This window comes from Telluria sp. ZB4P34 (assembly GCF_059686055.1).
Window position 1 is genome coordinate 342429 of record NZ_JCASIF010000004.1, and the last position, 56342, is coordinate 398770.

General features: G+C 67.5%; 49 protein-coding genes (1 of these 49 only partly in view). 29 read left to right on the forward strand and 20 right to left on the reverse strand.

Going from position 1 to position 56342, the window contains the following annotated elements:
- Both AC56KL_RS10520 and AC56KL_RS10525 read left to right on the forward strand, forming a co-directional pair.
- Nucleotides 1–826: the 3' end of a putative bifunctional diguanylate cyclase/phosphodiesterase gene (locus AC56KL_RS10520; protein WP_497180097.1), read on the forward strand. It extends 908 nt beyond the left edge of the window; only the last 826 of its 1734 coding nucleotides appear in the window; its start codon lies off the left edge, out of view; it ends in the stop codon at nucleotides 824–826.
- On the forward strand, nucleotides 823–2316 hold the full coding sequence (locus tag AC56KL_RS10525; protein ID WP_497180098.1) for an HDOD domain-containing protein: 1494 nt from the start codon (nucleotides 823–825) through the stop codon (nucleotides 2314–2316). The genes AC56KL_RS10520 and AC56KL_RS10525 overlap by 4 nt, the downstream gene beginning before the upstream one ends.
- 164 nt (nucleotides 2317–2480) lie before the next feature.
- Here the strand turns inward: AC56KL_RS10525 and aroC are convergent, their stop codons facing one another.
- A complete protein-coding gene (gene aroC, locus AC56KL_RS10530; RefSeq protein ID WP_497180099.1) occupies nucleotides 2481–3575 on the reverse strand; it encodes a chorismate synthase in 1095 nt (364 codons plus the stop codon).
- A gap of 200 nt (nucleotides 3576–3775) precedes the next feature.
- On the opposite strand from aroC, the gene AC56KL_RS10535 reads away from it, so the two are divergent.
- Nucleotides 3776–6055, forward strand: a complete 2280-nt coding sequence (locus tag AC56KL_RS10535) for a GGDEF/EAL domain-containing response regulator (protein WP_497180100.1) — start codon at nucleotides 3776–3778, stop codon at nucleotides 6053–6055.
- Nucleotides 6056–6176: 121 nt separating this feature from the next.
- On the opposite strand, the gene AC56KL_RS10540 is transcribed toward AC56KL_RS10535, so the two are convergent.
- Nucleotides 6177–6629: a CBS domain-containing protein gene (locus AC56KL_RS10540; protein WP_409724873.1), complete on the reverse strand. Its 453-nt coding sequence runs from the start codon at nucleotides 6627–6629 to the stop codon at nucleotides 6177–6179.
- 182 nt (nucleotides 6630–6811) lie between these two features.
- On the opposite strand from AC56KL_RS10540, the gene AC56KL_RS10545 reads away from it, so the two are divergent.
- From AC56KL_RS10545 to AC56KL_RS10555, 3 genes are read left to right on the forward strand one after another with little or no spacing between them, the layout of a single operon-like run.
- Nucleotides 6812–8122: an O-acetylhomoserine aminocarboxypropyltransferase gene (locus tag AC56KL_RS10545; protein WP_497180101.1), complete on the forward strand. Its 1311-nt coding sequence runs from the start codon at nucleotides 6812–6814 to the stop codon at nucleotides 8120–8122.
- 1 nt (nucleotide 8123) lies between these two features.
- Nucleotides 8124–8957 carry an alpha/beta fold hydrolase gene (locus AC56KL_RS10550; protein ID WP_497180102.1) on the forward strand — a complete coding sequence of 278 codons (834 nt, stop codon included), beginning with the start codon at nucleotides 8124–8126 and terminating at the stop codon, nucleotides 8955–8957.
- Complete coding sequence (locus tag AC56KL_RS10555) at nucleotides 8954–9259, forward strand: Mpo1-like protein (RefSeq protein ID WP_497180103.1); 306 nt, start codon at nucleotides 8954–8956, stop codon at nucleotides 9257–9259. The genes AC56KL_RS10550 and AC56KL_RS10555 overlap by 4 nt, the downstream gene beginning before the upstream one ends.
- Here the strand turns inward: AC56KL_RS10555 and AC56KL_RS10560 are convergent.
- Nucleotides 9249–10577: a YihY family inner membrane protein gene (locus AC56KL_RS10560; RefSeq protein ID WP_497180148.1), complete on the reverse strand. Its 1329-nt coding sequence runs from the start codon at nucleotides 10575–10577 to the stop codon at nucleotides 9249–9251. The genes AC56KL_RS10555 and AC56KL_RS10560 overlap by 11 nt on opposite strands.
- A 126-nt stretch (nucleotides 10578–10703) precedes the next feature.
- Here AC56KL_RS10560 and wrbA point away from each other — a divergent pair, with 126 nt between their 5' ends.
- The 8 genes from wrbA to AC56KL_RS10600 are packed head-to-tail and all read left to right on the forward strand — an operon-like array spanning nucleotide 10704 to nucleotide 20228.
- The gene (gene wrbA / locus AC56KL_RS10565) at nucleotides 10704–11324 is read left to right on the forward strand and encodes an NAD(P)H:quinone oxidoreductase (RefSeq protein WP_497180104.1); all 621 of its coding nucleotides are present in this window, start codon (nucleotides 10704–10706) and stop codon (nucleotides 11322–11324) included.
- On the forward strand, nucleotides 11324–11722 hold the full coding sequence (locus AC56KL_RS10570) for a DUF2069 domain-containing protein (protein WP_497180105.1): 399 nt from the start codon (nucleotides 11324–11326) through the stop codon (nucleotides 11720–11722). The genes wrbA and AC56KL_RS10570 overlap by 1 nt, the downstream gene beginning before the upstream one ends.
- Nucleotides 11715–13154, forward strand: a complete 1440-nt coding sequence (locus tag AC56KL_RS10575) for an FAD-binding oxidoreductase (RefSeq protein ID WP_497180106.1) — start codon at nucleotides 11715–11717, stop codon at nucleotides 13152–13154. The genes AC56KL_RS10570 and AC56KL_RS10575 overlap by 8 nt, the downstream gene beginning before the upstream one ends.
- A gap of 13 nt (nucleotides 13155–13167) precedes the next feature.
- Nucleotides 13168–13623, forward strand: a complete 456-nt coding sequence (locus AC56KL_RS10580; RefSeq protein ID WP_497180107.1) for a DUF4124 domain-containing protein — start codon at nucleotides 13168–13170, stop codon at nucleotides 13621–13623.
- Nucleotides 13611–16172, forward strand: a complete 2562-nt coding sequence (locus AC56KL_RS10585) for an FtsX-like permease family protein (RefSeq protein WP_497180108.1) — start codon at nucleotides 13611–13613, stop codon at nucleotides 16170–16172. The genes AC56KL_RS10580 and AC56KL_RS10585 overlap by 13 nt, the downstream gene beginning before the upstream one ends.
- Nucleotides 16172–17242 (forward strand): lipocalin-like domain-containing protein, encoded by a 1071-nt coding sequence (locus AC56KL_RS10590; protein WP_497180109.1) that lies wholly within the window; start codon nucleotides 16172–16174, stop codon nucleotides 17240–17242. The genes AC56KL_RS10585 and AC56KL_RS10590 overlap by 1 nt, the downstream gene beginning before the upstream one ends.
- 37 nt (nucleotides 17243–17279) lie before the next feature.
- Nucleotides 17280–19121 carry an ABC transporter transmembrane domain-containing protein gene (locus tag AC56KL_RS10595; protein WP_497180110.1) on the forward strand — a complete coding sequence of 614 codons (1842 nt, stop codon included), beginning with the start codon at nucleotides 17280–17282 and terminating at the stop codon, nucleotides 19119–19121.
- Nucleotides 19122–19136: 15 nt separating this feature from the next.
- A complete protein-coding gene (locus AC56KL_RS10600; RefSeq protein WP_497180111.1) occupies nucleotides 19137–20228 on the forward strand; it encodes a threonine aldolase family protein in 1092 nt (363 codons plus the stop codon).
- Here AC56KL_RS10600 and AC56KL_RS10605 read toward each other — a convergent pair.
- Nucleotides 20225–20563, reverse strand: coding sequence for a hypothetical protein (locus tag AC56KL_RS10605; protein ID WP_497180112.1), 339 nt, complete (start codon nucleotides 20561–20563; stop codon nucleotides 20225–20227). The two genes, AC56KL_RS10600 and AC56KL_RS10605, sit on opposite strands and share 4 nt — an antisense overlap.
- Nucleotides 20564–21118: 555 nt before the next feature.
- On the opposite strand from AC56KL_RS10605, the gene AC56KL_RS10610 reads away from it, so the two are divergent.
- The 6 genes from AC56KL_RS10610 to AC56KL_RS10635 all read left to right on the forward strand — a co-directional run bounded on the left by AC56KL_RS10610 (nucleotide 21119) and on the right by AC56KL_RS10635 (nucleotide 27192).
- Nucleotides 21119–21880, forward strand: a complete 762-nt coding sequence (locus tag AC56KL_RS10610; RefSeq protein WP_497180113.1) for a hypothetical protein — start codon at nucleotides 21119–21121, stop codon at nucleotides 21878–21880.
- A gap of 249 nt (nucleotides 21881–22129) precedes the next feature.
- Nucleotides 22130–22576: an SRPBCC family protein gene (locus AC56KL_RS10615; protein ID WP_497180114.1), complete on the forward strand. Its 447-nt coding sequence runs from the start codon at nucleotides 22130–22132 to the stop codon at nucleotides 22574–22576.
- Nucleotides 22577–22641: 65 nt separating this feature from the next.
- On the forward strand, nucleotides 22642–23436 hold the full coding sequence (locus tag AC56KL_RS10620; protein WP_497180115.1) for a thymidylate synthase: 795 nt from the start codon (nucleotides 22642–22644) through the stop codon (nucleotides 23434–23436).
- 134 nt (nucleotides 23437–23570) lie between these two features.
- The gene (locus tag AC56KL_RS10625; protein WP_497180116.1) at nucleotides 23571–24092 is read left to right on the forward strand and encodes a dihydrofolate reductase; all 522 of its coding nucleotides are present in this window, start codon (nucleotides 23571–23573) and stop codon (nucleotides 24090–24092) included.
- On the forward strand, nucleotides 24089–24727 hold the full coding sequence (locus tag AC56KL_RS10630; protein WP_497180117.1) for a DUF4337 domain-containing protein: 639 nt from the start codon (nucleotides 24089–24091) through the stop codon (nucleotides 24725–24727). Before AC56KL_RS10625 ends, AC56KL_RS10630 begins: the two co-directional genes overlap by 4 nt.
- A gap of 206 nt (nucleotides 24728–24933) precedes the next feature.
- Nucleotides 24934–27192, forward strand: a complete 2259-nt coding sequence (locus AC56KL_RS10635) for an Orn/Lys/Arg family decarboxylase (protein ID WP_497180118.1) — start codon at nucleotides 24934–24936, stop codon at nucleotides 27190–27192.
- 174 nt (nucleotides 27193–27366) lie between these two features.
- Here AC56KL_RS10635 and AC56KL_RS10640 read toward each other — a convergent pair whose 3' ends face one another.
- From AC56KL_RS10640 to AC56KL_RS10695, 12 genes are all read right to left on the reverse strand, one after another.
- On the reverse strand, nucleotides 27367–28041 hold the full coding sequence (locus AC56KL_RS10640) for a cation efflux transmembrane domain-containing protein (protein WP_497180119.1): 675 nt from the start codon (nucleotides 28039–28041) through the stop codon (nucleotides 27367–27369).
- Between the two features lie 56 nt (nucleotides 28042–28097).
- Nucleotides 28098–28664, reverse strand: coding sequence for a dCTP deaminase (dcd, locus tag AC56KL_RS10645; protein WP_497180120.1), 567 nt, complete (start codon nucleotides 28662–28664; stop codon nucleotides 28098–28100).
- A 37-nt stretch (nucleotides 28665–28701) separates the two neighbouring features.
- Nucleotides 28702–29538, reverse strand: coding sequence for an alpha/beta hydrolase (locus AC56KL_RS10650; protein WP_497180121.1), 837 nt, complete (start codon nucleotides 29536–29538; stop codon nucleotides 28702–28704).
- Nucleotides 29539–29682: 144 nt separating this feature from the next.
- Entirely contained in the window at nucleotides 29683–32046 is a 2364-nt protein-coding gene (locus AC56KL_RS10655; RefSeq protein WP_497180122.1) for a DNA internalization-related competence protein ComEC/Rec2, read from the reverse strand.
- A gap of 33 nt (nucleotides 32047–32079) precedes the next feature.
- The gene (locus tag AC56KL_RS10660) at nucleotides 32080–32388 is read right to left on the reverse strand and encodes a PAAR domain-containing protein (protein ID WP_497180123.1); all 309 of its coding nucleotides are present in this window, start codon (nucleotides 32386–32388) and stop codon (nucleotides 32080–32082) included.
- Nucleotides 32389–32651: 263 nt separating this feature from the next.
- The gene (locus AC56KL_RS10665) at nucleotides 32652–34376 is read right to left on the reverse strand and encodes a T6SS immunity protein Tli4 family protein (RefSeq protein WP_497180124.1); all 1725 of its coding nucleotides are present in this window, start codon (nucleotides 34374–34376) and stop codon (nucleotides 32652–32654) included.
- Nucleotides 34373–36109: an esterase/lipase family protein gene (locus AC56KL_RS10670; RefSeq protein ID WP_497180125.1), complete on the reverse strand. Its 1737-nt coding sequence runs from the start codon at nucleotides 36107–36109 to the stop codon at nucleotides 34373–34375. Before AC56KL_RS10670 ends, AC56KL_RS10665 begins: the two co-directional genes overlap by 4 nt.
- Nucleotides 36110–36125: 16 nt before the next feature.
- Complete coding sequence (locus AC56KL_RS10675) at nucleotides 36126–38927, reverse strand: type VI secretion system Vgr family protein (protein ID WP_497180126.1); 2802 nt, start codon at nucleotides 38925–38927, stop codon at nucleotides 36126–36128.
- 182 nt (nucleotides 38928–39109) lie between these two features.
- Nucleotides 39110–39913, reverse strand: a complete 804-nt coding sequence (locus tag AC56KL_RS10680; RefSeq protein WP_497180127.1) for a TatD family hydrolase — start codon at nucleotides 39911–39913, stop codon at nucleotides 39110–39112.
- Nucleotides 39914–39925: 12 nt separating this feature from the next.
- Entirely contained in the window at nucleotides 39926–40621 is a 696-nt protein-coding gene (lolD, locus tag AC56KL_RS10685) for a lipoprotein-releasing ABC transporter ATP-binding protein LolD (RefSeq protein ID WP_497180128.1), read from the reverse strand.
- A complete protein-coding gene (locus AC56KL_RS10690) occupies nucleotides 40614–41879 on the reverse strand; it encodes a lipoprotein-releasing ABC transporter permease subunit (RefSeq protein ID WP_497180129.1) in 1266 nt (421 codons plus the stop codon). The genes lolD and AC56KL_RS10690 overlap by 8 nt, the downstream gene beginning before the upstream one ends.
- Before the next feature lie 98 nt (nucleotides 41880–41977).
- The gene (locus tag AC56KL_RS10695; protein WP_497180130.1) at nucleotides 41978–43270 is read right to left on the reverse strand and encodes a lipoprotein-releasing ABC transporter permease subunit; all 1293 of its coding nucleotides are present in this window, start codon (nucleotides 43268–43270) and stop codon (nucleotides 41978–41980) included.
- 176 nt (nucleotides 43271–43446) lie between these two features.
- Between AC56KL_RS10695 and AC56KL_RS10700 the strand changes: the two genes are divergently transcribed.
- Both AC56KL_RS10700 and recJ read left to right on the forward strand, forming a co-directional pair.
- Nucleotides 43447–44472 (forward strand): hypothetical protein, encoded by a 1026-nt coding sequence (locus AC56KL_RS10700; protein WP_497180131.1) that lies wholly within the window; start codon nucleotides 43447–43449, stop codon nucleotides 44470–44472.
- A gap of 98 nt (nucleotides 44473–44570) precedes the next feature.
- Nucleotides 44571–46220 (forward strand): single-stranded-DNA-specific exonuclease RecJ, encoded by a 1650-nt coding sequence (recJ, locus tag AC56KL_RS10705; RefSeq protein WP_497180149.1) that lies wholly within the window; start codon nucleotides 44571–44573, stop codon nucleotides 46218–46220.
- Between the two features lie 15 nt (nucleotides 46221–46235).
- On the opposite strand, the gene AC56KL_RS10710 is transcribed toward recJ, so the two are convergent.
- On the reverse strand, nucleotides 46236–46916 hold the full coding sequence (locus tag AC56KL_RS10710; RefSeq protein WP_497180132.1) for a DJ-1/PfpI family protein: 681 nt from the start codon (nucleotides 46914–46916) through the stop codon (nucleotides 46236–46238).
- 83 nt (nucleotides 46917–46999) lie between these two features.
- Here AC56KL_RS10710 and AC56KL_RS10715 point away from each other — a divergent pair, with 83 nt between their 5' ends.
- Nucleotides 47000–47989 carry a GlxA family transcriptional regulator gene (locus tag AC56KL_RS10715; protein WP_497180133.1) on the forward strand — a complete coding sequence of 330 codons (990 nt, stop codon included), beginning with the start codon at nucleotides 47000–47002 and terminating at the stop codon, nucleotides 47987–47989.
- On the opposite strand, the gene AC56KL_RS10720 is transcribed toward AC56KL_RS10715, so the two are convergent.
- On the reverse strand, nucleotides 47986–48459 hold the full coding sequence (locus tag AC56KL_RS10720; RefSeq protein ID WP_497180134.1) for a YybH family protein: 474 nt from the start codon (nucleotides 48457–48459) through the stop codon (nucleotides 47986–47988). The two genes, AC56KL_RS10715 and AC56KL_RS10720, sit on opposite strands and share 4 nt — an antisense overlap.
- 129 nt (nucleotides 48460–48588) lie before the next feature.
- Here AC56KL_RS10720 and AC56KL_RS10725 point away from each other — a divergent pair, with 129 nt between their 5' ends.
- From AC56KL_RS10725 to AC56KL_RS10735, 3 genes are read left to right on the forward strand one after another with little or no spacing between them, the layout of a single operon-like run.
- Entirely contained in the window at nucleotides 48589–49026 is a 438-nt protein-coding gene (locus tag AC56KL_RS10725) for an MbcA/ParS/Xre antitoxin family protein (protein ID WP_497180135.1), read from the forward strand.
- Nucleotides 49027–49028: 2 nt separating this feature from the next.
- On the forward strand, nucleotides 49029–49730 hold the full coding sequence (locus AC56KL_RS10730) for an RES family NAD+ phosphorylase (protein ID WP_497180136.1): 702 nt from the start codon (nucleotides 49029–49031) through the stop codon (nucleotides 49728–49730).
- Nucleotides 49727–50047, forward strand: coding sequence for a DUF2288 domain-containing protein (locus AC56KL_RS10735; RefSeq protein ID WP_497180137.1), 321 nt, complete (start codon nucleotides 49727–49729; stop codon nucleotides 50045–50047). The genes AC56KL_RS10730 and AC56KL_RS10735 overlap by 4 nt, the downstream gene beginning before the upstream one ends.
- Nucleotides 50048–50143: 96 nt before the next feature.
- Here AC56KL_RS10735 and AC56KL_RS10740 read toward each other — a convergent pair whose 3' ends face one another.
- Complete coding sequence (locus AC56KL_RS10740; RefSeq protein ID WP_497180138.1) at nucleotides 50144–50533, reverse strand: hypothetical protein; 390 nt, start codon at nucleotides 50531–50533, stop codon at nucleotides 50144–50146.
- The gene (locus AC56KL_RS10745; protein ID WP_497180150.1) at nucleotides 50530–52497 is read right to left on the reverse strand and encodes a bifunctional 2',3'-cyclic-nucleotide 2'-phosphodiesterase/3'-nucleotidase; all 1968 of its coding nucleotides are present in this window, start codon (nucleotides 52495–52497) and stop codon (nucleotides 50530–50532) included. Before AC56KL_RS10745 ends, AC56KL_RS10740 begins: the two co-directional genes overlap by 4 nt.
- Nucleotides 52498–52685: 188 nt before the next feature.
- On the opposite strand from AC56KL_RS10745, the gene prfB reads away from it, so the two are divergent.
- From prfB to lysS, 3 genes are all read left to right on the forward strand, one after another.
- Nucleotides 52686–53790, forward strand: a protein-coding gene (prfB, locus tag AC56KL_RS10750; RefSeq protein WP_497180139.1) for a peptide chain release factor 2 whose coding sequence is annotated in 2 segments (ribosomal slippage) — nucleotides 52686–52766 and nucleotides 52768–53790 — 1104 coding nt in all. Because the reading frame shifts where the segments join, the coding sequence is not laid out codon by codon here.
- Nucleotides 53791–54453 (forward strand): HAD family hydrolase, encoded by a 663-nt coding sequence (locus AC56KL_RS10755; RefSeq protein WP_497180140.1) that lies wholly within the window; start codon nucleotides 53791–53793, stop codon nucleotides 54451–54453.
- Nucleotides 54454–54477: 24 nt separating this feature from the next.
- Nucleotides 54478–56013: a lysine--tRNA ligase gene (gene lysS / locus AC56KL_RS10760; RefSeq protein WP_497180141.1), complete on the forward strand. Its 1536-nt coding sequence runs from the start codon at nucleotides 54478–54480 to the stop codon at nucleotides 56011–56013.
- Nucleotides 56014–56342: the final 329 nt, after the last annotated feature.

Sequence of the window (56342 nt, forward strand, 5' to 3'; positions counted from 1 at the left end):
GGGCCCGCCCGAGCACGACATCTCGCTCGAGGCCGCGATGTTCAATGCGGTCCGAGAAGGAGAGTTCCAGCTCTACTACCAGCCGATCGTCGACGCCAGGAGCCGCACCATCGAGGGCTTCGAGACCCTGATGCGCTGGAAGCACCCGACGCTCGGCATGGTGCCGCCGGTGCGCTTCATCCCGATCGCCGAGACCAACGGCCTGATCAACCTGCTCGGCGCCTGGGCGCTGAAGGCGGCCTGCATGCAGATCCGCCAGTTCGAGGAAGTGGCCGGGCGCGAGCTGTACATCTCGGTCAACATCAGCCCGCGGCAGTTCAGGAGCGACAAGTTCCTGACGGTGCTGGACGATGCGCTGGCGCTGTCCGGGACCGCAGGGAGCAAGCTGGTGCTCGAGATCACCGAAGGCACGCTGATGGTCGACCCGGCGCATGCCGAGGCGGTGCTGGCCAAGATGGCCGAGCGCGGCGCGCGCATCGCGATCGACGACTTCGGCACCGGCTACTCGAGCCTGGCCTACCTGAAGCGCTTCCCGATCTCGGTGCTGAAGGTCGACCGTGCCTTCGTGAAAGACCTGCCGGGCGCAGAGAAGGATGCGGCGATCTGCAACGCGGTGCTCGACCTGGCCAAGCACCTCTCGCTGTCGGTGGTGGCCGAAGGGGTCGAGACCGAGGCGCAGCTGGCCTGGCTCGACAACCTGGGCTGCCACTACGTGCAGGGCTACCTGACCGGCAAGCCGATGCCGGCCCACGTGGCGCTCGCGGCCCTGAAAGAAAATCTTTATACAGAATTACTCCCGCACGACGTCCGTGCGGCCACACCATGACCACACCCCCCCCCACCCCGCGCTCGCCCAGAGCCGACGCCACCCTCTCCCTGCTGTGGGAACGCATCCGCAAGCAGGGCGACATGCCGGGCTTCACCAGGGCCATCAACGCGATCCTCGCCTCGATGCGCGGCGAGGACGAGCGCGAGTTCTCGATGACGCAGACGGTGCTGTCGGATCCGGTCCTGACCCAGAAGGTGCTGCGCCTGGCCAACAGCGGCATGTACTCGGCCTTCGGCCAGCGCATCAATACCGTGTCGAAAGCCGTGCTGGTGCTGGGCACCGAGGCGATCGGCCACCTGGCGCTCGGGCTGAAGCTGATCGAGGAACTGGCCAAGTCCACGCCGGACACCGAGACCGCCCACATCGAAATGGAAAAGGCGGTGCTGGCCGGGATGGTGGCCCAGCAGGTGGCGGCCAGCGCCGTGGCGCGCGACCCGGAAGAAGCCGTGGTGTGCGCGATCCTGCACTCCCTCGGACGCATGATGGTCACCTTCTACATGCCGGAACGCTGGGTCCAGCTGCGCGAGACCGGGGGCTCCGGCAGCGAGGAGCATGCGGCCGACTCCATCCTCGGGCTGTCGCTGGAAGACATCGGCCGCGCCACCGCCGAGCAATGGGGCCTGCCGCGCAACCTGATCGCCGGCATGCGCCGGGTCGAGCCGAGCGAGCGCGGCGAAGGCTTTGGCCACGACGACTGGCTGGCCGCACTGGGCACCATGTCGACCCAGGCCGCGGAGGCCCTGTGGCACGACGACGAAAGCGCCGCCACCCGCGTGGCCGCGCTGGCGGAGAGCTTCGCGCCGATGCTGGGCGTGGAGCCGACCGGCATCCTCGGCGCGATCGACAAGGCGCGCGAGACGGCCGCCTCGGATCTCACCATCGCCCCGCTGGCCAAGCCCGCCGAGAAGCGCGCCAAGCTGGCCGCCGCGACCCGCAAGCGCATGGCCGGCAACAAGGTCCTGATGAGCGGCGTGGCCGACATGCGCGACGCCGGCGTGGCGGCCACCCCCGGCCAGATGATGTCGATGGCGCTCGAGACCATGCACAAGGGCCTGTCCTTCACCCGGTCCTTCGCCTTCCTGCGCAACCGCCGCGAGGGCAGGTACGCCGCCCGCCTGGGGCTGGGCGACGGCAGCAAGGCCCTGATGCCGGCCCTGGTGTTCGACGACGGCTACGAGCCGAACGTATTCCATGCCGCGCTGGGCAGCGACCGCGTGATCTTCGTCGAGAATGCACGCGACGCCAAGTTCTCCGCCAAGCTGCCCGGCTGGTGGAAAGAAGTGCTGGGCCAGGCCAGATGCTTCGTCGTGATCCCCCTGTGCGCGCACGGGCAGCCGGCCGGCTTCATCTACGGCGAATGGGACGACAGCTTCCCGTCGGTGGTGCTGAGCCAGACCGAGTTCTCGCTGCTGAACGACCTGCGCGGGCTCGTGGTGCGGACGGTGGAGAGGCGGCACCAGGTGGAGGCGGTGGCGACGCGGGTGTGAGGGCGTCCTTGCCGATCGCAACCCGAATCAGCACTACCGGCGCATGAACCGTCGCCCCGGCGCAGGCCGGGGCCCAAGTTTGCTGCGGCGCCGCGACGGCATCCGCGAGGCGCCGTCACCAAGCGACCGAATTGGATCCCGGCCGAGCCAACAGCCCGGCAGCCTCACCCCAGCTTTGGCGTCCCCACCCTCACATCCCCGCACTGCGCCCGGTGCATCAGCGCGTGATCGATCAGCACCAGCGCCAGCATCGCTTCGGCGATCGGCGTCGCGCGGATGCCTACGCAGGGGTCGTGGCGGCCGAAGGTCTCGACCACGACCTGCTTGCCGTCCTTGTCGATCGAGCGGCGCGGCGTACGGATCGACGAGGTCGGCTTGATGGCGATCGACACCGTGATGTCCTGCCCGGTCGAGATCCCGCCCAGCACCCCGCCCGCATTGTTCCCCACGAAGCCCTCCGGGGTCAGCTCGTCGCCGTGCTCGGAGCCCTTCTGCGCCACCGACGCGAAGCCCGCACCGATTTCCACGCCCTTGACCGCGTTGATGCCCATCATGGCGTAGGCAATGTCGGCATCGAGCTTGTCATAGATCGGCTGGCCCCAGCCGACCGGCACGCCGCGCGCCACCACGTCGATGCGCGCGCCGATCGAATCGCCGGCGCGGCGCAGCTCGTCCATCGCCGCTTCCATGCGCGCCAGGAGCGCGCTGTCGGCAGTCGCGGCAAAGAAGGGGTTGGCATGCACGTGCTCGAAGGATTCGAAGGGCACGGCGATGTCGCCCAGCTGGCGCATGCAGCCGAAGAACTCGGTGCCGTACTGCTCGCGCAGCCATTTTTTGGCCACCGCACCGGCGCCGACCACCGGCGCCGTCAGGCGCGCCGACGAGCGGCCGCCGCCGCGCGGGTCGCGCACACCGTATTTGTGCCAGTAGGTGTAGTCGGCATGGCCCGGCCGGAAGGTCTCGACGATGTTACCGTAGTCCTTGCTGCGCTGGTCTTCGTTGGGGATCAGCAGCGCGATCGGCGTGCCGGTCGTGACGCCCTGGTACACGCCCGACAGGATCTGCACCCGGTCCGCTTCCTGGCGCTGCGTCACGTGGCGCGAGGTGCCCGGCTTGCGGCGGTCGAGTTCGGGCTGGATGTCGGCTTCGGACAAGGCCATGCCGGGAGGACAGCCGTCGATCACGCAGCCGATGGCCGGACCGTGCGACTCGCCAAACGTGGTTACGGAGAACAGCTTGCCGAAAGAATTACCGGACATGGGGTAGCCTGCTTGATTGTGGATTTGCCATTCTACCAGCCCTGTCGTCAAGGCGAAGGGAGCGCAATCTTGCGCTTCCGGACTAGATAGTTGCCACACGGATACATATTTGTCGAACCATCCCGTTTTGCGGCTTACCCATTAGCAATTGGATATATACTGATTGCATCAAAAGCCCAGCAATACTGGAGATGTAGCGCATGCCTGTTCCGACAACGCCCCCAGGCCACCTGACGGAAGCGAACGACGACCGCGACGACCTGGTGTTCGTCGACGAGACCGCGGCGCCCGCGCCCCGGCTGCAGGCCGCCCCATGGCGCATCCTGGTCGTGGACGACGACGCCGACGTGCATTCGACCACTACCTTCGCGCTGAAGAACGTCGAGATGCAGGGCCGCCCGCTGGAATTCCTGCATGCCTATTCGGCGCTCGAAGCGCGCAGCCTGCTCGAGCGCGAACCCGACATCGCCGTGGTGCTGCTCGACGTGGTGATGGAGCGCCCCGACGCCGGCCTGCAGCTGGTGCGCCAGATCCGCGAGGAGCTGGGCATGATCGAGGTCCGCATCATCCTGCGCACCGGCCAGCCGGGTTATGCGCCCGAGCTCGACGCCATCCGCGGCTACGACATCAACGATTACCGCACCAAGTCGGAACTCACCCGCACCAAGCTGTACACGGCGGTGGCCGCCGCGGTGCGCTCTTACCAGCAGCTGCGCGCGCTCGACGCCAGCCGTGCCGGCCTCGAACACATCCTCTCGGCCGGCGCCCAGCTGATGACCCTGCATGGGGTGCGCGACGTGGCCCAGGGCGTGTTGCGCCAGGCCGCTACCCTGCTCGGCCAGGCACCGGGCGGCGTGCTGTGCGTACGCGAGAGCGGCCAGGGCCGGCCCGACGTGCTGCACGTGGTCGCGGCGGCGGGCGAGCTGGCCCCGCTCGAGGGCGCCGAACTGAGCCCCCTCAAGCAGCCGGTGCTGGCCGGGGAAGTGGCGCGCACCCTGCGCGAGCGCGCCAGTCACGATCACGCCGGCTGGCTGTCCCTGCATTTCCCCGGCAAGGCCGGGCGCGACTTCGCCGCCTGCATTCCCTTCGCACGCAAGGTCGGCGAGATCGAGCGCCGCCTGCTCGACGTGTTCGCCAGCGTCGTGGCCGTGGGCCTGGATAACGTGGAACTGGTGACGCACCTGAACCAGGCCGCCTTCCGCGACCAGCTGACCGGCCTGCCGAACCGCACCCGCCTGGTCGAGCTGATCGATGCCCGCCTGGCCTCGCCGCAGCGCGGCGCCGACGTGCTGGCCCTGGTCGACCTGGACCACTTCGCCGAGACCAACGACGCGCTCGGCCACCATTTCGGCGACCTGCTGCTGGCGGCGGTAGGCCGGCGCCTCGCGTCCCGCCTCATGGACGGCAATGGCCGGCACCTGGACGTGGCGCGCATCGGCAGCGACATCTTCTGCGTGCTGGGCGACGCCGGCGCGGTGCACCCGGCCGCGATCCAGGCGCTGTTCCGCGAGCCCTTCCATATCGACGGCCAGGACGTGCAGGTATCGTGCACGCTCGGGCTGGTGCGCCTGGTCGAGCACGACGGCAGCGGCGCGGACGCGCTCAAGGACGCCGACATCGCCCTCAAGCGCGCCAAGTCGCAGCAGCGCGCCGGCCACTTCTATTTTTCGCGCAGCATGGGCGTCGAGATCCGCGAGCGCGTGCGCATGATGCACGCCTTGCGCAGCGGCTTCCAGCGCGGCGAACTGTTCCTGGCCTACCAGCCGCAGGTGGACCTCGCCAGCAACCGCGCCTTCGGGGCCGAGGCGCTGCTGCGCTGGCGCACCGAGGACGGCCGCCTGATCGGACCGGACCGCTTCATTCCGATCGCCGAGTACTCGGGCCTGATCGTCGACATCGGCGAATGGGTGCTGCGCCAGGCCCTGGCCGAACTGGTGCGCCTGCGCGCGGCCGGCCACGGGACATTCACGATGTCGGTGAACGTGTCGCAGGTGCAGTTCCGCCACCCGCATTTCGTCGATATGCTGCGCCGCGCGCTGGACGACACCGGGGCCCCGCCCGAGTACGTGGAACTCGAAATCACCGAATCGATGGCGATGGAAGAGCCGGCGCTGCTGGTCGAGAAGCTGGCCCAGGTGAAGCGCACCGGCGTGTCGATCGCGATCGACGACTTCGGCACCGGCTTCTCGTCGCTGTCGCACCTGCAGCGCCTGCAGGTCGACCGCCTCAAGATCGACCGCACCTTCGTTACCGAAATCACCGGCTCGGCGCGCGGCAGCAGCATTGCGGAAATGGTGATCCAGCTGGGCCGCAACCTGGGCCTGTCGATCATCGCGGAAGGGGTCGAGGACGAACGCCAGGCGCATATCCTGCGCACGCTGGGCTGCCCGCTGGCGCAGGGCTTCCTGTTCTCGCGGCCGCTGTCGCCGGAGGCGCTGCTGGAGTGGCTAAGGAATCAGGCGCTGATCGAAGCAGCCTGAGAGCCGTAGGGTGGGCGGCTTGTCCGCCCACGCGGTGATCGCGAGCGGCTCCGCTCTCGTACCGGATGATCTCGCCGATAACCATCGCCGCGTGGGCGGGAGACCCGCCCACCCTACGACATCAATCCTCGGCGGCCTGCTCGGCCGGCCAGTCGCGGATATACGCCTTCAGCATGCGGTTCTCGAAGCTCTGCGCCTCGAGCACGGCCTTGGCCACGTCGTAGAACGAGATCACGCCCAGCAAGGTGCGGGCATTCATCACCGGCAGGTAGCGCGCGTGCTTTTCCAGCATGATGCGGCGCACTTCGTTGACTTCGGTGTCCGGGGTGACGGTGATCGGGCTGTCGTCCATCACCTTGCGCACGGTGCCGTTGCCGAGGGCCCCGCCCTGCGCGTGCAGTTCCTTGATCACTTCGCGGAAGGTCAGCATGCCGACCAGGTCGCCGTACTCCATGACGACCAGCGAGCCGATGTCCCTTTCCGCCATCGTCGCGGCAGCCTGTACGAGCGGCATGTCCGGCGTGACGGTATAGAGGATTTCGCCTTTCACCTGCAGGATCTCGGAGACTTTCATGGTGGCCACCCCGTCCGGTTGGTTTGTGATTGCAGCAATATTTGTATAACGCATAACTCTGACTGTAGCCGATGCCCGCCAAAAAATCCAGCGTTGCACCGTTTCAAGGCCCGCCGGAGCTTGCGGGAACATAAATCAGTGCTACGATGCCGGCCATCGCGTTTCACGGATGAGATAAGCAGATGAGCGGTCCCCACTACCCCGGCTTCGACACCCTGGCCCTGCACGCGGGCAGCGCGCCCGACCCGGCCACCGGCGCGCGCGCCACCCCGATCCACTTCACGTCCTCGTTCGCCTTCCGCGATTCAAGCCATGCGGCCGCCCTGTTCAACATGGAGCGCGCCGGCCACGTGTACTCGCGCATCTCGAACCCGACCAACGCGGTGCTGGAAGAGCGCATCGCCGCGCTCGAAGGCGGCGTGGCCGGCATCGCCACCGCCAGCGGCCAGGCCGCGATGCACCTCGGCCTGGCCACCATCGCAGGCGCCGGATCGCACATCGTCGCCTCCAGTGCGCTCTACGGCGGCTCCCATAACCTGCTGCACTACACGCTGCGCCGCTTCGGCATCGAGACAAGCTTCGTGAACCCGCGCGACCTCGATGCCTGGCGCGCCGCGATCCGGCCGAACACGAAGCTCCTGTTCGGCGAAACCCTCGGCAATCCGGGCCTGGACGTGCTCGACATCCCGTCCATCGCCGCGCTCGCGCACGAGCACCACCTGCCGCTGATGGTCGACGCCACCTTCACCACGCCCTGGCTGCAGCGTCCGTTCGAGCTCGGGGCCGACCTCCTGTTCCACTCCGCCACCAAGTTCCTGTGCGGGCACGGCACCGCCATCGGCGGCCTGCTGGTGGACGGCGGCAGCTTCGACTGGGACGCCGCCCACCGCGCATCCGGCCGCTTCCCGGAGCTGTGCGAACCCTACGAGGGCTTCCACGGCATGGTCTTCGCGGAAGAGTCCACGGTCGCCCCGTTCGCCCTGCGCGCCCGCCGCGAAGGCTTGCGCGACTTCGGCGCGGCGATGAGCCCGCACAACGCCTTCGCCATCCTGCAGGGCGTCGAGACCCTCGGCCTGCGCATGGACCGCCACGTCGCCAATACCCGCCGCGTGGTCGATTTTCTGCTGTCCCATCCGGCGGTCGATTCGGTATCCTACCCTGAGCTGCCCTCGCACCCGGACCATCTGCTGGCTAGCAAGCTGCTGCCGAAGGGCTGCGGCGCCGTGTTCACCTTCAACCTGAAGGGCGACCGCGCCGCCGGCCGCCGTTTCGCCGACGGCCTGCAGGTGTTCTCGCATTTGGCAAACGTGGGGGATGTGAAATCGCTGGTGATCCACCCAGCCTCGACCACGCACTTCCGGGTGCCCGCCGACCAGCTGGCCGCATCGGGGATCGCCGAAGGCACGATGCGCCTGTCGGTCGGCCTGGAAGACCCGGACGATCTGATCGACGACCTCAAGCGCGCCCTGAAACTCGCGCAGAAAGGAGCCTGAGATGCAGTTCGAGATCAAGGGCGCGGGCGCCTATGCCTACACCGGCGGCAAGCCTTTCGACCCGGCCCTGCCGACGATCGTGTTCATCCACGGCGCCCAGAACGACCATTCGGTGTGGGCGCTGCAGAGCCGCTACCTGGCCCACCACGGCTACGGCGTGCTGGCGCTGGACCTGCCGGGCCACGGGCGCAGCGCTGCGCCCGCCCTGGCGCGCGTGGAAGACATGGCCGACTGGGTGCTGGCTGTCCTGGGCGCGGCCGGCGTGCGGCGCGCCCTGCTGTGCGGCCACAGCATGGGCTCGCTGATCGCGCTGGAAGCGAGCCGGCGCGCACCCGGCCTGGTGGCCGGCCTGGCCCTGCTCGGCACGACCTATCCGATGAAGGTGTCGGACGCCCTGCTCGAAGCCGCCCGCGACGACGAAGCCTCGGCCATCGACATGGTCAACATCTGGTCGCACGCGTCGATCGCCCACAAGCCGTCCTTCCCGGGGCCGGGCTTTTCGGTGATGGGCGGCGCACGCCGCCTGATGCAGCGCATGTCGGCCCGCAACCCCGACCAGCTGTTCTACACCGATTTTTCCGCTTGCAACGCCTATGCGAACGGCGAAGCGGCGGCCGGGGCGGTGCACTGCCCGACCCTGTTCGTGTTCGGCAAGAAAGATGTGATGACCCCGCCCCGTTCCACGGCACTGCTGACTGGCGCGATCGCCCATGGCAAAATCGTCAGCGTGGACGCCGGCCACCAGATGATGGCCGAGGCGCCCGACGCGGTACTCGACGCCCTCGCGGCGTTCGCCGCCTCGATCGCGTGGGACAACCAGGAGCACCAGCCATGACGACGCGTTTCGCCAGCTTTGCCGAGTTCTATCCGTACTACCTCACCCAGCACGCCGACCGGCGCTGCCGCCGCGCCCATTTCATCGGCAGCTCGTCGGCGATCGCCGCGACCGCCCAGTACATCGACAGCCTGAACGCCTGGTGGCTGCTGTTCGCCGTCGTCAGCGGCTACGGCGGCGCCTGGATCGGCCACTTCTTCTACGAGAAGAACCGGCCGGCCTCGTTCTCCCAGCCCTGGTTCTCGTTCCGCGCCGACTGGGTAATGTACTGGCAGATGCTGACGGGCAAACTCAGCTGGTAGTCCGGCCGGCGACGCCACATGCCGGCTCCGGCCGCGCGAAATGCGCGGCCAGGGTCTGCTCCAGTCCTTCCTCGACGGCCGCCTCGACCTGGCGGGCCAGCGCCGCCGTGTCCAGCGCCAGCGGGGTCGCGGGCGGCGCGCCGCCCGCGCCCGCATCGAACACGAACAGGCGGTAGACGTCGGCCAGGCGCAGCCTGGCCGGATCGGCCAGCAGTACCCAGCCATCCTGCCCTGGCCGCGCGCCGCGTCCCCAGCGCGCCGGCAGCTCGTCCTGCACCCGGCCGACCCAGCCAGCCGCCACCATCTTCTCGAGCAGCATGCCCATCTCGTCGTAGCCGATGCGCGTATGCGCCCGGATCGCCGCGCCCGGCACCAGGGTGGTGCCGGTAAATAGCGAACTGGCGTGCAACACCTTCAGCACCGCCATCGCATCCACGAACGCGCTTCCCGGCGCCGGACGGTAGCGCCAGCGCTCGTATTTCACCACCGGCAGCGCGGCCGCCAGCACGGCGCCGACCAGGGTGATCAGCCAGGACAGGTACATCCACAGCAGGAACAGCGGCAGCGCGGCCAGGGCGCCGTAGATGATCGCGTAGGTCGGGAACTGCCGGATGAACAGCGCGAACAGGCGCTTGGCAAGCTCGAAGGCGAGCGCCGCCGCCAGTCCGCCCCAGAGAGCGTCGCGCCAGTGCACGCGCCGGTTCGGCACCGCCATGTAGAGCAAGGTGTAGGCGCCGGTCGTCAGGGCCACCGATACGATCGTGTAGTACACCGTGCTGGCGAGCGGCCAGGCGCTGGCCAGTCCCCCGGTGGCCGTGAACAGCCGGGTGGTCGCGCTCAGCGACAGCCCGAACAGGATCGGCCCGAGCGTGATCAGGGCCCAGTACACCAGCACCCTCTGCGACCACGGACGCGGGCGGCGCACGCCCCAGATCTGGTTGAAGGCGCGTTCGATCATGCCCATCATCGCAGTCGTCGTGAGAAGCAGCAGCACGGCGCCCAGCACCGACAGGCCCTTGGCCTTGCTGGCGAATTGCGTCAGGTTGCCGCTGATCGTGTTGGCGATGGCCTTCGGCATCACGGTCTGCACGAACCAGGTATCGAGCGCCGTGCGCAGCTGACCGAAGGCCGGAAACGTGGTAAAAATGGCCAGCACGATGGTGAGCAAGGGCACCAGCGCGAGCGTGGAGGTAAAGGTCAGGCTGCCGGCTACCTGCGGCAATTTCTCCTCGCGCAGGCGGCGCCGCGCGAAGCGCAGCAGGTCGCGCGCTTCGCCTGGCGTCAGGCCGCGGGCGCGGTCCATCCCGAGCGTCCACATGTTGGTGGTCGTACGCGACAGCCAGTGGTTTGTTTTCGAAAGCATCCGGTGTTCGATTCGTCCCGCAAAGGGCATGTCATTTGAGCAAAGCGCCCTATAATACCAACCTTACCGACGATACCGACAGTGAAGCCGCTCTTGACCCCGACCCTGACCATCCTGGTGTTGTACTACTCACGCCATGGCGCGACCCGCAAGCTTGCCGAACTGGTCGCCCAGGGCATCGAGAGCGTGCCCGGGCTTGATGCGCGCCTGCGCACCGTGCCCGCCGTGTCCACCGTGGCCGAGGCCACTGCGCCCGCGATCCCACCTGACGGCGCGCCCTATGTCGAGCTGGAAGACCTGCGCGAATGCGCCGGCCTGGCGCTCGGCTCGCCCACCCGGTTCGGCAATATGGCATCCGCAGTGAAATACTTCCTCGACGGCACCGCGGCCGACTGGGTCAACGGCACCCTGTCTGGCAAGCCGGCCGTGGTCTTCACCTCCACCGGCAGCCTGCACGGCGGCCAGGAGTCGACGCTGCTGTCGATGATGATCCCGCTGCTGCACCACGGCATGCTCGTGATGGGCCTGCCCTATTCCCACCCCGAACTCATGAACACCGCCAGCGGCGGCAGCCCCTACGGCGCCTCGCACTGGGCCGGCGCCGACGGCAAGCGCGCCCTCACCGAAGACGAGCGCGTGCTCGCCATCGCCCTGGGCAAACGTCTTGCCCTTGCGGCGGTCAAACTGCATGGGATGCAATGATGGATACCGCAAAAATCTTTCATGCCGGCGCGATCGCGAGCCTGATCTGGTTGATTTGCTGGCTCGTGGCCTGGGAAGTATTCGTGGCGCCCCTGCACCCGGGCGGGTCGCTGCTCGCGCTCAAGGCGCTGCCCCTGCTGCTGCCCCTGCGCGGCGTGATCAAGCGCGACCTGTATACGCTGCAATGGTCGTCGATGGTGATCCTGGTCTATTTCGCCGAAGGCGTTGTGCGGGCCTGGGCCGATACCTCGGCAGCCTCGCGCGGCATGGCCATCGGCGAGATCGTGCTGGTGGTCGTGTACTACGCCTGCGCCCTGCTGTTCCTGCACCCGTACAAGAAGGAAGCCAAGCGCCTGGCCAAGGAACTGCTCGACAAGGTCAAAGTGCCGCATGACTGAAGCGCTGCCGGCCGAGGGCCTGCGAGGCACGGACCTGCTCGCAGCGCTGGCCGCCATCGTCGGTGACGCCCACCTGCTCGCCGATCCGGCGGCGATGGCCCCCTTCCTCGCAGACTGGCGCGGCCGTTTCACCGGCCGCGCCCGCGCCGTCGTGCTGCCGGCCGACAGCGCTGAGGTGGCGCGGGTGGTGCAAGCCTGCGCCGCCGCGCGCGTACCCATCGTGCCGCAGGGCGGGCGCACCGGGCTGGTGCTGGGCAGCGTACCCGACGCCAGCGGCACGGCCATCGTGCTGTCGCTGCGGCGCCTCAACCGCATCCGCCAGGTCGATCCGGCCAACCGCAGCATGACGGTCGAGGCCGGCTGCATCCTGGCCGATATCCAGCAGGCCGCCTGGGACGCCGGCATGCTGTTTCCGCTGTCGCTGGCTGCCGAGGGCAGTTGCACCATCGGCGGCAACCTGGCGACCAATGCCGGCGGCACCGCGGTGCTGCGCTACGGGAATACCCGCGAGCTCTGCCTCGGGCTGGAAGTCGTCACCGCCGGGGGCCAGCTGTGGGACGGCCTGCGCAGCCTGCGCAAGGACAACACCGGCTACGACCTGCGCGACCTGTTCATCGGCGCCGAGGGCACGCTCGGCGTCATCACGGCCGCCGTCCTCAAGCTGTATCCGGCGCCGAAGGCGGTCCTGAGCGCACTGGTGGCCCTCGATTCCCCGCGCAGCGCGCTGGCCCTGCTGTCCTTGACGCAGGAGCGTTGCGGCGCCGCGCTCACCGGCTACGAGCTGATGTCGGACTTCTGCCTGCGCCTGGTAACTACCCACTTTCCCGCCCTGCCGCGGCCCTTCGCCGACCACTACCCGCAGTATGCGCTGATCGAACTGTCGAGCACCGAGTCGGCCGACCATGCGGCCGACCTGGCCGAGTCGGCCGTGGGCGCGGCCCTGGATACCGGCATCGCCCTCGACGCCGTGCTGGCGACATCGATGAGCCAGTCGCTCGGCCTGTGGAAGCTGCGCGAACACATCCCGCTGGCCCAGGCGGCGGCCGGCAAGAACATCAAGCACGACATTTCGCTGCCGGTATCGCGCATTCCGGAGTTCATCGAGCGTACCGATAGCGCCCTGCAGTCGGCTTTCCCGGGCTGCCAGGTAGTGTGCTTCGGGCATGTGGGCGACGGCAACCTGCACTACAACGTGGCGCCGCCGGACGGCGCCGGGCACGAGGCCTTCCTGGCCCACCAGGACGCCGTCAACCGCATCGTGCACGACAGCGTGGCCGCCCTGCAAGGCTCGATCTCGGCCGAGCACGGCATCGGGGCGCTGAAGCGCGTCGAGCTGCAGCGCTACAAGTCTGCGGTCGAGCTGGACATGATGCGCGCCATCAAGGCCGCACTGGACCCGCTCGGCATCATGAATCCTGGCAAAATTTTATGACCATGGAGACAGGATGCTGAGAATCATTGCCGCGGCAGTTTGCTGGGCCGCCAGCCAGGGGGCGGCCGCCGCCACCATCTATAAATGCACCGAAGGCGGCAAGGTCAGCTACCACGAACGGCCCTGCGGCAAATCGGCGGTCGCGCTGGCGGTGCCGGACATGCCGGCCGCGGCGCACGAGGCCGCCGAACGCCTTGCGCGCGAGCGCGCCCTGCTGCAAAGACTCCAGGACGAGCGTGCCCGGCGCGACCAAAAGGAAGCGCAGGAAGCACGCGAACTGGCGCGCGCGGAACGGGCCGCGGCCGCGCAACGGCGCCGCTGCCACAAGCTGCGCCTGGAAGCGGCATGGGCCGACGAGGACATCGCCAGGTCGGCAGCACGGGGCAGGCGCGGCGACACCCCCGCCGAAGAGCTGCGGATCAAGGCGCGGCGCCAGGCCGAGGCGCTGGCGGTGGAATGCCCGGCCTGAGCGCATCGCGCGGACTGCTGGCGCGCTGGCTGCTGTTCGGCGAATGGCGCGCCCATCCGGTGCGCGCGCTGCTGGCCATCGCCGCCATCGCGGTGGGCGTCGCGATGGGCTTTGCCATCCACCTGATCAATGCCGCCGCCTTCAACGAATTCTCTGCCGCCGTCAAGAGCCTGTCGGGCCAGGCCGACGTGCAGGTGGCCGGGCGCGAACCGCTGTTCGACGAATCCGTCTACCCGCGCCTGGCCGCGCACCCGCAGGTGGCGGTGGCCGCGCCGGTGCTGGAACTGTCGGCCGGGCTCGCGGGTACGCAGGGCTCCTTGCGGGTGGTCGGCGTCGACGCCTTCCGCGCCGGTTTCATCTCGCCCGACCTCACGGGCGCACCGCAGGACGGGCGCATGACCGACGTACTGGCCGACGACGCGATCTTCCTTTCCCCGGCAGCGCAGGCCTGGCTCGGCAAGCGCAGCGGCGACATCCTCGTGCTGCGCGCCGGCACCGGGGACGTTCCGCTGCGGGTGGCCGGGCCGGTAGCGCGCGCGCGCGCCGGACAGCGCATCGCCGTGATGGACATCGGCGCGATGCAGTGGCGCCTGGGTCAGCTCGGCCGCATTTCGCGGGTCGACCTCAAGCTGCGCGACAGCGTCGACCGCGCCGCTTTCCGGCGCGCGCTGGCGGCGCAGCTCGACGCGGCCTACCCGGGCCGCTTCGTGGTGCGCCAGCCCGACGCCGGCGACCAGGAACAACGCAACGCGAACCTGAGCCGCGCCTACCGCGTCAACCTGACCGTGCTTGCGCTGGTGGCCCTGTTCACCGGCGCCTTCCTGGTGTTCTCGACCCAGGCCCTGTCCGTGATGCGCCGGCGCAGCCAGTTCGCGCTGCTGCGCGTGCTGGGGCTCGAGCGCGGCCAACTGCTGCGCCAGGTGCTGCTCGAGGGCGCCAGCCTGGGCCTGGCCGGGGCCCTGCTCGGCATCCTGGGCGGCTATGCGCTGGCCGCGCTGGCCCTGCATTTCTTCGGCGGCGACCTGGGCGCCGGCTACTTTCCCGGCATCCGTCCCCAGGTACGGTTCACGCCGCTCGCGGCCACGGTGTTCTTCCTGCTCGGCTTCGGGGTCGCGCTGCTGGGCTGCCTGGCGCCCGCCTGGGAAGCGGCGGGCGCCCGTCCCGCGGTGGCGATCAAGTCGGGGGCCGACGAAGCGGCGCTGTCGCGCCTGGCGCGCGTGTGGCCGTCGCTGGCCTGCCTGGCGCTGGCGGCCTTGTTCTCGTTCGCCCCGCCGGTGTTCGAGCTGCCGCTGTTCGGCTACCTGGCGATCGCGCTGCTGCTCATCGGCGGCATCGGTCTGATGCCGCGCCTGGCGGCGACCGCCTTCCGGCGCCTGGAAGGCCTGGTGCTGCGCAGCCGCCGCGCGCCTCCCATCCTGACGCTGGCGCTGGCGCGGCTGGCGAACGCACCCGGCCAGGCCGCGATCGCCCTCGGCGGCGTGCTGGCCAGCTTCAGCCTGATGGTTGCGATGGGCATCATGGTGGCGAGCTTCCGCACCTCGGTGGACGACTGGATGGGCCACATCCTGCCGGCCGACCTGTATGTGCGCGCCGCCGCCGGCGGCAACACCGGTTTCCTCAGCCCGCAGCAGCAGGCGGCGCTGAGAAGCACGCCCGGCGTCGCCCAGGCCCATTTCCTGCGCACCCGCCCTGTCTCCCTGTCGCCGGAACGGCCGAACGTGATCGTGATCGCGCGCGACATCGATGCGCGCGACCCGGGCCGGCTGCTGTACCTGGTGGGCGAGACGGCGCCGCCGCCGCTGGGCGCGCGGCCGGCCTGGGTGTCCGAGGCGCTGCTCGACCTTTACGGCGCGCGCGTCGGCCAGCCCCTGCGGTTGCCGCTCGGGGGCGGCCAGGCCGAATTCTTCGTCGCCGGCGCCTGGCGCGACTACGCCAACCAGGCCGGCTCGGTCGTGATCCGGCTGTCCGACTACCGCGCGCTCACGGGAGAGGACGCGGTCACGGACGCCGCCCTGTTCGCGGCGCGCGGGAGCAGCGCCGATCAGCTGGAAGGGGCGGTGCGCGCCCTGCCGTTCGGCCGGGCGCTCGAGATCATGTCGGCGGGCGACATCCGCGCCGCGAGCCTGAAGATTTTCGACCGCAGCTTCGCCGTCACCTATTTGCTGGAGGCGATCGCCATCGCGATCGGCCTGTCCGGCGTGGCGGCCAGCTTCTCGGCGCAGACGCTGGCGCGCGCGAAGGAGTTCGGCATGCTGCGCCACGTGGGCGTCACCAGCCGGCAGGTGCTGGGCATCCTTGCCTTCGAAGGGGGCTTGCTGACCCTGCTGGGGGTGGCCTGCGGTTTCGCGCTGGGGCTGGTCATCAGCCTGATCCTGGTTTATGTTATCAATCCCCAGTCCTTCCACTGGACGATGCAGCTCCACCTGCCGTGGACGCTGCTGGGGAGCGTGGCGGCCGTGCTGGTCGGGGCCTCGGTCCTGACGGCGCTGGTGTCGGGACGCTATGCGCTGTCGGGCGGTCCGGTACGCGCGGTCAGGGAGGATTGGTAATGCGCGCTGCACTGTTTGCTCTATTGTTTTCGCTGTGCCAATGGTGCTGGGCGGCGCCACCGCAGTTCGCGCCCGTGGTCCCGGGCGCCGCGCTGTCCTTCCCGCGCGACTTCGGCGCCCATCCGGAATTTCGTACCGAGTGGTGGTACGTCACCGGCTGGGTCGAGACGCCCGACGGCAAGCCACTCGGCTTCCAGGTCACTTTCTTCCGCAGCCGCACCGAGCACGATCCGAACAACCCGAGCGCCTTCGCGCCGCGCCAGCTCGTGATCGGCCACGCGGCCCTGTCCGACCCGGCCCTGGGCCGGCTGGTGCACGACCAGCGCAGCGCGCGCGAGGGCTTCGGCCTGGCCTGGGCGCGCACCGGCAATACCGACCTCAAGCTCGACGACTGGCGCATGGTGCGCGACAAGGCCGGCAGCTACCGCGTGACGATCCGCTCCAGTGAACTGAGCCTGGAGCTGCGCCTGCAGCCGACCCAGCCCGTGCTGGTGCAGGGCGAAGGCGGCTACTCGCGCAAGGGGGCCAGCCCCCAGCACGCCAGCCACTACTACAGCGAGCCGCAGCTGAAGGTGAGCGGCAAGGTGGGCCGCACCGGCAGCACTCCCGTGGCCGTGACGGGCAGCGCCTGGCTCGATCACGAATGGTCGAGCGAGGCCCTGCAGCCGGAGGCCACCGGCTGGGACTGGATCGGCATCAATCTCGCCGACGGCGGCGCGCTGATGGCTTTCCAGATCCGCAGCAGGCAAGGTGGTAAACTATGGGCGCATGCAACGCTGCGCGACAGCGCGGGACGGGTGACCCGCTATGCGCCGGACCAGGTCACGTTCACGCCTGCCGCGCACTGGCGTTCGCCCCGCACCGGTGCCGAATACCCGGTGGCCACGACGGTCGCCACCGGCGCGCTGCGCTGGCAGATCGCGCCCTTGCAGCAAGACCAGGAACTCGACTCGCGCCGCTCGACCGGCGCCGTGTACTGGGAAGGCGCGGTGACGGTCAGCCGCGACGGCAGGCAGCTCGGCCGCGGCTACCTGGAAATGACGGGCTATGTGCGCCCGATGAAGCTTTGAACGCAAGAGAAACATCAATAAGAACCCGCCCCAGATAATGACCTCCCGCTCCACCGGCAACACCGACACCGCATCCTCCCGCAAAGGCAGCCTCGCCGCTTTCAAGGGCCTGATCCCCTTCCTGCGCCCCTATCGCCGCCAGTTCGCGCTGGCCGGCATCGCGCTGCTGTTCGCGGCCGGCGCCACGCTGGCGATACCCGCCGCGTTCAAGCAGATGATCGACCACGGTTTCGGCGCAGCGGGCGCAGGAAGCCCGGGCAGCCAGAGCATCGAACACGTCAATGCCGTGTTCCTGGCGCTGTTCGGCGTGGCTTCCGTACTGGCCGTCGCCACCGCGGCGCGCTTCTACATGGTGTCGTGGCTGGGCGAGCGCGTGACCGCCGACATCCGCGCCGCCGTTTACCGCCATGTGGTGCACCAGAGTCCCGAATTCTTCGAAACCACGCGCACCGGCGAAGTGCTGTCGCGCCTGACCACCGACACCACCCTGATCCAGACCGTGGTGGGCACCAGCATCTCGCTGGCCCTGCGCAATACCCTGCTGTTCGCGGGCGGCCTGGTGATGCTGTTCGTGACCAGCCCCAAGCTCACCGCCATCATCCTGGGCCTGCTGGTGCTGGTGGTGCTGCCGATCGTGCTGTTCGGGCGGCGCGTGCGCAAGCTCTCGCGCGACTCCCAGGACCGCATCGCCGACGCCTCGGCGATGGCGGGCGAGATCCTGAACGCCATGCCCACGGTGCACGCGTTTACCCACGAGGGCATCGAGGCCGAGCGCTTCCGGGTATCGGTGGACGGCGCCTTCCAGACCGCGATCCGGCGCATCCGCGCGCGCGCCACCTTGACCATGCTGGCCATCGTGCTGGTATTCGGCGCGATCGTGTTCGTGCTCTGGCTGGGCGCCCACGCCGTGCTGGAAGGCACGATGAGCGGCGGCGACCTGGGCCAGTTCATCCTGTACGCGGCGATCGTGGCCGGCTCGGTCGGCGCGCTGTCGGAAGTGATGGGCGAAGCCCAGCGCGCCGCCGGCGCCACCGAGCGCCTGCTGGAACTGCTCGCGGCCCGTTCCGACATCCAGGACCCGGCGCGTCCGCAGCCGCTGCCGCCCCGGCTGGCGAACGGCGCCCGCATCACCCTCGACGAGGTAAGTTTCAGCTATCCATCGCGCCTCGATACGGCGGCGCTGTCGCACCTGAAGCTCGACATCGCCGCCGGCGAGACCGTGGCCCTGGTGGGCCCGTCCGGGGCCGGCAAGACCACCCTGTTCCAGCTGCTGCTGCGCTTCTACGACCCGCAGGCCGGGTCGATCCGCCTGGACGGCGTCGACATCCGCGACCTGGACCTGCACGGCCTGCGCGGCGCGATCGGCATCGTGCCCCAGGACACGGTCATCTTCTCGAGCAGCGCGCTGGAGAACATCCGCTACGGCCGCCCCGAGGCCAGCGACGAGGAAGTGGTGCAGGCGGCGAAGATGGCGGCCGCCCACGAATTCATCGAGCGCCTGCCGGAAGGCTACGCGTCCTTCCTGGGCGAGCGCGGCGTGCGCCTGTCGGGCGGTCAGCGCCAGCGCATCGCGATCGCGCGCGCACTGCTCAAGAACCCGCCCCTGCTGCTGCTCGACGAAGCCACCAGCGCCCTGGATGCCGAGTCGGAACGCCTGGTGCAGCGCGCGCTGGAAGCGGCGATGGTCGGCCGCACCACCATCATCATCGCGCACCGCCTGGCCACCGTGCAGCGCGCCGACCGCATCATCGTGCTGGACGAAGGACGGGTGGTGGAAATCGGCACCCACGCCTCGCTGGTGGCCCAGGGCGGCGTGTATGCGAACCTGGCCGCGCTGCAGTTCGGGGCGCACGCCCCGCTCGAACAGCACGCATCCTGAACGAAGGAAGCCGAATTGCCTGATTCCGACCTGCTGCGCCGCTGCCACACCGTCTTCCCGGGGCACCGCGCCCGCCCGCCCGCCGAACTGTTCGCCGCCATGGCGGCCTGGTGCGAGGCACGGGGCGTCGAGCACGACGTCTACGGCAGCGGGCCCCTGCTGCAGGAATTCGAAGCCAGGGTCGCGCGCCTGCTCGGCATGGAGGCGGCGGTGTTCTGCATCAGCGGCACCATGGCCCAGGTGACCGCGCTGCGCCTGGCCTGCCAGGACCGCGGGCGCGACCTGGCGGCGCTGCACCCGACCTCGCACATCTTCGTGCACGAACGGTCCAACTACCAGCTGCTCGATCACTTTAACGCGCTTGCCGTCGGTGACCGCTATCGCCCCTGGCTGGTGTCCGACCTCGCCGCGGTTCCCGACCGCCTGGGCGCGGTCGGCATGGAACTGCCGCTGCGCGAAATTGGCGGCCAGCTCCCGCCCTGGGACGAGCTGGAAGCGATCAAGGCCCATTGCAGGGCGCGCGGCGCGCACCTGCACATGGACGGCGCGCGCCTGTGGGAAGCCGCCGCAGGCTATGGCAAGCCCCTGAACGAAGTGGCGGCCGGCTTCGACTCGGTCTACGTGTCGCTGTACAAGGGCATCGGCGGCCTGGGCGGGGCCATGCTGGCCGGCACGCGCGAGTTCGTGGACCGGGCGGCCGAATGGTTCCGGCGCCAGGGCGGCAACCTGATCCACCGCTCGCCCTACGTGGTCGCGGCGGCGATGGGCTTCGACGAGCGCCTGGCGGCCATGCCGGCCTATTTCGCCCGCACCCGCTTCCTGTACGCGGCGCTCGCCGCGCACCCGGTCATCCGCGTGAACCCGGCCGCGCCGCAGGCCAACATGCTGCACCTGCATCTGCCGGTGGCGCCCGAGCGGGCGCTGGCGATCCGGCGCGAGCTGGCCGAGCAGCACGGCATCTGGATGTTCAACCGCATCGCCGGCGCCGCCCTGCCCGGCACCAGTTCCTTCGAATTGTACGTGGGGGACAATCTGTTGGACATGCCGGACCACAGGGTGCGCGAGGCGCTGGACCTGTTCGCGCGCGCGCTGGCGACGCCTGCCTAGGTGTCGTCGGGCGGCAGGCCGGCAAACCAGTCGGCATAAGGCGTGTTGGACACCATGCGCCGGTTGTAGTCGGGCGCACCGTCGGTCCACCACACCGGACCGCGTTCGCCCAGGGCGCGCTTGGCCGCATCGACCGCGGCGCGCGCCCGTGCCTCGGCTTGCGCGTCGCCCGCGCGCTTGGCATGGCCTACCTGGCGGCGCGCGGCCATGAGCGCGTCCACCAGCGCCTGGCGCTGTTCCGGCGGGAGCGCGGGGTTGCTGGTGCGCCAAAGGCGGCCCTTCACCACGAAGTAGCGGCCGTCCGGCGTGGAGGGAGTTGTCTTCGCTTGCGCCATGCGCCACTATAGCGCAGCCCGGCATCGCCGCGCAGCCTGCTAGAATCGCGGGTTTCGACTCAGCCCGCACCCATGCTCCGCTTCGCCCCCGCCAGACGACTCCCGGGCGCGCGCCGCGGCCGTGTTCCTGTGCATGGTATTTGCGCTGCTGTGCCTCTCGAAGGCGCGCCTGATCGGCGACGGCCTCGAATACCTGGCAATGTCCCAGGGTTTCGTGGCGCATGGCTCTCCCGAATTGCGGCGCAGCGACGTGGACGCGCTGGCCGCCATGCCGCCACAGGCGCTGGCGCGCGGCCGCCTGCAGGCCGAAGTCCTGACCTCCGCACTCGATCGGCTCGAACGCGAAGGCGGCATCGTTCACGGTTTCGCGCGCGCCCTCAACGGCAGCGTGCAGGCGATCCACTTCTGGATGTACTCCCTGCTGGCCGCGCCCTTCGACGCCGTGGTGACCATGCTGGGCCAGAATCCGTTCATGGCCTTCGCGGCGCTCAACCTTGCGATCCTGGGCGTCACCGCCCGGCGCTGGACCCGCGGCGGCGGCGTCTGGCGTTCGCCATGGCGCTCTTGTTGCAGGGCCTGGCGGCCTGGCAGGCCGGGCCCATCGGCGGCGGCGCCTTCACCCGGCACGGGCGCCTGGCCGGCTGGATGCTCGATCACGCGCCGCGTTACTACAATCCCGATCCCGAAATCTTCCTGGAGCGCACCCGACGGCGCGAGGATCCTGCCACCCACGACCAGGTGGCGCTGCACCACGGCCCGCATGGTCCTGCCAAGCTGCTGCGCTTCTGGTCGAACAGCGGCGACAGCGGCGGCCTGTGCGCGCCGGGCTCCCACCTGGCGGCAGGGAACGTGGTGACGCTGCGCTCGGGCTGGCGCTACTACAACGCGCCGCTGGCCTGCCGGCCGGGTCCTGCGCCCGTGATGCGCGTCGCCATCGGCGCGGGCATGCCGCCCATCCTCGGCGCCGGGTGGTCAGGCGTACAGGGCGGCGCGGTCTGGAACGAGGGCCGGCGCGCCAGCCTGCGCCTGGTCCTGCCCGCGGAGCGCCAGGTGCGCGCCCTCGGACTGGAGGGCTACTACTACCGCGGACTGCACAGCTCGCGCGTCAGCATCAACGGCATCGACCTGGGCGCGGCTGCGCTGGGGGCGGCGCCCCTGATCCTGCCGCAGCGCCTGGCCGGGGCCCGGATGCTGGAGATCGCGATCGAACACGCGCGGGAGCCGCGGCCGGCAAGCGCCGCCGATCCGCGCGCCCTGGGCTTCTTCCTGCACGGCGTGGTGGTGGAGTTCCAGCCCCAGGCAGATGCGGGCGGGTAGTATCCGAGCTCTGCTAGAGTCATGCTGCACACCCGTTTCCGGTTCACCTGAAAGGAATCCCCCTGCCCCTGGCACTCTACGGTCATCCGTTTTCCTCGTACGGACGAAGCGCGGCGCTTCCGCCACTACTTTCCGCTGGGCGCGCCGGCAGGCGACTAGGGAGAGGATCGCGCGCCGGTGTCGAATCCGGGCCGCGCCGTTCGTCGTCGTGGCAGAGGGCCGTCCTCTGCCAATCCAGGGAAAGCGATCATGAGCACCAATACCGTCGAATTGCACCGCATCTTGAAGTCCAGCGCCGAGCGTGTGTACCGCGCCTTCACCATCCCCGCCGCCTTCGCCAAGTGGCTGCCGCCGCACGGTTTCGCCGGCACCATCCACGAGATGGACAGCCGGGTCGGCGGCCGCTACCGGATGTCCTTCATCAACCTCACCACGGGCCACAGCCACCGCTTCGGCGGCGAATACCTCGAGCTCGAACCTGGCCGCCGCCTGCGCTACACGGCCGCCTTCGAGGATCCGCCCGTGCCCGGCCAGATGCAGACCACGGTGGACCTGCGCGAAGTGGCCTGCGGCGTCGAATTGCGCATCCGCCAGGAGGGCCTGCCGGACTTCATCCCGCTGGAAAGCTGCTACCTCGGCTGGCAAGAGTCGCTCGAGCTGTTGCAGAAGCTGGTCGAGCCCGAAATCAGGGAGTGAATGCTTTGACATGCCGGGAGGCGCTCTCGGGTAGAATAGCGGGCTGTCTCCACTAGTCATTCCCCATGCGCCAATACCTCGATTTCATGCGCCATGTGAAAGAGCATGGCGCGGTCAAGACCGACCGCACCGGCACCGGCACGCTGTCGGTCTTCGGCTACCAGATGCGCTTCGACCTGGCGGCCGGCTTTCCGCTCCTGACCACCAAGAAGGTCCACCTCAAGTCGATCATCCATGAACTGATCTGGTTCCTGCAGGGCTCGACCAATATCGCCTACCTGAAGGACAATGGCGTGACGATCTGGGACGAGTGGGCCGACGCGCAAGGCAACCTGGGCCCGGTCTACGGCTACCAGTGGCGCAGCTGGCCGGCGCCCGACGGCGGCCACATCGACCAGATCGCGCAGGTGCTGGAACAGATCCGCAACACGCCGGACTCGCGCCGGATGATCGTCTCGGCCTGGAACGTGGCCGACGTCCCGAACATGAAGCTGCCTCCCTGCCACGCCCTGTTCCAGTTCTATGTGGCAGACGGCAAGCTGTCCTGCCAGCTGTACCAGCGCAGCGCCGACATCTTCCTGGGCGTGCCCTTCAATATCGCGTCCTACGCCATCCTGACCCACATGATGGCCCAGCAGGCCGGCCTGGAAGTGGGCGACTTCATCTGGACCGGCGGCGACTGCCACCTGTACAGCAACCACCTGGAACAGGTCGAGCTGCAGCTGTCGCGCACCCCGAAAGCCTTGCCGCGCCTGGTGATCAAGCGCAAGCCGGACTCGCTGTTCGACTACCGCTTCGAGGACTTCGCGGTGGAAGGCTACGATCCCGATCCGGCGATCCGGGCGCCGGTGGCTGTCTGAAACACCCGCAGGCACATCCGTTGTACTTGACAGCCTGCTTTCAACGCGACAACATTTTGTACTTTGAATCAATTAAGGACGGTAACGACGATGCGCACCCAGGCCACTCCCTTCCGCCACTTCGGGGCGGCCGCGTGACGCCCGTCGCACCGGACGCGGCCGCGCCGCGCCTGACCCTGGTGGTGGCGATCGACGCCCAGCGCGGGATCGGCATCGACAACCGGCTGCCCTGGCACCTGCCGGAAGACCTGGCCCATTTCAAGCGCGTCACGCTCGGCAAACCGATCGTCATGGGGCGCAAGACCTTCGATTCGATCGGCCGCCCGCTGCCGAAGCGGCGCAACATCGTCGTCACCCGCAATCCGGACTGGTCGCACGACGGCGTGGAAACGGCCGCGTCGCTGCCGGACGCGATCGCCCTGCTGAAGGGCGAGCCCGCCAGCATCATCGGCGGCGCCCAGATCTTCGACGAGGCCATCGGCCTGGCCGACTGCCTGGTCGTCACCGAGATCGACCACGTATTCCGCTGCGACACCTTCTTCCCGCCGATCGACCCGGCGCAGTGGCGGGAGACGGCGCGCGACACCCATTATTCGGAAGCGAACGGCTACGGCTACGCCTACGTCACCTATACCCGTTCGGGAGATGCAGCATGACGGACCAGGCAACCCGCCCTCCGGGCACCCGCGGCGGCGACGGTTTCGCCGGCAAGGTGGCGGTCCTGATCGCCATCCTGGCAACGCTCGGCACCATGTTCGGCTTCATCGGCAGCGCCTCGCACAACAATGCTGCCCTGTACAAGAGCAATGCGGCCATCGAGAAGACCGGCGCGGCGAATGCCTGGGGCCACTACCAGGGCAAGGCCAGCCGCCAGAACCTGGCCGAGCTCGCCTCCGGCCTGCCGGGCGTCGACCAGGCGCATTACCGCGAACAGATCCGCCGCTACGGCGTCGAGAAGGAAGCGATCCGCAAGGAAGCCGAGCGTTTCGAGGCCGCATCGAATGAATGGAATGCGCTGTCGGAGCAGGAATTGCACCGTCACCGGCAGTGGGCCGCCGCCTCGGTGGCCCAGCAGATCGCGATCTCGCTGGCCGCCATCACCCTGCTCTCGCGCCGCACCTGGCTGCTGACCCTCACCAGCGCCGTCGCCGCCTTCGGCATCACGCTCGCCTTCTTCGCCGCGGTCCAGGCCGATCCGCTGCCCTTCAGCGCAGGCCCGGTGCTGGCGGCGCTCGGCGCGGCCGTGCTCACGGAAGCCTTCCGCCGGCTCGGGCGGCGCCTTGCGCCCTGAATTGCGCTCCCTTGCGCAAAGGTGCGCCAGCAATCCGGCGCTGTGGCTACCCTTGCATGCAGAACTTGCAAAATTAGCTGTAAAAAAAGTGCACCGGTGCCCGTAATTTCTGCGAAAATCCGTTTCCTCTTTTTCCCGGTGCCGTGGCCGGCGCACGAGCCAATCCGGGCCATGCGCTTCCGCGGCGCTTCGCTTTGGAGCTGTCCATGAAATTTCGTTTCCCCATCGTCATCATTGACGAGGACTTCCGTTCCGAGAACACCTCCGGTCTCGGCATCCGTGCGCTCGCGGCCGCCATGGAGCAGGAAGGCATGGAAGTGCTCGGCCTGACCAGCTATGGCGACCTGTCCCAGTTCGCCCAGCAGCAGTCGCGCGCTTCGGCTTTCGTGCTGTCCATCGACGACGAGGAATTCGGCGGCGGCTCGGCCGAGGAAACCGATTTCGCCCTGACCGGCCTGCGCGCCTTCGTCAAGGAGATCCGGCACAAGAACGCGAACATCCCGATCTACATCTACGGCGAGACCCGCACCAGCCGCCACATCCCGAACGACATCCTGAAGGAGCTGCACGGCTTCATCCACATGTTCGAGGACACCCCGGAATTCGTGGCGCGCCACATCATCCGCGAAGCCAAGGCCTACCTGGATTCGCTGGCGCCGCCCTTCTTCCGCGCGCTGGTCAACTATGCCTACGACGGCTCCTACTCGTGGCATTGCCCGGGCCACTCGGGCGGCGTCGCCTTCCTGAAGAGTCCGATCGGCCAGATGTTCCACCAGTTCTTCGGCGAGAACATGCTGCGCGCCGACGTCTGCAACGCGGTCGAGGAACTGGGCCAGCTGCTGGACCACACCGGCCCGGTCGCCAAGTCCGAGCGCAACGCCGCGCGCATCTACAGCGCCGACCACTGCTACTTCGTCACCAACGGCACCTCGACCTCGAACAAGATGGTCTGGCACTCCACGGTGGCGCCAGGCGACATCGTGGTGGTGGACCGCAACTGCCACAAGTCGATCCTGCACTCGATCATCATGTGCGGCGCGATTCCCGTGTTCCTGATGCCGACCCGGAACAACCTGGGCATCATCGGCCCGATCCCGCTCGAAGAGTTCACGCCCGAATCGATCGCCCGCAAGATCGAGGCCAATCCGTTCGCGCGCGAAGCCGTCAACAAGAAGCCGCGCATCCTGACCATCACCCAGTCGACCTACGACGGCGTGGTGTACAACGTCGAGACCCTGCGCGAAATGCTGGACGGGAAGATCGACACCCTGCACTTCGACGAAGCCTGGCTGCCGCACGCGACCTTCCACAGCTTCTACAAGAACATGCACGCGATCGGCCAGGACCGCCCGCGCGCCAAGGAGTCGATGATCTTCTCGACCCAGTCGACCCACAAGCTGCTGGCGGGCCTGTCGCAGGCCTCGCAGGTGCTGGTGCGCGAATCGGAAACGGTCAAGCTGGACCAGGACGCTTTCAACGAGGCCTACCTGATGCACACCTCGACCTCGCCGCAGTACTCGATCATCGCCTCCTGCGACGTCGCCGCTGCCATGATGGAAGCGCCGGGCGGCACCGCCCTGGTGGAAGAATCGATCCTGGAAGCGCTCGACTTCCGCCGCGCCATGAAGAAGGTCGACGCCGAATTCGGCGACGACTGGTGGTTCAAGGTATGGGGGCCGGACGTCGCGTCGGAAGAAGGCATCGGCGAGCAGGCCGACTGGATGATCCATGCCGAGGACGACTGGCACGGCTTCGGCAAGCTGGCGCCGGGCTTCAACATGCTGGACCCGATCAAGTCGACCATCGTGACCCCTGGCCTGTCGCTGGACGGCCGTTTTGGCGAGACCGGCATCCCGGCCTCGATCGTGACCAAGTACCTGGCCGAGCACGGCGTGATCATCGAGAAGTGCGGGCTGTACTCCTTCTTCATCATGTTCACCATCGGCATCACCAAGGGCCGCTGGAACACGCTGGTGACGGCGCTTCAGCAGTTCAAGGACGACTACGACCGCAACAAGCCGATGTGGCAGGTGATGCCGCAGTTCGCCTCGGCCAACCCGCGCTACGAGGACCGCGGCCTGCGCGACCTGTGCACCGAGATCCACCTGTTCTACAAGCAGTACGACGTGGCGCGCCTGACCACCGAGATGTATTTGTCGGACATGGTGCCGGCCATGAAGCCTTCGGACGCCTTTGCCAAGATGGCGCACCGCCAGATCGAGCGCGTGGCGATCGACGAGCTGGAAGGGCGCATCACGGCGATCCTCCTGACGCCCTACCCGCCGGGCATTCCGCTCCTGATCCCGGGCGAGCGCTTCAACCGCACCATCGTCGACTACCTGCGCTTCGCACGCGACTTCAACGAGCGCTTCCCCGGCTTCGAGACGGACGTGCACGGGCTGGTCAAGCGCGAGGTGGACGGCAAGCGCGGCTACTTCGTGGATTGCGTGATGCAGGACGCGTAATTCCGCTGAGGGACATGAAAAAGGGGCGCAAGCCCCTTTTTTATTGTAGGGTGGTCGGCTTCGCCGACCGCGCGTCCAATAGGTTCACGCGCAAGTGCATCGCACGCCGGAGCTGAACGCGCGGTCGGCAGAGCCGACCACCCTACGAACCCACGCGAACATGCCTTTGTAACCTTAGCGGCGTTTCAGTTCGACCGTTGCCGTGGGCGCGGCCGGCGCCGCCCCTGCCGTTGCGGCCTCGCGCAGCTCGCGCCGCGCGTGGGTGATGACGGAACGCGCGGCCGACAGCCCGAGCAGGCCCATGATGGCGGCCACCAGCAGGTCCGGCAGCCCGCTGCCGGTGCCGAACACGCCCAGCGCGGCCAGCATCACCGCCACGTTCGAAATCGCATCGTTGCGCGTGCACAGCCATACCGAACGCATGTTGGCGTCGCCGTTCCGGTACGCCCACAGGAGCGCCCCGACCGAGCAGTTGGCCACCAGGGCCATGAAACCGACCACGCCCATGGTCTCCGCGTCCGGCACGATGCCCGCCTTCAGGTGCCACAGCGCCGTGCCGAGCACGAACAGCCCGTAGCCGCCCATGGTCGCGCCTTTCACGAGCGCGGTACGCGAACGCCACACGGGCGCCAGCGCCAGGACGAACAGGGAAATGCCGTAGTTGGCCGCGTCGCCCAGGAAGTCGACGGCGTCGGCCAGCAGCGAGACCGAGCCGGAAGCCCAGCCGGCATAGAGTTCGACGCCGAACATCAGCGCGTTCACCCAGAGCGCGATCCAGAGCACGCGCCGGTAGCGCGGATCGACCGGCGGCCTGGCTGGCGAGCAGCCGCCGCTGCAGCAATCAGCCATGAAAGATCAACCCATCAATATGATTCATATTTGACAGGATACTGCAAATAATTGAATCAGGTTTTCGGCAGCGTGACGCCGTGCTGGCCCTGGTACTTGCCGCCGCGGTCCTTGTAGGAGGTCTCGCAGACTTCGTCGCTCTCGAAGAACAGCACCTGGGCGCAGCCCTCGCCCGCGTAGATCTTGGCCGGCAGCGGCGTGGTGTTCGAGAACTCCAGCGTCACGTAGCCTTCCCATTCCGGCTCGAAGGGCGTGACGTTGACGATGATGCCGCAGCGCGCATAGGTCGACTTGCCCAGGCACACGGTCAGCACGTTGCGCGGGATGCGGAAGTATTCGATGGTGCGGGCCAGCGCGAACGAGTTCGGCGGGATGATGCAGACATCGCTCGTCACGTCCACGAAGGAGTTCGAGTCGAAGTTCTTCGGGTCGACGATGGTGCTGTTGATGTTGGTAAAAATCTTGAACTCGTTGGCGCAGCGGATATCGTAGCCATACGACGACGTGCCCCACGAGATGACCCGGCGCCCATCCGATTCGCGCACCTGGCGCGGCTCGAAGGGTTCGATCATCCCGGTTTGCTCCGCCATGCGGCGGATCCATTTATCGCTCTTGATAGCCATGGTCGACGTTCCAAAAAATCAATTCCGCGATTTTACGCTAAACGGTGGCCGCCGGCACGGTCGGCGCTGCGGCCGGCCGCGAGGGCGACAGCAGGCGCCCGATCATCTCGTGCGTCAGCTGCGCCGTATCCATCGGCTTCTCGAGCGGATACAGGTGGCCGCCCTCGATCATCACCAGGTTCCTGCCGACCAGCCGGCGGGTCGCGTCCAGCCCGGCCTGGCGCAGCTCTTCCGACGTGGTGCCGGCGATGAAGCCGATCGGCAGCGGATAGGGCTCGCGCAGGATCGCGCCCATGTGGTGCGGCAGGGTGTTGTAGATGAGGGTCTCGACCTCGCGGTCGAAGCGCAGCTGCACGCCCTCCGGGTGCGGGGTCAGGCCGTGGTCGAGGTAGTCGTCGAGCGCACCGGGCGCCCAGGCCTGGAACATCGGCTTCGAGACGAAATGCTGGTAGGCGGCTGCGCGGTCCGGCCATACGTTGCGGCGCCGTTCGGAGAATCTTGCCGGCGAAAAGCGCGAGCCGAGGCCGCGCTGCTTGACCAGCCGCCACAGCAAGGCGCGCCAGCCGGCCACCACCGGCGAATCGAGCATCACGACGCAGCGCGCCAGCTCGGGCCGCGCCTTGGCCGCCATCATGCTGAGCATGCCGCCGAGCGAATGGCCGACCAGGATCGGGGGCTGCGGGTACTGTTCCAGGTGGTGGATCAGCTCGTCCACCAGCCCATGCCAGCCGTCGCCGACGGGAAAGCGCGGGTCATGCCCGTACATGTCGTGGGCGCGCACCTCGTAGTGCTGGCCAAGGGCCTGGAACAGCCGGCCGTAGGTGCCGGCCGGATAGCTGTTCCCGTGGGAGAAATGCAGCAGGGGTTTGCTCATGGCGGCGCCGATGGCTTGAATGACAAGGGCTCATTGTAATGAAAGACGCCCTGGCGCGGACCCTGTTTAGAGGGAAACGCCTAGGGTTCGGGCGCTCCCTTCGGCCCGCGATCCGCCGCTGCGCGCGTGCTCGGGGTCCGCATGCTAGCGGCCATGCCAGTAGCGGCGGCGCTCGCTGCGGTACTCGCTGACAGCAAGTGTCGCACCGAACTGCAGCGTGACGGCACCCGACTCGTCGGTGCGCAGGCGGCGGATGCCCATGCCCGCGTAACGCTCGTAGACTTCCTTTTTCGGATGGCGGTAGCGGTTGCGGTAGCCCACCTGGAAAATCGACAGGGCCGGCTCCACGGCCGCCAGGAAGGCCGCGGTCGAGGAGGTGCCGCTGCCGTGGTGCGGCGCCAGCAACACGTCGGCGCGCAACTGCCGTGGCGTGCGCAGCACGAGCTGCGCCTCCTGCGCCGCTTCGATGTCGGCAGCCAGCAGCATGGCCTTGCCGCCGGCGCTCACCCGCAGCACGCAGCTGCGCGCATTGTCCTTCAGCCCTGCATCCTCGTACGAGGGCAAGGCAGGCCCCAGCATCTCGAAGCGCACCCCGTCCCATGTCCACCCCTGCCCCGCCGCGCAACGGGCATGGCTGCGGGCGGCGCGCACGACCGGGTGGCCGTCCGCCAGCGACGAGTGCAGCTGCGCCACCGGCATGCCCGCCATCAGCGCCGGCGCGCCGCCGGCGTGGTCGACGTCGCTGTGCGACACCACCAGGGCGTCCAGGCTGCCGATGCCGCGCCCGCGCAGGTAGGGCAGCAGGATGCGCCCGGCCGCATCGGCGCCGGGCCCGTAGCGGGGACCGGCGTCGTAGAGCAGGCGGTGGCGATGGGTCTCCACCAGCAGCGCCATGCCCTGCCCGACGTCGAAAGCGGTGACCGTGAAGCGGCCGTCGTTCGGCGCCGTCGGCAGCTGGGTGAGCATTGGCGCCCAGGCCACCAACCCGGTCCACCGGTGCGGCCAGCCGCGCGGCGCCAGCGTCCAAACCGTACCGAGCAGCGCGAGGACGAACACCCATGGCTGCGGCGCCGGCGCGTTCAGCACCGCCAGCGGACTGGCGGCGAGCAGCTGCAGCGCGTCCGCCAGCAGTGCGATCGCGCCGTGCGCGAGGCCGAGCACCCATCCTGCCAAGGGTGCAGGCAGCAAGGCGCCCAGCAGGGCCAGGGGCGTCACCAGGAGGCTGACGACGGGAATCGCGACCGCGTTCGCGAGCGGGCTCGCCAGCGACACCTGCGAGAACAGCAGCATGGTCAGCGGCACCAGGCCGAGCGTGACGGCGTACTGGGTCCGGGCCGCCATGGCGAGCGTGCGCCGCCAGCCGCGCGCACTGCCCGCCGCCTCCACCCTCCCCAGGTTCGCATACAGGATGACGGCCACCGCCCCGAACGACAGCCAGAAGCCCGCGCCCATCACCGCCCAGGGATCGATCAGCACCACCACGCCCAGGGCCAGGCACAGCGCATGCGAGAGCGCGACCACCCGGCCGCAGCACAGCGCCAGGGCGACCGCCGCCAGCATGTAGAAGGTGCGTTGGGCGGGTACCCCGAATCCGGCCAGCAGCACGTACAGCAGCGCCACCAAGGCGCCAGCCAGCGCGGCCGCCTTCTGCGCCGGCAGGCGCAAGGGCATTGCCGCGCCCTCGATGAAGCACGAGCGCCGCCACAGCCAGGAGACGGCCCACGCCGCCAGCGCGGCGACCATGGTGACGTGCAGGCCCGAGATCGAGACCAGGTGGCTGATGCCGGTGCGGTTGAACACGTCCCAGTCGGACTGCGCGATCCCGCGCTGGTCGCCGATGACCAGCGCGACGATCACACCGGCATAGCGCTCGCCCGCGAGCTGGCGCAGGATGTGCCGGCGCAGCATGGCGCGGGCCCGTTCCACCACGTGCCCGGGACGCGGCACGAAGGCATCCAGGCGCACGTTGCGATTGCCTGCGGGCCGCACGTAGCCGGTGGCGCGCACGCCCTGCTCGAGCAGCCAGGCTTCGTAGTCGAAGCCGTAGGGGTTGGCGTTGCCGTGCGGCCGCTGCAGGCGGACCAGCAGCTGCCAGCGCTCGCCGGGCTGGACGGGCTCGCCCGGATTCGCGCCGGCTGCCTGGCCGTACCACGACACGGCGATCCGCTGCGGCGCTACGCCCCCCGGCGTGAGTACCCGTTCGACGCGCAGGTGGAAGCGCGCGCCGCCGTCGAATTCATGGGGCAGGCTGTCGACGGTGCCGACGATGGCGACATCCCTGCCCTCCTGTGCGGGCGGCAGCGCCTCGCGCAGCGCCAGGTGGGCGAGCCAGCCCGCCCAGGCGACGCCGAACAGGGCGGCGGCGAGGACGATCGCGCCGTGCCTGCGCAGTGCACACAGGGCAAGTGCAACGGCGACCACGCCGGCCATGGCGCCGGGTGCCGGCAGCTCGGCACGGGTCTGGAGCCAGCACGCGCCGGCCAGGAAGGCGAGGATAGCGCAGCGCATGGCGGTCTGCGGACGTGCCCGGTCGCCCGGGCGCTAGGCGGCCGGGCGACCGGCGACGATCTGGAAGTCCTGGAACTGGTCGGCGACCAGCTTGGGAGCCGGCGAGCAGGCGCAGATGCACAGGTCACCGCTCAGCGCGCATTCCCTGCCTTCGCTTTGATCAACCAGGCGCGGCATGACGCACTGGATCACGCCCTGCTGGCCGCATGCGGTACAGTCGACCGGGTCGCCCTCGCGCGCCAAGGGCATGCCGTCCAGGGTGGCGAAGCTGCTGGAGGCACGGACGACGCCGCCTGCCGTGGTCGTGGCGCCGGCGCGGATATAGAAACGCTTGTGGGTCACGCTTGCTCTCCTTACCGGGGGAAAGCTGGAATGTAGCTGGGCTGGGCTGTGCGGTGTTGCGCGAGCGCAGATGAGACCTCGTCTTCGCTATGCACGAGCGCTTCGACAGCGATACCTTCATAACGGAAGCGCACGATCTCGAAGCCGTTTCCTGTCCAAAACGCCCATGAACCCGGTACGACACATGCTCCTCATGTCGACTCCTGAAGATTCTGATTGGCCCGTGTAATCAAGCCCATGGCTTACATCGAGTCGTTCGGGGGTTATGCGTGCCGAATGAATGGTGGGGGGCCGGGATCGGCAGAGGTATCGCTGCCTGCTTCACCAGGAGCGTCCGCGAGGCGCATCAAGCGCCATGCGCTGCGTCGCTGAATGGCTTGCGGTGCATTCGGCGAATGACCAAAAATGCCAGGCGCAACTGTGAACGTGGCCGGCGGCAATAGGCTACTTTGGGCAAACCACCGAGTACCGTCGAGTGCGTGCGATTCTTCACATCGCCACCAGCCGCTGGCAGGGCACGGGGCGCCGGTAGAGGAAAAACTGCCAATGGCGGCGCCACTGCCGCCTTTACCGCCAGGACCGACAGCCATTGTCGTGCCACCAGGAGAAGAAGCCTTCGCCAGCGGGAGCGGCGGTGGCTGTCGCTTACGCATGCGGTGGTCGACCAGTTTCCAGGTGGTCGGCTGCTTTGCTTCAAAGCTTGGCTGAAGACCTCTCACCTTGTCCCACAAGCTCCGAACAGGCAGCAGCAGTGCCTGCGGCATCCAATCTCCTTTCTTGATGTACTGCCGTTGACCACCCAGCACATCGATGCCGTTGCCGCCCTCTCCGCAAAGCCACCAGCCGCTCTCGGGGCAAGTGTCTCCGGCAAGCGCATGGGTGCCGATCGGAACTGGCGCGGCATCGACCGGCTCACGTGCCACGGTTCCAGTCGCACGTACGCGAAGACTGGAAAGCACCGTATCCCACAGACAGGTTGCGGCACTTTCGGATAAGGATGACGGCACTGGTCCATGTTCGCTGAACCCGGTGTCCATCCTGAACACAATGTGTGGAACGAAGACATTGTTCACGGTCCCGTTCACTTCCCACCAAAAGCTATACACGACGGCGTCGTTGCTCTCGACGACGCGTTCGACCAGCTCTTCGCCCTCGATCCCGCCAATGGTTCGTTTGTCAGCCCGTAACCTCGAGACGCGCATTCTCTGGTCGGCGCTGAGCCGTGTATCGGAATCTGTTCCTCGTTCGAGTAGCCCCTGGCGATCCGGCTCTGTACCGGCAGCGAACATTACTTTGAATACGATATCGGGGCGCTCAGGGAGCCAGGCCGCCATCATGATTTCTTCGCGCTGACTTGCGCTAAGAGGGTCACGGAAATAGACACGGTCGACGCAGAATCCTGGTTCGGGGGGTATGCCGCTATCCGGGTTGGGAACCAGTTGAGCAAGCAACTTCGGCAAATTGTCGATCGACTCTGGATCATAGCTGGGTGCAGAGAAATCAATGCTGATCCCGTTGACATGAACGAGTGCCTCGATTGAGACGCTCTCGTACCGGTAGCGCTCCACTGTCAGTCCGTCGGAGGACTGGCCTTCGGTTACATCGCGACCGTGAACGAGAATTTGTCCCTTGACCCCGAGTTCATTCTGTACCTCGCGGACCAGTTCAAGGTTTTTTAGGCCGCCCGGTCTGTCAGGTTCTGCCTCCAGCTCCGCCCTGCGAGCAGTGACCCGCTTCTGGAAATCCTCTTCCGATTCGTCGAATACGGCAACGTCGAAGCCGTCGATACGGGGACGATGGAACTCATATTGCGCTTCGTCGGGTAAGTCGAGCAGGAACCTTCCGACGCAAACACTTTTCATTTTCTGGGTCATGCGCGCTACCTCATGCTTGTCCTGTTTGGCTCCTGGCTCCCAGGTTCTCGCCAAACCTGCGATAACAACCCCGGCCAGCATGACTGCCAGCCCGGTTCGAAACAGGCGCCTCACGACAGCTCCTGGACAATCTTCGCGATAAGGCGAAGAGTCAACATAAGTATGTCGTTATTGTTATACGAACCCTGGTGATCAAATCCCTGTGCTGCAAAAACTTGTTTGACCTTTCCCGCGGGGCCTGCGCCAGACTGACGTGGCACAGTGCCGTCGCCAGGTGCGTCCTGCACGTCCGGTTCGAACTTCAACTCCGTTTTACCTTCAATCAGGACACGTCGGTTTTTGTCATAGGACCGGCCAAGCATCTGGGCAGTAGAAATATTGGACGTCGTCAGCGCCGTCGCCGAATTGCCCCATTGCCGTGCAAGCCACCTCAGTTGACCGAACGAGAGTCTATTTCGATCGTCGCCGTAGAAAACGTAGGTATTCGGGTGATAGTAATCGCCCAGAGAGCGATGGAAAGCCTCGGCGATGTCGATCGCATCCGTGATCGCTTTCAATGCCACCTTTTGATTAGGATACTTCCCTGCAGGGTCGGCCAGATATGGATCGATGAGCCGGTACCAACGCCGCATGTCGCGGTACAAATCGTATGGATTGGGCGCGATTGGACTCGGCAGCTTCAGATAGTCGGTCGCTACCTCTTCATGTGGCCTCATCGTTCCTCTGGCCTCGAAATTCGCTGGATGCATTGGCCCCTGCACCTTGACCACGCGCACGTGGAGCCAGGACCCTGGATACAAGTGATTTGGAAGCAGTGCTAGCGCGCCGGGAGATGTTGCGAGCACCGGAGTGGTCTTCTCCGGCGTATCACCCAGGATCTTTGCGGTAACGTAGCCGGCAAGATCATCTATCGTACCGTTGCTTGGGCTGGATACTTCGGTTCCGCACGCAATTCGGCGATATGCTGCAGGCGCACCGTGGGCCGGCATCACCCCATGAATAACACCAGCGATTTTGTCAGGATTCCGCTTTGCATATGCACGCGCAACCAGGCCACCCATCGAATGCGTCACAAGAATCACTTTGTCGCAATGTCTCTTTGCTTTACGCCAGTAGTCGATGATTTCCGTGACACGCTTTTCCAGCAATTCCGACGAGGTTTGACAGTCGTTAAGCCAGTTGTATCCGAAGCAATACACGGGATAGTATTGCTTTGCATGCTTCTCCAGATGCGCTATGGTAAGCGGCGCCACATCGCGGACACCCCACTTGCGAGGGTCATACCCCATGGCCTGCTGCCAGTGGGGCTTGATGGAACGGCGATTCGTCCTTTCGTCCGTTTCAAAGGTTTGGTTCAGCCGGGTTTGTAGCGTGGACAGCAGAAGGCCGTAAGAACCAAGATGGACCTCGCCCCAGCCGCGAGCGCGTAGCTCCGATTCTTTGAGGACATAGCCGTCTTCGCTTTCCGGCACAAGTATAGGGCCACTATCGTCCACCTCCAAGCTAGCGCGCTCGAACCATTTTTGGCGGTCCCGCGGTGCCAGCTTGTCCCAGTTCCTTGATTCGCGCAGTGCTGTCGGTACGTCGTTCGGCGGTCGCCACGCAGCCGCACCCGGAGGCAATATTTCGTTGCGCTCATCGGGCTTTCGCCCCAGACGCGGCTTGCGCTTTGCACGCAGATTCGTACCCATTACGCCGGGTACGACGATGACGGGAACGATCGTATTGGGAGGAATGAGCCCAAGGCCGCGAATCGTATAGTCGACCGACGACATATACGAACTTACTTCCCAGCCGCCGTGCGGCAGAGGGACGAGCGAAGGCAATGGCCTGGTCGGTTCACGCATGACGGTTCCCGACAGCTTAATTAGACGATGGAAGCAGCTCAAATCGCACCGGCCCTAGCGTATCGCTCAGCACCAGCGCAGTGCGTCCATGTTCATCGCTGATGCCTTCGACAGTCCTGCCGTCGCTCAGGTGGGCAATGTAATTTTGGAATGGAATCGGTTCCCGCGTTTGGAGATGGCGCAGGACAAGACGTTCATCCGTCTTCAGCGCCGTCCTGGCGAAATCGGGCTTGCCCGGATCGCCGCCGCCGGCCCCGCCGCGGACGACCGCGCTCGCCTTGATTGTGTGCGTCCCGGCGCTCTGCTGGGTGATCGCCCCTTCGGACCAGTCGGTCTGGGCACCCTGGGAGATGATCCGGACCACGGGCGCCTCGATGTGAATCGCCTCCGCCGATATCAGGCTGATCTTGCCGGAAGACTTGACCTCGACCGCTCCCTGGTGGGCTTCGAGCAGCACATTCCCCCTCCCCGCCACCAGCTTGATCCCGAGCGCCTGGGCGAAGGCGCTGATCCCGCGCGCCGCGCGCAGGAAGATGTTGCGCCCGGCGGAAGTGCGCGCGTCGCCTCCGCTCACCACGTCGAGCTGGCTCTCGGAGCCGAGCGCCACGTTGTCCTGGCTGGCCAGGACGATGCCGGCCGGCGCCGTGACGGCGACGACCGGCTCACCGCCCTTGTCGCCTGGCGCCACATTCGAGCCCGCGTCCCAGCGGCGCAGCTTGCTGGATAAGTCGGCCAGGCGTTTTGCGCTGGGCTCGTCGTCCGTGTGCTGTTCCGCCAGCTTGGCCACCTCGTCCGCCACGCCCTGCATCAGTTCGGCCAGGCCGACCAGCCCGGCGCGCGCCAGCTGCGTTCCCTGGGCCGACGTGGCCCCTTCCGCCGTCAGCAACACCCCTTGCTTGCCGCGGATCGCCACGGCATGGTCGCTGCGCAGCTCGGCGCCTTCCCCGCGCGGCTCGGCCGTGCCCTTGGCCTTGGGCTGGGTCAGCCAGCCCAGGTTGAGCTGGGCCGCGCCATGGTCGCTCGCCAGTTGGGCGCTGATCTCGCCCCGGGTGTCGTCGAAGCGCAGCTGGTTGCCGCGCACGCCGCCGATCTCGTGGGTCCGGGTGCCGGACAGGTAGCGGTTGCCGGGCAGTCCGCCGGCCACGCTCAGGGCCGGCGGTTCGCCGCGCTGGTTGAACACCTGCGAGAGGATCACCGGCCGGTCCGGGTCGCCACCCAGGAAGGCCACCAGGACTTCGCTGCCGACGCGCGGCAGCGACAGGGTCCCGCATTGCCGGCTGGCGCCCGGTCCGCTGCCGGCCCAGTTCGAGGCGACCCGCACCCAGGCCGAATCGGCCGGGGTGTCGGAGGCGCCGGCACCGTGCGCATGCCTGTGATCGGCCGCGCGCATGCCGGGAAAGCGGATTTTCACGCGTCCCAGCGCGTCGCAGTGCACTTCCTCGCCGGGCGGACCGGTGACGATCGCGCTCTGGAGCTGGGGATGCGGCAGGTCGCTGCGCGGATCGAAGCTTGGGACCAGCGGCGTGCCGCGGCGCACCGCATCGAAGCGCATGCGCACGCGCACGCCGTCGCCGCCCACCGGGTGTTCGTTCGGCGCCACCATCGCCCGTTCCGGGCTGTAGGGGCCCAGCAGGCGGCGCACCCGGGCCGACAGGTCGGTCGGCAGGTTGTTCTCGGCTTCCAGCCAGACCGCGGTCGCGACGAAGTCGCGCTCGGCTTCCGGGTGGGTGTCGATTTCGGGGTGGCCGCTCAGGCTGAAGTACTCGCCGGCGCACAGGTCGCGCACGCTGCCCTCGCCATGAAAGCATTTGGTATCGAACTCGTGCCGGTTCATGCGCACCTGGCCGAGCCGCCAGTGGTCTTCGACGTCGTTGCCGGCGTGCGGCATCTCGACCAGGTAGTCGTCGAGCGTCGCGGCCAATGCATTGCCGCTGCGGCCCTGGTCGGCCATGCTGCGCGTAGTGGTGCTCATGGTCTGGGCGCCGAGCGGATTGCGGTAGTCCCAGCTGTGGCGCGTCACGCTGCCCGGCTGCAGGCGGCGGGCGGCGCACCAGGAGACGATGGCGTCGCGTTCGTCGGTGGCGTCCAGGCGGTGGTAGCGTACCGTGCCCGCGGCGCTGCGCGGCAGCGAGGCCGGGTCGGAGAACAGCACCAGGGTGTGGGCGGGCGTATCGTCCGGTTCCTGGTCGGCGCTGCCGGCGCGCGCGCGGCCGGGCCGGAAGGTCCAGGCGATGCCGCGGCGCTTGAGCAGGCGGCGGACAAAAGCCGCGTCGGACTCGTTGTACTGCATGGTCTGTTCGCGCGGCGGATACTGGCGCATGTCGAACAGCGGGTCGAGCTCGTAATCGAAGGCGCTGGCCATGACGCTGTTGGACTGGCGCCACTCATCGAACAGCAGCTGCACGATCTCGAGCTCGTTCTGGTAACGGAACACACGGCTGTTGACGCGCTTTTCCATGACGGCCAGGGCGTCGCGCAGCACCAGCTGGTACACGGCGAGCCCGCCATCGTGGTCGCCGGCGCGCGCCTCGGCAACGATGCCGCAGATGCCGCGCAGCTGCCCGCGGTCGGTCACCATCTGGAGTTCGGCCGGCAGTGCGATGAGTTCCTTGAGCGGCAGGCGCGGCGTGTCGGCCACGCAGGTGATCACGTACTCGAAACCGCCGCAGACGGATTCGTGGCCCTGCACCCGCTGCGCCAGCAGCAGTTCGCCGGCCAGGTGGTCCGCATGGCCCAGGCGCAGCCGGATCGGCCGGTGGGCGGTGGTCAGCGATTTCTCGTGCCTGAGCATCCGCAGGAATTCGCTCGCGCTGTCCAAATCACTCTCCGTCGTGTCGTGCTGCGGCTGCAGCGAAGAGTGCATCTTGGCAGAACGGACCGGCTGCAGCCTTGTGTTGCCTCAGCGCTGCAAACGAACTAAAGCCCGACACCGCGGTCGTGGGAAGCGCCTGCGCGGGGATTGCGCCCGCCAGGCGCAGTTGCTGCTACTTTGCTACTTGGCTATTTGTCCAGAATGGGGGCCAGCCGCGGGATCGCCGCCAGGGTGTTCCGGTAGACGGCCTCGCGCACCTCGTCCACGCCGATGGCGCGCAACTCGGCCAGCGCCGCGCCGATGCGGGGAAGCTGCTCCGGCGTGTTGCGGCCCGGGTGGACCCAGGCCGGTGCGATGTCGGGCGAATCGGTCTCCAGCACGATGGACGACAGCGGCAGCCCGGTCGCCAGGCGCCGGATCTGCAAGGCCCGGGTAAATGTCATGGCGCCGCCGAAGCCCAGGTGGAAACCCAGGTCGATGAAATTCTGCGCCTGCTGGAAGCTGCCGTTGAAGGCGTGCGCAATCCCCGCCGGGGGACGGATCCGGCGTAGGTGCTTCAGCACCTGGTCCTGCGAACGGCGCACGTGCAGCATCACGGGAAGCTCGAAGTCGCGCGCGAGGCGCAGCTGCTCGCGCAGGAAGCGCTCCTGCTTGTCGCGCATGGCCGGCTCGCACAGCATCGGAATGAAATAATCCAGGCCGATCTCGCCCACGCCGACGAAGTTCGGGTCGCCAAGGGCCGTCTCGACGGCCGCGCGCAGCACGTCCAGGTCCTCGTCGCGCGCCTGCGGCACGCAGATCGGATGGATGCCGAGCGCGTAGCTCACGTTCGGCGCGCCCGCCGCCAGGCCGGCCACCGCCTCGAAGTTACCGCGTTCGACCGCCATTGCCACGATCATCGCCACCCCCGCCTGCCCGGCCTCGGCGGCGACAGTGTGCGACTGCGCCCCGAACTCGTGCGCGTCGAGGTGGCAATGGGTGTCGATCCACATGTCGTCTTCCTGTCAGCCTTCCACGGCCTGCAGCCCGTGCTCGGTAAGGCGCAACACGCGGTCGCAACGGCGCGCCAGTTCCATGTCGTGGGTGACGATGACGAAGGCCGTGCCGAGGGTGCGCGACAGCTCCAGCATCAGGTCGAAGATGGCCTGGGCGGTGCTGTGGTCGAGGTTCCCGGTCGGCTCGTCGGCCAGCACGCAGGCCGGTTCGGTGACCAGGGCCCGGGCCAGCGCCACCCGCTGGCGCTCGCCGCCCGACAGTTCGCCCGGACGGTGCACCACGCGCTTGCCCAGGCCCACGCGACCCAGGATCGCCCCGGCTTTCTGCACGGCCTGCTCGCGCCCTTCGCGCCGGATCATCAGGGGCATCATGACGTTGTCGAGGGCCGAGAATTCCGGCAGCAGGTGGTGGAACTGGTAGACGAAGCCGAGCGAGGAATTGCGCACCTCGCCGCGGCGCGTCTCGGACAGGGCGGCGAAGTCCTCGCCCAGCAGCGTGACGGCGCCCGTCGAAGGCGTATCGAGACCGCCCAGCAGGTGCAGCAGGGTCGACTTGCCGGACCCGGAAGCGCCGACGATGGCCACGCGCTCGCCCCGATGGATGGCGAAGTCGATGCCGTCCAGGACCTTGACCGTATAGTCGCCCTGCCTGAAGGTCTTGCCCAGGCCGCGGCAGGACAGGACAGGGGTGGATGATTCATTCATAACGCAGCGCCTCCGCAGGTTTCACGCGCGACGCCGCCCAGCTCGGGTACAGGGTCGCAGCAAACGCCAGCAGCACGGATACGCCGCCGATCTTGAACACGTCCGGCCAGCGCAGGTCGGATGGCACCGCGCTGATCAGGTAGATATCTTTCGACAATAACTGCACTCCCAACAGGCTTTCGATAAACGGAACGATCACATCGATGTTCAGGGCCACCAGCACGCCGCCGCCCACGCCCGCGATGGTCCCGAGGATGCCGACCAGGGCGCCCTGCACCATGAAGATCTTCATGATCGAACCCGGCGAGGCGCCCAGCGTGCGCAGGATGGCAATGTCGGCCTGCTTGTCGGTCACCGTCATCACCAGGGTCGACACCAGGTTGAAGGCGGCCACCGCGATGATCAGGGTGAGGATAATGAACATCATCTTCTTTTCGGTCTGTACGGCCGCGAACCAGTTGGCATTCAGTTTCGACCAGTCGCGCATCTCGAGTTGGCCCGGCATGGACTTCTCCAGTTCCGCGGCCACCAGCGGGGCGTCGTGCATGTCGTCGACGCGCAGGCGCAGGCCCATCGGGGCCGGCAGGCGCTCCATGCGCTGGGCGTCCTCGACATGGATGAAGGACAGCGCGGCGTCGAAGTCCATGTGGCCGGCTTCGAAGATGCCGGACACGGTGAAGCTGCGGCTGCGCGGCAGCAGGCCGGCCGGCGTGACCTGGCCCTTGGCCAGCAGCATGGTCACCTTGTCGCCGACGCCGACGTCCAAGGCCCGCGCCAGCGCATAACCCAGCACGATGTTGAACGCGCCCGGCTCGAGCGAGGCCAGGCTGCCCTGGCGGATCTGCCTGGCGATGTCGGACACCTTCGGTTCCTCGCCGGGCAGCACGCCGCGGATCACCGAAGGGCGCATCACGCCCGCGCCCACCAGCATGCCCTGGGTCTCCACGAAAGGCGCCACCCCGCGTACCGCCGGGTGCTTCATGGCCTCCTGCCCGGCGGCGCGCCAGTCGGCCATGCTGCCGCTGTCGTCGAACACCTCGATGTGGGCCAGCACCGACAGCATGCGGTCCGTGACTTCCTTCTGGAAGCCGTTCATCACGGACAGCACGATGATCAGGGCAGCCACGCCCAGCGCGATGCCGGAAACGGAGATCAGGGAGATGAAGGAGATAAAGCTGTTGCGGCCGCTGCGCTTGCCGGCGCGCGTGTAGCGCAGGCCGACCAGCCATTCATAGGGCAGATTCTGGGTGAGTCTCATGGTCTCCGTCGTTGTTGCGCGAGCCCGCAGTGTGCCATGGGAGGCGCGGCCGTGGCGGTAAGTAAGGTGTAAATAAGTTCATTGCATTAAAAAAGGTATCACTCGTAGCGCAGGGCTTCGGCCGGCTTCACGCGCGACGCCGACCAGCTCGGGTACAGGGTCGCCACGAAGGCCAGCAGCACCGCCACGCCGCCGATCCAGCCGACGTCGCCCCAGCGCAGCTCGGATGGCATCTCGCTGATCAGGTAGACCTCCTGTGACAGGAACTGCACCCCGAAGCTGCGCTCGATGAAGGGCACGATGACGTCGATGTTGAGCGCGACCGCCACCCCCAGGCTCACGCCCAGCACGGCGCCGAGCACGCCCACCAGCGTGCCCTGCACCATGAAGATGGTCATGACCGAACGCGGCGAGGCGCCCAGGGTGCGCAGGATGGCGATGTCGGACTGCTTGTCGCGCACCGTCATCACCAGCGTGGACACCAGGTTGAACGCCGCCACGGCCACGATCATGGTGAGGATGATGAACATCATGCGCTTCTGCGACTGGACGGCGGCGAACCAGATCGCGTTGACCTTCGACCAGTCGCGGATGAACAGTTCGCCCGTCATGCTGCGCTGGAGCTCGGCGGCCACGCGCGGCGCCGCCTGCATGTCGGCCAGGCGAAGGCGGATGCCGGCGGGCGCGGCGACGCCGGCCAGGTCCTGGGTGTCCTCGATGTTGGCGAAGGCCAGCGCGGAATCGAATTCGAAGTGGCCCGCTTCGAAGATCGCGGCCACGGTCAGCGGCCGGGTGCGCGGCAGCGTGTTCGACGATGGGGCAGCGGCGCCCTGCCCGCCTTCGGCTGCGGGACTGGAGGCCATCAGCAGCGTCACCCGGTCGCCCACGGCGACGTCGAGCGACCTGGCGAGCGCGCGGCCGATCACGATGTTGTACGAGCCCGGCCGCAGTGCCTCGAAGCGGCCTTCGCGCATGTGCCTGACCACGTCGGACACCTGGGGCTCCCGGGCCGGGTCGACGCCGCGCAGCAGCACCGGTTTCATCACGCCCTCGCTGAGCAGCATGGCCTGGGCCTCGGCGAAGGGGGCCACGGCGCGCACCGCCGGATTGCGCAGCGCTTCCTCGCTGGCCGCGCGCCAGCCGGGCATCTCGCCGCGCGTATCGAAGACCTCGACGTGCGCCAGCACCGACAGCATGCGCGCGGTGACTTCCTTCTGGAAGCCGTTCATCACCGACAGCACCACGATCAGCGCGGCCACGCCGAGCGCGATGCCAGCCACCGAGGCCATCGAGATAAAGGAAATGAAACTGTTGCGCCCGCTGCGCTTGCCGGCGCGGGTGTAACGCAGGCCGACCTGCCATTCGTAGGGCAGCTTGTGGGTGAGACTCATGAAATCAGGATCGCGACGTTAATGACGTTATTGGTTTGCCAACCCGACAGTTTGCCAGACATCGGCGCTTCATGGCGCAAAAGAAAGCAGTTCGCGTGCGGCAGGTGGCGAACACGGCCGCGGCACGGCCGCAGCACGACCGTTCGCGCACCCCGTATTTGCCCTAGAATAGCGGTATGTCGCACATTACGCTCGTCCTGCCCCACCTGCTGGCGCCTCCCGAATTCGCGCCCGACCTGGTGCGCGCCCTGCAGACCCCGGCGCTGGCCTCTCTGCTCACCCGCACCAGCGCGCATGCACGCCGCACCGGCGCGCAGCTCGGCGATACAGCACGCGCGCTGCCGCACGAGGGGTGGCTGGCGCGCACGCTCGGGCTGGCCCCCGGCGGGCAGCCGGCCTTTGCCGCCGCCGCCATGCGCGGTTTCGGTCTCGACCCGGCGGACGGCGCCTGGTTCATCGTCAACCCGGCCCACATCCAGATCGCGCGCAGCCATTCGATGATGGCCGACCTGCGCCACCTGGACCTGGGCGAAGACGACAGCCGGGCCCTGTACGACGCGGCGCGCCCGCTGTGCGAAGACATCAATCATCCCCTGCTGTACGGCGACGCCCAGACCTGGTTCCTGCGCGCCGACGACTGGCTTGAGGTCGATACCGCCACGCCGGATACCGTCACCGGCATGGACCTGACCGACTTCATCCCGCGCGGCAAGCCCGCGCTGCCCTTGCGGCGCCTGCAGAACGAAGTGCAGATGCTGTGGCATGCGCACCCGGTGAATGCCGCCCGCGAGGCGCGCCGCCTGCCGGTGGTGAACTCGTTCTGGCTGTGGGGCGCCGCCTCCGGCCCGGGGCGGGCAGCCGGCCGGCTGGTCGGGATCCATGTGCCGGGCTGGATGCGCGGCTTGTCCAGCCACTGCCTGGACAGCCTGGACAGCCTCGATAAAGCACTGGCGCAGGACGGCACCGTCATCGTCGGCCTGCTGGCCGAGGCCGCGATCGCCAACGACTGGGGCAGCTGGGTGCAGGCGGTCCAGCACCTGGAAGAGAAGCTGTTCGCGCCGCTGCATGCGGCGCTGCTGGAGGGCCGCGTCAAGCGCCTGCGCCTGGTGCTGAGCAACCGCGACACCCTTGCCGAATTCACCACGACCGCGATAGCGCAGCGCACTTTCTGGCGCCGCCCGAACCTGGAACGACTGACTTGAGCATCACGAATCACACCACGACGCGCAGCAATACGCGCAGCAATACGCGCAGCCAAACCCGCATCACCACGCGGCCCTGCCCGTTCCGCAGCTCCGAGATGCTGCGCCAGGGCGGGATCCACCCGGTGCTGGCGCGCATCTATGCGGCGCGCGGCCTGTCCGACCCGCGCGAGCTGTCGAGCGAACTGGCGGCCCTGGTGCCGCCGAACGCGCTGCGCCACATCGAGGCCGCGGCGAGCTTCCTGGCCGACGCTGTCGCGGCAGGCAAGCGCATGACCATCGTGGCCGACTACGACTGCGACGGCGCCACCGCCTGCGCGGTCGCCCTGCGCGGCCTGCGCATGATGGGAGCGAACGTCGACTACATCGTGCCGAACCGCTTCGAATACGGCTACGGCCTGACGCCGGAGATCGTCGCGCTCACCGCGCGCGAGAAAGCGCCCGACATCATCATCACGGTCGACAACGGCATCGCCAGTATCGACGGCGTCGAGGAGGCCAACCGGCGCGGCATCGAAGTAGTGGTGACGGACCACCACCTGCCGGGCGACGCCCTGCCCCCGGCGCGCGTGATCGTCAACCCGAACCAGCCCGAGTGCGGCTTCCCCAGCAAGCACCTGGCCGGCGTGGGCGTGGTGTTCTACGTGCTGCTGGCGCTGCGCGCCGAGATGCGCAAGCGCGGCGTGTTCGACGCACAGGGCCAGCCCAAGCTCGACAGCCTGCTGGACCTGGTGGCGCTGGGCACCGTCGCCGACGTCGTCAAACTCGACTGCAACAACCGCATCCTGGTGGCCCAGGGCATCAGGCGCATGCGCGCGGGCCGCATGCACGCCGGCGTGGCCGCGCTGTTCCGCGTGGCAGGGCGCGAAGCGCGCTGCGCCTCGCCCTTCGACCTGGGCTTTGCGCTGGGCCCGCGCCTGAACGCCGCCGGCCGCCTGGAAGACATGTCGCTCGGAATCGAATGCCTGGTCACCGACGACGTCGGCCGCGCCTGGGCCATCGCCCAGCAGCTCAACGAGATCAACCTGAAGCGCCGCGAGATCGAGGCCGAGATGCAGGACACCGCCCTGCTGCACCTGGACAGTTTCGAACCCTCGGGCGCGAGCACGATCAGCGTGTTCGACGCCGGCTGGCACCAGGGCGTGATCGGCATCGTCGCGTCGCGCCTGAAGGAAAAATTCTACCGGCCGACGATCACCTTCGCCCCCGCCAGCGAGGGCTGGATCAAGGGTTCCGGCCGCTCGATCCCGGGCTTTCACCTGCGCGATGCGCTCGACCTGGTGTCCAAGCGCGTGCCCGGCCTGATCGACAAGTTCGGCGGCCACGCGATGGCGGCCGGCCTGACGCTGCGCGCGGACCACTTCGACAGCTTCCAGCAGGCTTTCGAGGCCGTCGGGCGCGCCTGGCTGACCGAGGCGCAGCTGGAGCGCATCGTCGAAACCGACGGACCGCTCGAGGACGAGTTCTACTCGACCCAGTTCATCGAGGAGATGGATGGCCAGGTGTGGGGCCAGGGCTTCGCGCCGCCGGTGTTCTGCGACGAGTTCCGGGTGGTCAGCCAGCGCATCCTGAAGGAGCGCCACCTCAAGCTGCTGCTCGAGAAGAACGGCCGGCGTTTTGACGCGATCTGGTTCGGCCACACCGACAGCCTGCCGGAGCGGGCGCGGGTGGCGTTCAGGCTGGATGCCAACGAGTACAACGGGGTGACCAAGGTGCAGCTGCTGGTGGAGCACGCGGAACCGGCATGATGCCGGCCGGCTCGCTTATTCCAGCGCAGCCTGCCGGATCAGCGCTTCCGCGGCCGCCATGCGTGGCGCCAGCGCGGCCTCGTAGGCGGCCACCCGGCCCGGCCCCGCACGTTCGGGGCTGCCGCAATCGAAGGGCGGCTGCGGGTCGTACTCGAATCCCAGCTGCAGCATCCGGGCGGCCTCCTCGCCGCTGAGCTCCGCCACCAGCGCCAGCGCGAAATCGATCCCCGCCGTCACGCCGCCGCCCGAGATGCGGTTACGGTCGCGCACGATGCGCTCGGCCACCGGAATGGCGCCGAAGCGCGGCAGGTGCTGCCGCCACGCCCAGTGGCAGGCCGACCGGTAGCCGCGCAGCAGGCCGGCCGCGCCCAGCAGCAGGGAGCCGTTGCAGACGGACGTTACGTAACGCGCACCCGCCGCCTGCCGCCGCAGGAAGGCCAGGGTGTCGCCGTCGCCCAACAGCTGCGTCACGCCGAAGCCTCCGGGTACGCACAGCACGTCGAGCTGCGGGCAATCGGCGAACACGGTGGTCGGATTGATGCTGAAGCCGGCATCGGTCGTCACCGGCGCCGCGTCCTTCCAGACCAGATGCAGGCTGGCGCCCGGCATGCGGCTCAAGAACTGGGCCGGACCGGTGAGGTCCAGCTGGGTTACCTGGGGAAACAGCAAAAAACCGATTCGGCATTGCTCGCTCACGGTGTACTCCTCGGTGTGGGGGAACGGTCATGCTAAGAGAGCGGGGCTTGTCAGGAATGACAGTGTGCGGTTAAATCCTGCCAATGCCCCTAATTCGCCATATTGCGCTGATCGCCTTCGACGGCGTCCAGGTTCTGGACGTGACCGGTCCGGCGAGCGTGTTCGCGGCCGCCAATGACGCGGCGGGACGCGCATGCTACCGCGTCCACATCCTGTCGCCCGGCGGCGGCGCGATCACGGCCGGCAGCGGCGTGCGCCTGCTGACCGACGCCGCACAGGCTGCCGGCACGGCGCCCTTCGATACCGTCCTCGTCGGCGGAGGCAATAAACGCGGATTGCAGGCAGTGGCGGCAAACGCCGCATTCGGCCGTTGGATGGCGCATGCCTGCGCCGGGGCGCGCCGCTACGGCTCAGTGTGCACCGGCGTCTTCGTGCTGGCGCATTTCGGCCTGGTCGTCGGTGAGCGCGTCGCTACGCACTGGGAAGGCAGCGCACTGCTGGCCCGTGCCTATCCGGGCCTGTGCGTGGACGCGGATGCGCTCTACGTCGAGGACGGACGGGTGTGGACCTCGGCAGGGGTGACGACGGGCATCGACATGTGCCTGGCGATGGTGGCGCGCGACCTCGGCGAGGCGGTCGCGCACGCGGTCGCCAAAACCCTGGTGGTGTATGCGCGGCGCCCCGGCTACCAGTCGCAATTCAGCGCGGTGCTGGACGCGCAGGCCGGGTCCGCGGGACAGTTTGCCGGACTGGTCGACTGGATCGGCGAGCGCCTGGACGGTGCACTCGATGTGGCGCTGCTGGCCGACCGCGCCGGCATGTCGCCGCGCAGCTTTCACCGGAAGTTCACGCAGGCGACCGGACAGACGCCTGCGCGCTTCATCGAGACCATGCGCCTCGACCGCGCCCGCGTGCTGCTGCCTGGGCCCGCCTCGCTCAAGGAAATCGCCGCCAGGACCGGCTATGCGAGTCCGGGGCAGCTATCGAAGGCCTTCGTGCGCCGCTTCGGCCTGAGCCCGGCCCTGTTTCGCGGCATGCACGGCGCTGGCGACAGCGGCCCAGCCGGGAGCTAGTTCTTGCGCGGCGGCGGCGGCCCGAAATCCGAACCGCGGTCGAACACCACTTCCCACTGCCCCGGCGCCTTCAGGCGCCAGATCGAATTGAAGCGGCCGATGCGCTGCCCCGCCGCGTTGTAGATCGGCCCGCCGCTATAGGCCAGCGTGCCCGAGGCCACCACTTCGACCTCCTCCGGCTCCCAGGAAAACGGCGCCTGCGGCTTGTCGTAGAACTGGCGCCAGCCTTTGGCAATCGCGGCCTTGCCGCGCAAGGGACCTTCGGCGGCGAAGAAAATGGCTTCGTCCGCGATCAAGCGCTTGAAACCCTCGAAATCGCGCGCCTTCATGGTCGCGGCGAAAGCACGCTCGGCCTCGAAGACCTCGCGCTTGAGATCGGCATTGGCATCGCGCGCGCAGGCGCCCGGGCTCACGGCTGCGGCGGCGAGCGTCAGGGCTGCAGCAAGAGCGGAAAGCGAACGCAGGCGCATCGGTGTACCTCCTCAAGCATTTTCTGTATGGCAATACCGACGATTCTGTCATGGGTCCACACCACTGACAACCGGTAGTTGCCAATATTCCGGAATCGGAGTATAACCACTCCAAATACGGAGAACATCATGAGCCTTGCCTACTCCTACCCGAAAAGCCGCTTCGAGCCGGCCACCCTGGTGGACCTGAATTCGCGGGCCGAGCGCGAGCGCCTGTCACGCTCGGCCCTGCTGGGCTTCTTCAAGCTGGCGGCTGTCTGGCGCGTGCGTGACGAAGAGGCGCGTGAACTGCTGGGCGGCCTGTCCTCGTCCTCGTATTACGACTGGAAGAAGCAGCCCGACCGGGTGCTCGAGGTCGACCGCATCACGCGCGTGTCCTACCTGCTGGGCATCTACAAGGCCCTGCACATCCTGTATGGCGACAAGCTGGCCGATGAATGGGTCCACCTTCCCAACACCAACCCGGTGTTCGCCGGCCGCACCCCGCTCGCCTATATGCTGGCGGGCGGCCTGATCGCCATGCAGACGGTGCGCAAGCTGCTCGATGCGCGCCGCGGAGGTCTCTGATCTTGCCGCTGCTGCACAAACTCACCCAGCTGCGCCAGTACGACACCTGCCGCCTGATACCCTCGCGCTTCGCCGACGTCGAGGATTCCGTCCTCGCGCCGCTGGCCGAGAGCGACGCCGTGCTGCGCGACCTGTTCGACCTCGACAACGCCACCAACGAACGCCTGCGCGGCGAATCCGGGCTGCTGCCGGGGATCGGGGTGGACGAACTGGTGTTCGGCGTGCCGAACTTCCGCATCATCAACGCTGCCTTCACCTATGCGCGCCCGGAGGGCAGCCGCTTCAACGACGGCGAGCGCGGCGCCTGGTACTGCGCCTTCGAGGCCGAGACGGCGCTCAGCGAGGTCATCTTCCACAAGACGGTCGAGTACAGCGAGATCCGGCGCTTCGACGACAGCGTGAGCTACCAGCTGTTGCTGGCCGACTTCAGCGCGGGTTTCCACGACCTGCGCGGCGTCGAGGCGCAGCGCGACTGCCTCGATCCAGACAGCTACATCGCCTCGCAGGCGCTGGCCGCCGCCCTGCTCGAGCGCGGCTCGATGGGCATCATCTACCCGAGCGTGCGCGCTCCGAACGGCACCAACCTGGCGTGCTTCCGCCCCGCACTGGTGGGCAATGTGCGCAAGGCGCAGACCTATCGGTTAACATGGGCGGGCTCGCCGCAGCCTGCGGTCGAGACCATTCAGTGCGATCGAAGCGTATGAAAACGAATCCCGAGAAAGACCTGGAGCTGCACGACAAGATCAACCGCGAGACCGGCCGCGTCAAATGGAGCGAGCTGTCGCGCCATTTCGCCAGCGGCTCGGTGATCTACGTGAGCGAGGAGCTGGACCTGATCGATGTGGCGCTGCGCGTGGCGCACGACGACAAGGACAGCATCATGAAGTGGATGAACGACGGCGCGCTTGCCAAGGTCAGCGACCTGCAGGCCCAAACCTGGACTGCAGCCGATGCGACGCTGTGGGCATCGGTGGTGAGTCCCTTCGTGCTGGTGCAGCCGGAGAAGAAGCAGCTGCATTAAGCGGAGCTATTGGCAGCGCTGCCAAGCTTGGATCCCCTCCCGCGCAGGCCGAAATAGCGCCACTGGCGTTATTTCGGCCAAGTTCGCAGCAACTACCTAGCGCTTCCCCTCCGCACGGTGCGTCAGCGCATGCGCTGCCCGCCGCATGTACTGCGCCGCCTTTTCCGGATCCGTTTCCAGCATCCCCAGCTGCTGCCAGGCTTCCGGATAATCCAGCTGCGCCGCCGCTTCCAGCCAGCGCCGGGCAGCCGCCTCGTCCTTCGGCACGCCCGCGCCCTCGAGCAGCATGGTCGCCAGCAGGAACATCGCTTCCGGCATCCCGCGCGCCGCGGCCACGCCCAGCCAGTGCGCCGCCAGCGGCGCATTGCCGCTCTCGCGGTGGGCAAGCGCGCGCTGGAAGGCGAGGTCGGCTTCGTCGCCGTGCTGGGCCAGCGCCGGCAGGGCCAGCATAGTCAGGGCCAGGACGGCCGCCAGCAGGCGCTTCATTGCGACAGGTCGATCGCGTACAGGGCGGTGCCCTTGCCACGGCCGTCGTCGGCTGCGATCTGGCTGACGTTGTGCAGACCGGCATCGATGGCCAGCGCCGCCATGCCGGGCGCGGAGGAAAACACCACCGGCCCGGCCGTCTTGACCGGCGTGAAGCGCCAGCTGCGTGCCGAGCCGTTGGCGGCCCGGGTCAGCCCCTTCGCCTCGCGCACATAGGCGATCAGGACGTCGCGGTTGTTGTCGGGCGACGCGATCACGGTCTTGCTGCCGTCCAGGCCCGGGAAGTGGCCGCCGCCGCTGGCGCGGTAGTTGTTGGTCGCGACCAGGAATTCCTGCGCGTCCGCCACCGGCTTGCCGCGCCACGCCAGCTTTCGGATGCGCTCGCCCGGCGCCCGGGTGACGTCGATCTCGTAGGACACCTCGGGCGCGGTGACCGTGTCGAAGTTGTAGCTGGCCACGGCCAGGTTGACCAGCGCCTGCGGCTCAGTCCTGGCCGGATCGATCGTATGGAAGCGCTGCGCCGTCTTTTCCAGCCAGGCCTTCAGCTGGGCGCCGTTCACCTTCACCGCATACAGGGCGTTCGGGTACAGGTAGAGGTCGGCCGCATTGTTCAGGGCCAGGTCGCCCGCCTTGACATCCGTGTAGTCGGCCGGACCGGCGATGCCGCTCTTGAAGGGCGCCGTCACCGACACCACCGGCAAATCCTTATATTGCGGCAGGTTGGCCGCGACGTACTTGCGCACGTAGTCGGCCTGCGCCTGGTTGATCACCTGCAGGGCCGAGACGTCGCCCACATCCGCAAAATAGCTCGACATGCGGAAGTCGGTCTTGCCCACCGGCGTCTTGACGTAGCGGATGGTCGCTTCGTGCTCTTCCTGCACCAGCGCCATGACGGCCGGGTCGGCATCCACGAAGGCCTTGGCGCCGGTCTGCGCGGCGCGCGCCTCGACGCGGGTCTTGTCCTTTTCTACCTGCCAGCGCTTGCCGTCGTGCCGCAAGTGCAGCGCGATCACGCCGAGGTGCTTGCCCCACAGGTTCGCCATTACGGTCGGCACCCCGTGCACCAGGCCCCGGGCCTTGTCCACGCCCGGCAAGTTGAACTGCGCGGCGGTGCTGTCGGCGCTCGGGAACAGCTGGTGCGAATGGCCCAGCAGCATGGCGTCGATCCCCGGTACTTGCGCCAGGTACCAGTTCGCGTTCTCCATCGTCGGCGTGTACGGGCTGGCGTCGAGGCCGCCGTGCGAGATCGCGATGACCAGGTCGGCCCCTTTGCGGCGCATCTCCGGCACATAGCGTTCGGCGGCCTCGCGCACGCCTTGGGTATAGACGCGACCCTCGAGCCAGCGCTTGTCCCATTCCATGATGGTCGGCGGGGCGAAACCGATGATCCCCACGCGCACGATTGCCCGCACCGGCTTGCCGGCGGCATCGACCGCCGCAACCTGCTTGTCGATGATCGCATAGGGGCTGAACAGCGGCTTTTTGGTACTGGCGCTGTAGACGTTGGCCAGCACCATCGGGAAGGCCGGGCCGGCGCAGCGCCTGGGCTGGTCGACGCCGGCCACCTTGAAGCGGCTGCCGGTCACCTGGCTCAAAAAGGCCAGGCCATAATTGAATTCATGGTTGCCGACGCCTGCGCCGTCGTACTTCAGCGCATTCATGACCTTGTAGATGCCCAGGGTCTGGTCGCAGCGCAGCGGCTCGACCTGGGCCTGGTAGTCGGCCAGCGCCGTGCCCTGGATGGTATCGCCGTTGTCGAGCAGCAGCGTGTTCGCGAATTCCTTGCGGGCCTGGTGGATGAGCGTGGCGGTACGGTCCATGCCGTGCGACGGTTCGGGCGCCAGCTTGTAATAGTCGTAGCCGACCACGTTGGCGTGCAGGTCGGTGGTTTCCAGCACGGCCAGGGTGGTGGTGGCGCCAGCCTTGGCGGGTTTGGCCGCGGCGCCGGGGACGCAGACCAGCATCGACAGTAGCGCGATGGAAAATTTACAAGAAAAGCGAAGGGACATGATGAATCCATAGGTCAGAACCGGGCGATGATAAGGCAGCAAGAAGGCAGGAAGCAAGCAAACAGGCGCCGCCGGCCGATTCCTGATACGCCTTCGGGTATAATCTAGGGTTCGATTCAACCTATCAAGAGACTGCCGAGACCATGGAAGCTGAACGCATCAATGCCATTTCCGCCCTGCTGAACGACCTGACCAGCCGTGAAGCCGAACTTCGGAGGTATCTTTGACTTCGATCGCAAGTCGGAGAAACTAGAACAGGTCAACCAGGAACTCGAAGACCCGACCGTCTGGAACGACCAGAAGCGGGCCCAGGACCTTGGCAAGGAAAAGAAGGCGCTGGAGGCCGTCGTGCTGACGCTCGAGAAAGCCAGGGCCGACCTGGCTGACGCCAGCGACCTGTTCGAGATGGCAAAGGAGGAAGGCGACCACGACACGCTTGAATCGATCGGCGGCGATGCCGAAGCGATCCAGAAGATCATCGAGTCGATGGAATTCCGCCGCATGTTCAGCAACCCGATGGACCACGCGAACTGCTTCATCGACATCCAGGCCGGCGCCGGCGGCACCGAAGCCCAGGACTGGGCCTCGATGCTGCTGCGCCAGTACCTGCGCTATTGCGAACGCAAGGGTTTCAAGGCCGAGATCCTGGAGCAGTCCGAAGGCGAGGTCGCGGGCATCAAGACCGCAACCATCAAGGTCGACGGCGAATACGCCTACGGCCACCTGCGCACCGAGACCGGCGTGCACCGCCTGGTGCGCAAGTCGCCGTTCGACTCGGCCAACGGCCGCCATACCTCGTTCACCTCGCTGTTCGTGTATCCGGAAGTGGACGATTCGATCGAGATCGAGATCAACCCGGCCGATGTGCGCATCGACACCTACCGCGCATCGGGCGCGGGCGGTCAGCACATCAACAAGACCGACTCCGCGGTGCGCCTGACGCACGGCCCGTCGGGCATCGTGGTGCAGTGCCAGAACGACCGCTCGCAGCACCGCAACAAGGCCGAGGCCTGGGACATGCTGCGCGCCAAGCTGTACGAGCTGGAACTGCGTAACCGCATGAGCGAGCAGCAGAAGCTGGAAGACTCCAAGACCGACGTCGGCTGGGGCCACCAGATCCGTTCCTACGTGCTGGACCAGTCGCGCATCAAGGACCTGCGCACCGGTTTTGAAACCGGCAACACCAAGAACGTGCTGGACGGCGACCTGGACGATTTCATCTCCGCTTCGCTCAAGCAGGGCGTATAAATGACGAACGCGACACGCGCCTTCGTGTTCGACATGGACGGCACCATCGTCGACAACATGGCCTTCCACACCGACTCGTGGCTGCGTTTCTTCGAGCGCCGCGGCCAGGTGCTCGATGCGGACGACTTCTTCCGCGCGACCGCCGGCCGCCAGGGACGCGAAATCATGCGCACCTACCTGGGTGAGCACCTGACGGACGACGAACTCGCCCTGCTCGACCACGAAAAGGAATCGGTCTACCGCGAGCTGTACGCGCCGTACCGCAAGGCGGTCGACGGCTTCGACGCGCTGGTGACGCTGGCCAGGGCGAACGGCGTCAAGCTGGCCGTCGGCACCGCCGCGCCGCCCGCCAACGTCGCATTCACCCTCGACGGCCTCGACCTGCGCCGCCATTTCGATGCGATCGTCGGCGCGACGGATGTTGCGCGCGGCAAGCCGCACCCCGACGTGTTCCTGAAAGCGGCCGCGTTGTGCGGCGCGGCGCCCGAGCACTGCATCGTGTTCGAAGACGCGCCGCTCGGCGTGGAAGCGGCGCGCCGCGCCGGCATGCGCTGCGTCGTGTTGACGACCACCCTGCCCGCGTCCAGCTTCGAAGGCTTCGATAACGTCATCGCCGTCGTACGCGACTTCACCGAACTCAAGGCCGAACTGCTGTTCGCCTGACACTAACAAGACCCCAATCCAATCATGACTACGGAAAACCAAGACCAGTCGCCCGTCGTGGCGCTCGACGAGAACAAGATCATGGCCGAGCGCCGCGCCAAGCTGGCCGCGCTGCGCCAGCAGGGCAATCCCTTCCCGAACGACTTCGTCCCCCAGGACAAGGCCGCCGACCTGGTCGAAACGTACAAGGGCAAGACCCGCGAAGAACTGGAAGCCGAACCCGTGAACGTGGTGATGGCCGGCCGCATGATGCTGCGCCGCGAAGCCGGCAAGAAGGCCGCGTTCGCAACCCTGCAGGACAGCTCGGGCCCGTCCGCATCGGGCCGCATCCAGATCTACGTCACCCTGGATTCCGCCGGCGAGGAAGCCATGGACGCCCTGCGTTCCTACGACCTGGGCGACATCCTGGGGGTCGAAGGCACGCTGTTCAAGACCAAGGTCGATGAGCTGACCGTCAAGGTGACCAGGCTGCGCCTCATCGCCAAGGCGCTGCGCCCGCTGCCGGACAAGTTCCACGGCCTGGCCGACCAGGAAACGAAGTACCGCCAGCGCTACGTCGACCTGATCATGAACGAAGACACGCGCCGCACCTTCAAGGCGCGTACCGCCGCGATGTCGTCGATGCGCCGCTTCATGGAAAAGCACGGCTTCATGGAAGTCGAGACCCCGATGCTGCACCCGATCCCGGGCGGCGCCGCGGCCAAGCCCTTCGTCACCCACCACAACGCGCTGGACATGGAAATGTATCTGCGCATCGCGCCTGAGCTCTACCTGAAGCGCCTGGTGGTGGGCGGCTTCGAGCGCGTGTTCGAGATCAACCGCAACTTCCGCAACGAAGGCGTGTCGGTCCGCCACAACCCTGAATTCACGATGATGGAATTCTATGCGGCCTACACCGACTACAAGTGGATCATGGACTTCACCGAGCAGGTGATCCGCCAGGCCGCGATCGATTCGAACGGCAGCGCCGTGCTCACCTACGGCGGCCGCGAACTCGACCTGTCCAGGCCTTTCCAGCGCCTGACCATCGTCGAAGCGATCGACAAGTACGCGCCGGGCTATACCCCTGAGCAGCTGGGTTCGATGGATTTCCTGAAGCAGGAACTGCTGAAGTTCGGCGTCAAGCCCTTCGCCACCGCCGGCCTGGGCGCGCTGCAGCTGGCGCTGTTCGAGGAGACCGCCGAAGCCCTGCTGTGGGAGCCGACCTTCATCATCGACTATCCGGTCGAGGTGTCGCCGCTGGCCCGCGCCTCGGACAGCCGCGAGGGCATCACCGAGCGCTTCGAGCTGTTCATGGTGGGCCGCGAGATCGCCAACGGCTTCTCGGAGCTGAACGATCCGGAAGACCAGGCCGCGCGCTTCCTGTCCCAGGTGGCCGCCAAGGATGCCGGCGACGACGAAGCGATGTTCTACGACGCCGACTACATCCGCGCACTGGAATACGGCATGCCGCCAGCCGGCGGCTGCGGCATCGGCATCGACCGCCTGATGATGCTGATCACCGACTCGCCGAACATCCGCGACGTGCTGCTGTTCCCGCACCTGCGCAAGGAAGATTGAGCGTTCCCACGTTCGTGAAAAAAGCGGCCTTGGCCGCTTTTTTTTGTAGGGTGGGCGGGTCTCCCGCCCACGCGGTGATAGCTTGCAGGTTCAAACCACGGCACGCCGATCTCGTTGGTAGTTGAACGCGTGGGCGGAGAATCCGCCCACCCTGTTAGAGCAAAGTTGTAATGTCCGGATCTAGCAAAGTTGAAATGTCCGCTTTTGCTAGATAGCTCATGCTGTCGACTCCGAATCGTTTGGAGTCCAGTGTGAGCAAGTCCGGGAGCATTACGATGCAAGAGCTAGAGCGCGCCAAGGTGCTCGAGGCGTACGCCAAAGGCGAGATC

Excerpts from the sequence above, each read along its gene's own strand:
- AC56KL_RS10540 (WP_409724873.1), bottom strand. The coding sequence starts at position 6,629 with ATGAAAGTCTCCGAGATCCTGCAGGTGAAAGGCGAAATCCTCTATACC.
- AC56KL_RS10635 (WP_497180118.1), top strand. The coding sequence starts at position 24,934 with ATGAAATTTCGTTTCCCCATCGTCATCATTGACGAGGACTTCCGTTCC.
- AC56KL_RS10580 (WP_497180107.1), top strand. The coding sequence starts at position 13,168 with ATGCTGAGAATCATTGCCGCGGCAGTTTGCTGGGCCGCCAGCCAGGGG.
- AC56KL_RS10695 (WP_497180130.1), bottom strand. The coding sequence starts at position 43,270 with ATGAGTCTCACCCACAAGCTGCCCTACGAATGGCAGGTCGGCCTGCGT.
- AC56KL_RS10615 (WP_497180114.1), top strand. The coding sequence starts at position 22,130 with ATGAGCACCAATACCGTCGAATTGCACCGCATCTTGAAGTCCAGCGCC.
- AC56KL_RS10610 (WP_497180113.1), top strand. The coding sequence starts at position 21,119 with ATGGCGCTCTTGTTGCAGGGCCTGGCGGCCTGGCAGGCCGGGCCCATC.
- AC56KL_RS10630 (WP_497180117.1), top strand. The coding sequence starts at position 24,089 with ATGACGGACCAGGCAACCCGCCCTCCGGGCACCCGCGGCGGCGACGGT.
- AC56KL_RS10735 (WP_497180137.1), top strand. The coding sequence starts at position 49,727 with ATGAAAACGAATCCCGAGAAAGACCTGGAGCTGCACGACAAGATCAAC.
- AC56KL_RS10525 (WP_497180098.1), top strand. The coding sequence starts at position 823 with ATGACCACACCCCCCCCCACCCCGCGCTCGCCCAGAGCCGACGCCACC.
- AC56KL_RS10640 (WP_497180119.1), bottom strand. The coding sequence starts at position 28,041 with ATGGCTGATTGCTGCAGCGGCGGCTGCTCGCCAGCCAGGCCGCCGGTC.
- dcd (WP_497180120.1), bottom strand. The coding sequence starts at position 28,664 with ATGGCTATCAAGAGCGATAAATGGATCCGCCGCATGGCGGAGCAAACC.
- AC56KL_RS10690 (WP_497180129.1), bottom strand. The coding sequence starts at position 41,879 with ATGAGACTCACCCAGAATCTGCCCTATGAATGGCTGGTCGGCCTGCGC.
- recJ (WP_497180149.1), top strand. The coding sequence starts at position 44,571 with ATGCTGCGCCAGGGCGGGATCCACCCGGTGCTGGCGCGCATCTATGCG.
- AC56KL_RS10575 (WP_497180106.1), top strand. The coding sequence starts at position 11,715 with ATGACTGAAGCGCTGCCGGCCGAGGGCCTGCGAGGCACGGACCTGCTC.
- AC56KL_RS10595 (WP_497180110.1), top strand. The coding sequence starts at position 17,280 with ATGACCTCCCGCTCCACCGGCAACACCGACACCGCATCCTCCCGCAAA.
- AC56KL_RS10650 (WP_497180121.1), bottom strand. The coding sequence starts at position 29,538 with ATGAGCAAACCCCTGCTGCATTTCTCCCACGGGAACAGCTATCCGGCC.
- AC56KL_RS10745 (WP_497180150.1), bottom strand. The coding sequence starts at position 52,497 with ATGCTGGTCTGCGTCCCCGGCGCCGCGGCCAAACCCGCCAAGGCTGGC.
- AC56KL_RS10560 (WP_497180148.1), bottom strand. The coding sequence starts at position 10,577 with ATGTGGACGCTCGGGATGGACCGCGCCCGCGGCCTGACGCCAGGCGAA.
- AC56KL_RS10550 (WP_497180102.1), top strand. The coding sequence starts at position 8,124 with ATGCAGTTCGAGATCAAGGGCGCGGGCGCCTATGCCTACACCGGCGGC.
- AC56KL_RS10725 (WP_497180135.1), top strand. The coding sequence starts at position 48,589 with ATGAGCCTTGCCTACTCCTACCCGAAAAGCCGCTTCGAGCCGGCCACC.
- AC56KL_RS10585 (WP_497180108.1), top strand. The coding sequence starts at position 13,611 with ATGCCCGGCCTGAGCGCATCGCGCGGACTGCTGGCGCGCTGGCTGCTG.
- AC56KL_RS10655 (WP_497180122.1), bottom strand. The coding sequence starts at position 32,046 with ATGCGCTGCGCTATCCTCGCCTTCCTGGCCGGCGCGTGCTGGCTCCAG.
- AC56KL_RS10740 (WP_497180138.1), bottom strand. The coding sequence starts at position 50,533 with ATGAAGCGCCTGCTGGCGGCCGTCCTGGCCCTGACTATGCTGGCCCTG.
- AC56KL_RS10670 (WP_497180125.1), bottom strand. The coding sequence starts at position 36,109 with ATGCGTGAACCGACCAGGCCATTGCCTTCGCTCGTCCCTCTGCCGCAC.
- aroC (WP_497180099.1), bottom strand. The coding sequence starts at position 3,575 with ATGTCCGGTAATTCTTTCGGCAAGCTGTTCTCCGTAACCACGTTTGGC.
- AC56KL_RS10720 (WP_497180134.1), bottom strand. The coding sequence starts at position 48,459 with ATGCGCCTGCGTTCGCTTTCCGCTCTTGCTGCAGCCCTGACGCTCGCC.
- AC56KL_RS10605 (WP_497180112.1), bottom strand. The coding sequence starts at position 20,563 with ATGGCGCAAGCGAAGACAACTCCCTCCACGCCGGACGGCCGCTACTTC.
- AC56KL_RS10555 (WP_497180103.1), top strand. The coding sequence starts at position 8,954 with ATGACGACGCGTTTCGCCAGCTTTGCCGAGTTCTATCCGTACTACCTC.
- AC56KL_RS10700 (WP_497180131.1), top strand. The coding sequence starts at position 43,447 with ATGTCGCACATTACGCTCGTCCTGCCCCACCTGCTGGCGCCTCCCGAA.
- lysS (WP_497180141.1), top strand. The coding sequence starts at position 54,478 with ATGACTACGGAAAACCAAGACCAGTCGCCCGTCGTGGCGCTCGACGAG.
- AC56KL_RS10590 (WP_497180109.1), top strand. The coding sequence starts at position 16,172 with ATGCGCGCTGCACTGTTTGCTCTATTGTTTTCGCTGTGCCAATGGTGC.
- AC56KL_RS10620 (WP_497180115.1), top strand. The coding sequence starts at position 22,642 with ATGCGCCAATACCTCGATTTCATGCGCCATGTGAAAGAGCATGGCGCG.
- AC56KL_RS10535 (WP_497180100.1), top strand. The coding sequence starts at position 3,776 with ATGCCTGTTCCGACAACGCCCCCAGGCCACCTGACGGAAGCGAACGAC.
- AC56KL_RS10570 (WP_497180105.1), top strand. The coding sequence starts at position 11,324 with ATGGATACCGCAAAAATCTTTCATGCCGGCGCGATCGCGAGCCTGATC.
- lolD (WP_497180128.1), bottom strand. The coding sequence starts at position 40,621 with ATGAATGAATCATCCACCCCTGTCCTGTCCTGCCGCGGCCTGGGCAAG.
- AC56KL_RS10545 (WP_497180101.1), top strand. The coding sequence starts at position 6,812 with ATGAGCGGTCCCCACTACCCCGGCTTCGACACCCTGGCCCTGCACGCG.
- AC56KL_RS10680 (WP_497180127.1), bottom strand. The coding sequence starts at position 39,913 with ATGTGGATCGACACCCATTGCCACCTCGACGCGCACGAGTTCGGGGCG.
- AC56KL_RS10715 (WP_497180133.1), top strand. The coding sequence starts at position 47,000 with ATGCCCCTAATTCGCCATATTGCGCTGATCGCCTTCGACGGCGTCCAG.
- AC56KL_RS10755 (WP_497180140.1), top strand. The coding sequence starts at position 53,791 with ATGACGAACGCGACACGCGCCTTCGTGTTCGACATGGACGGCACCATC.